The organism is Rhizobium ecuadorense, from assembly GCF_001187535.1.
GTDB classification, from domain to species: domain Bacteria; phylum Pseudomonadota; class Alphaproteobacteria; order Rhizobiales; family Rhizobiaceae; genus Rhizobium; species Rhizobium ecuadorense.
On the sequence record NZ_LFIO01000074.1, the window covers coordinates 115,344 to 161,139 of the forward strand.

Annotated in this window: 44 protein-coding genes and 1 pseudogene (1 of these 45 running past the window's edge); 34 read left to right on the forward strand and 11 right to left on the reverse strand. The window is 60.9% G+C overall.

Annotation, left to right across the window (positions count from 1 at the left end; all coding sequences use genetic code 11):
- Positions 1-3,277, reverse strand: the 5' portion of a protein-coding gene (locus AF337_RS03570) for a PAS domain-containing protein (RefSeq protein ID WP_049731092.1). The gene continues 347 nt to the left of window position 1, outside the view; only the first 3,277 of its 3,624 coding nucleotides appear in the window; its start codon is at positions 3,275-3,277; the stop codon falls past the left edge of the window.
- A 339-nt stretch (positions 3,278-3,616) separates the two neighbouring features.
- Between AF337_RS03570 and AF337_RS03575 the strand changes: the two genes are divergently transcribed.
- The 12 genes and pseudogenes from AF337_RS03575 to AF337_RS03630 all read left to right on the forward strand — a co-directional run bounded on the left by AF337_RS03575 (position 3,617) and on the right by AF337_RS03630 (position 14,774).
- The gene (locus tag AF337_RS03575; RefSeq protein WP_049731093.1) at positions 3,617-4,369 is read left to right on the forward strand and encodes an SDR family oxidoreductase; all 753 of its coding nucleotides are present in this window, start codon (positions 3,617-3,619) and stop codon (positions 4,367-4,369) included.
- Between the two features lie 36 nt (positions 4,370-4,405).
- Positions 4,406-4,705, forward strand: coding sequence for an AbrB/MazE/SpoVT family DNA-binding domain-containing protein (locus tag AF337_RS03580; RefSeq protein WP_082336740.1), 300 nt, complete (start codon positions 4,406-4,408; stop codon positions 4,703-4,705).
- Positions 4,660-4,914 (forward strand): annotated as a pseudogene (locus AF337_RS03585) (hypothetical protein); the annotation flags it as partial. The gene AF337_RS03580 and the pseudogene AF337_RS03585, both read left to right, overlap by 46 nt.
- A 277-nt stretch (positions 4,915-5,191) precedes the next feature.
- On the forward strand, positions 5,192-6,385 hold the full coding sequence (gene repA, locus AF337_RS03590; protein ID WP_003591382.1) for a plasmid partitioning protein RepA: 1,194 nt from the start codon (positions 5,192-5,194) through the stop codon (positions 6,383-6,385).
- Between the two features lie 3 nt (positions 6,386-6,388).
- Complete coding sequence (gene repB, locus AF337_RS03595) at positions 6,389-7,390, forward strand: plasmid partitioning protein RepB (protein ID WP_049731096.1); 1,002 nt, start codon at positions 6,389-6,391, stop codon at positions 7,388-7,390.
- 154 nt (positions 7,391-7,544) lie between these two features.
- Positions 7,545-8,849, forward strand: coding sequence for a plasmid replication protein RepC (repC, locus tag AF337_RS03600; RefSeq protein WP_049731097.1), 1,305 nt, complete (start codon positions 7,545-7,547; stop codon positions 8,847-8,849).
- A gap of 106 nt (positions 8,850-8,955) precedes the next feature.
- Positions 8,956-9,840, forward strand: coding sequence for a dihydrodipicolinate synthase family protein (locus tag AF337_RS03605; protein WP_049731098.1), 885 nt, complete (start codon positions 8,956-8,958; stop codon positions 9,838-9,840).
- 6 nt (positions 9,841-9,846) lie between these two features.
- Positions 9,847-10,524 carry a GntR family transcriptional regulator gene (locus tag AF337_RS03610; RefSeq protein ID WP_406550013.1) on the forward strand — a complete coding sequence of 226 codons (678 nt, stop codon included), beginning with the start codon at positions 9,847-9,849 and terminating at the stop codon, positions 10,522-10,524.
- A gap of 55 nt (positions 10,525-10,579) precedes the next feature.
- Complete coding sequence (locus AF337_RS03615) at positions 10,580-11,908, forward strand: ABC transporter substrate-binding protein (protein ID WP_049731100.1); 1,329 nt, start codon at positions 10,580-10,582, stop codon at positions 11,906-11,908.
- Positions 11,908-12,849 (forward strand): carbohydrate ABC transporter permease, encoded by a 942-nt coding sequence (locus AF337_RS03620; RefSeq protein WP_049731101.1) that lies wholly within the window; start codon positions 11,908-11,910, stop codon positions 12,847-12,849. Before AF337_RS03615 ends, AF337_RS03620 begins: the two co-directional genes overlap by 1 nt.
- Positions 12,849-13,664 (forward strand): carbohydrate ABC transporter permease, encoded by an 816-nt coding sequence (locus tag AF337_RS03625; RefSeq protein WP_003591396.1) that lies wholly within the window; start codon positions 12,849-12,851, stop codon positions 13,662-13,664. Before AF337_RS03620 ends, AF337_RS03625 begins: the two co-directional genes overlap by 1 nt.
- Before the next feature lie 120 nt (positions 13,665-13,784).
- On the forward strand, positions 13,785-14,774 hold the full coding sequence (locus AF337_RS03630) for a sugar kinase (protein WP_049731143.1): 990 nt from the start codon (positions 13,785-13,787) through the stop codon (positions 14,772-14,774).
- Positions 14,775-14,821: 47 nt separating this feature from the next.
- Here the strand turns inward: AF337_RS03630 and AF337_RS03635 are convergent, their stop codons facing one another.
- Both AF337_RS03635 and AF337_RS03640 read right to left on the reverse strand, forming a co-directional pair.
- A complete protein-coding gene (locus AF337_RS03635) occupies positions 14,822-15,823 on the reverse strand; it encodes an inorganic phosphate transporter (protein WP_049731102.1) in 1,002 nt (333 codons plus the stop codon).
- A complete protein-coding gene (locus tag AF337_RS03640) occupies positions 15,823-16,464 on the reverse strand; it encodes a DUF47 family protein (RefSeq protein ID WP_049731144.1) in 642 nt (213 codons plus the stop codon). Before AF337_RS03640 ends, AF337_RS03635 begins: the two co-directional genes overlap by 1 nt.
- Before the next feature lie 234 nt (positions 16,465-16,698).
- Between AF337_RS03640 and ugpB the strand changes: the two genes are divergently transcribed.
- From ugpB to AF337_RS03675, 7 genes are all read left to right on the forward strand, one after another.
- The gene (gene ugpB, locus AF337_RS03645) at positions 16,699-18,021 is read left to right on the forward strand and encodes a sn-glycerol-3-phosphate ABC transporter substrate-binding protein UgpB (RefSeq protein ID WP_049731145.1); all 1,323 of its coding nucleotides are present in this window, start codon (positions 16,699-16,701) and stop codon (positions 18,019-18,021) included.
- A 65-nt stretch (positions 18,022-18,086) separates the two neighbouring features.
- Positions 18,087-18,971, forward strand: coding sequence for a sn-glycerol-3-phosphate ABC transporter permease UgpA (ugpA, locus tag AF337_RS03650; RefSeq protein WP_049731103.1), 885 nt, complete (start codon positions 18,087-18,089; stop codon positions 18,969-18,971).
- 12 nt (positions 18,972-18,983) lie between these two features.
- Positions 18,984-19,832 carry a sn-glycerol-3-phosphate ABC transporter permease UgpE gene (gene ugpE, locus AF337_RS03655; RefSeq protein ID WP_049731104.1) on the forward strand — a complete coding sequence of 283 codons (849 nt, stop codon included), beginning with the start codon at positions 18,984-18,986 and terminating at the stop codon, positions 19,830-19,832.
- Between the two features lies 1 nt (position 19,833).
- Complete coding sequence (locus tag AF337_RS03660; RefSeq protein WP_049731105.1) at positions 19,834-20,880, forward strand: sn-glycerol-3-phosphate import ATP-binding protein UgpC; 1,047 nt, start codon at positions 19,834-19,836, stop codon at positions 20,878-20,880.
- A gap of 52 nt (positions 20,881-20,932) precedes the next feature.
- Positions 20,933-21,682, forward strand: coding sequence for a glycerophosphoryl diester phosphodiesterase (locus tag AF337_RS03665; RefSeq protein WP_049731106.1), 750 nt, complete (start codon positions 20,933-20,935; stop codon positions 21,680-21,682).
- A gap of 9 nt (positions 21,683-21,691) precedes the next feature.
- The gene (locus AF337_RS03670; RefSeq protein WP_049731107.1) at positions 21,692-22,477 is read left to right on the forward strand and encodes a DeoR/GlpR family DNA-binding transcription regulator; all 786 of its coding nucleotides are present in this window, start codon (positions 21,692-21,694) and stop codon (positions 22,475-22,477) included.
- Positions 22,474-23,271 carry an HAD-IIB family hydrolase gene (locus tag AF337_RS03675; RefSeq protein ID WP_049731108.1) on the forward strand — a complete coding sequence of 266 codons (798 nt, stop codon included), beginning with the start codon at positions 22,474-22,476 and terminating at the stop codon, positions 23,269-23,271. The genes AF337_RS03670 and AF337_RS03675 overlap by 4 nt, the downstream gene beginning before the upstream one ends.
- Positions 23,272-23,312: 41 nt before the next feature.
- On the opposite strand, the gene AF337_RS03680 is transcribed toward AF337_RS03675, so the two are convergent.
- From AF337_RS03680 to AF337_RS03690, 3 genes are all read right to left on the reverse strand, one after another.
- Positions 23,313-24,155 (reverse strand): carbohydrate ABC transporter permease, encoded by an 843-nt coding sequence (locus AF337_RS03680; RefSeq protein WP_049731109.1) that lies wholly within the window; start codon positions 24,153-24,155, stop codon positions 23,313-23,315.
- A 5-nt stretch (positions 24,156-24,160) separates the two neighbouring features.
- Positions 24,161-25,099, reverse strand: coding sequence for a carbohydrate ABC transporter permease (locus tag AF337_RS03685; protein WP_049731110.1), 939 nt, complete (start codon positions 25,097-25,099; stop codon positions 24,161-24,163).
- Positions 25,100-25,252: 153 nt separating this feature from the next.
- A complete protein-coding gene (locus AF337_RS03690; protein ID WP_049731111.1) occupies positions 25,253-26,500 on the reverse strand; it encodes an ABC transporter substrate-binding protein in 1,248 nt (415 codons plus the stop codon).
- Between the two features lie 372 nt (positions 26,501-26,872).
- Here AF337_RS03690 and AF337_RS03695 point away from each other — a divergent pair, with 372 nt between their 5' ends.
- Positions 26,873-27,907, forward strand: coding sequence for a LacI family DNA-binding transcriptional regulator (locus tag AF337_RS03695; protein WP_049731112.1), 1,035 nt, complete (start codon positions 26,873-26,875; stop codon positions 27,905-27,907).
- Between the two features lie 20 nt (positions 27,908-27,927).
- On the opposite strand, the gene AF337_RS03700 is transcribed toward AF337_RS03695, so the two are convergent.
- Together AF337_RS03700 and AF337_RS03705 are read right to left on the reverse strand one after the other, a co-directional pair.
- A complete protein-coding gene (locus AF337_RS03700; RefSeq protein ID WP_049731113.1) occupies positions 27,928-28,863 on the reverse strand; it encodes an alpha/beta hydrolase in 936 nt (311 codons plus the stop codon).
- Positions 28,860-29,996: a Gfo/Idh/MocA family protein gene (locus AF337_RS03705; protein ID WP_049731114.1), complete on the reverse strand. Its 1,137-nt coding sequence runs from the start codon at positions 29,994-29,996 to the stop codon at positions 28,860-28,862. Before AF337_RS03705 ends, AF337_RS03700 begins: the two co-directional genes overlap by 4 nt.
- A 263-nt stretch (positions 29,997-30,259) precedes the next feature.
- On the opposite strand from AF337_RS03705, the gene AF337_RS03710 reads away from it, so the two are divergent.
- Positions 30,260-31,078, forward strand: coding sequence for a sugar phosphate isomerase/epimerase family protein (locus AF337_RS03710; RefSeq protein WP_049731146.1), 819 nt, complete (start codon positions 30,260-30,262; stop codon positions 31,076-31,078).
- Between the two features lie 79 nt (positions 31,079-31,157).
- Here the strand turns inward: AF337_RS03710 and AF337_RS03715 are convergent, their stop codons facing one another.
- On the reverse strand, positions 31,158-31,919 hold the full coding sequence (locus AF337_RS03715; RefSeq protein WP_049731115.1) for a DeoR/GlpR family DNA-binding transcription regulator: 762 nt from the start codon (positions 31,917-31,919) through the stop codon (positions 31,158-31,160).
- Between the two features lie 248 nt (positions 31,920-32,167).
- Here AF337_RS03715 and AF337_RS03720 point away from each other — a divergent pair, with 248 nt between their 5' ends.
- The 8 genes from AF337_RS03720 to AF337_RS03755 all read left to right on the forward strand — a co-directional run bounded on the left by AF337_RS03720 (position 32,168) and on the right by AF337_RS03755 (position 39,902).
- Complete coding sequence (locus tag AF337_RS03720) at positions 32,168-32,968, forward strand: beta/alpha barrel domain-containing protein (protein WP_049731116.1); 801 nt, start codon at positions 32,168-32,170, stop codon at positions 32,966-32,968.
- Positions 32,969-32,971: 3 nt separating this feature from the next.
- On the forward strand, positions 32,972-33,913 hold the full coding sequence (locus AF337_RS03725) for a PfkB family carbohydrate kinase (RefSeq protein ID WP_049731117.1): 942 nt from the start codon (positions 32,972-32,974) through the stop codon (positions 33,911-33,913).
- 317 nt (positions 33,914-34,230) lie between these two features.
- Positions 34,231-35,379, forward strand: coding sequence for an ABC transporter ATP-binding protein (locus AF337_RS03730; RefSeq protein ID WP_049731118.1), 1,149 nt, complete (start codon positions 34,231-34,233; stop codon positions 35,377-35,379).
- Positions 35,380-35,488: 109 nt separating this feature from the next.
- Positions 35,489-36,565 carry a Gfo/Idh/MocA family protein gene (locus AF337_RS03735; RefSeq protein ID WP_049731119.1) on the forward strand — a complete coding sequence of 359 codons (1,077 nt, stop codon included), beginning with the start codon at positions 35,489-35,491 and terminating at the stop codon, positions 36,563-36,565.
- Entirely contained in the window at positions 36,565-37,410 is an 846-nt protein-coding gene (locus tag AF337_RS03740; RefSeq protein ID WP_049731120.1) for a sugar phosphate isomerase/epimerase family protein, read from the forward strand. Before AF337_RS03735 ends, AF337_RS03740 begins: the two co-directional genes overlap by 1 nt.
- The gene (locus tag AF337_RS03745; protein WP_049731121.1) at positions 37,407-38,216 is read left to right on the forward strand and encodes an alpha/beta fold hydrolase; all 810 of its coding nucleotides are present in this window, start codon (positions 37,407-37,409) and stop codon (positions 38,214-38,216) included. Before AF337_RS03740 ends, AF337_RS03745 begins: the two co-directional genes overlap by 4 nt.
- Positions 38,217-38,220: 4 nt before the next feature.
- On the forward strand, positions 38,221-38,922 hold the full coding sequence (locus AF337_RS03750; protein WP_049731122.1) for a ribulose-phosphate 3-epimerase: 702 nt from the start codon (positions 38,221-38,223) through the stop codon (positions 38,920-38,922).
- 14 nt (positions 38,923-38,936) lie between these two features.
- Positions 38,937-39,902 carry an ROK family protein gene (locus AF337_RS03755; RefSeq protein WP_049731123.1) on the forward strand — a complete coding sequence of 322 codons (966 nt, stop codon included), beginning with the start codon at positions 38,937-38,939 and terminating at the stop codon, positions 39,900-39,902.
- A gap of 39 nt (positions 39,903-39,941) precedes the next feature.
- Here AF337_RS03755 and AF337_RS03760 read toward each other — a convergent pair whose 3' ends face one another.
- Both AF337_RS03760 and AF337_RS43130 read right to left on the reverse strand, forming a co-directional pair.
- A complete protein-coding gene (locus AF337_RS03760) occupies positions 39,942-40,955 on the reverse strand; it encodes a substrate-binding domain-containing protein (protein ID WP_049731124.1) in 1,014 nt (337 codons plus the stop codon).
- 60 nt (positions 40,956-41,015) lie between these two features.
- Positions 41,016-41,171: a hypothetical protein gene (locus AF337_RS43130; RefSeq protein ID WP_160320235.1), complete on the reverse strand. Its 156-nt coding sequence runs from the start codon at positions 41,169-41,171 to the stop codon at positions 41,016-41,018.
- Between the two features lie 53 nt (positions 41,172-41,224).
- On the opposite strand from AF337_RS43130, the gene AF337_RS03765 reads away from it, so the two are divergent.
- The 5 genes from AF337_RS03765 to AF337_RS03785 form a co-directional block, all read left to right on the forward strand.
- A complete protein-coding gene (locus AF337_RS03765; RefSeq protein WP_049731125.1) occupies positions 41,225-42,490 on the forward strand; it encodes an ABC transporter substrate-binding protein in 1,266 nt (421 codons plus the stop codon).
- Positions 42,491-42,556: 66 nt separating this feature from the next.
- A complete protein-coding gene (locus AF337_RS03770; RefSeq protein WP_049731126.1) occupies positions 42,557-43,543 on the forward strand; it encodes a carbohydrate ABC transporter permease in 987 nt (328 codons plus the stop codon).
- Complete coding sequence (locus AF337_RS03775) at positions 43,543-44,373, forward strand: carbohydrate ABC transporter permease (RefSeq protein WP_049731127.1); 831 nt, start codon at positions 43,543-43,545, stop codon at positions 44,371-44,373. The genes AF337_RS03770 and AF337_RS03775 overlap by 1 nt, the downstream gene beginning before the upstream one ends.
- An 11-nt stretch (positions 44,374-44,384) precedes the next feature.
- Positions 44,385-45,410 carry an ABC transporter ATP-binding protein gene (locus AF337_RS03780; protein WP_049731128.1) on the forward strand — a complete coding sequence of 342 codons (1,026 nt, stop codon included), beginning with the start codon at positions 44,385-44,387 and terminating at the stop codon, positions 45,408-45,410.
- Positions 45,411-45,471: 61 nt separating this feature from the next.
- A partial coding sequence (locus AF337_RS03785; RefSeq protein WP_193393565.1) for a ThuA domain-containing protein occupies positions 45,472-45,796 on the forward strand: 325 nt, incomplete at its 3' end.

The window sequence follows — 45,796 nt, forward strand, 5'->3', positions numbered from 1 at the left end:
GCGGAAGGTTGCCCTCAAGCTCCAGGTCCATACGGGCGCGACGGCGAGCCGCTTCTTCGGCCATGAGGTTGCGCGCTTCACTGACGACGCCTGAAAGCGTCGTATGAACTCTTCTGTCCGCGGATTGTTTGAACAGGGCGCGGATGCGGCTGACGACATCGGCGGCGGAGTTGGCATCGCGGATGATGCGCTCGACCGTCCTCTGCGCCCGCTCCATATTCGGCGGTTCGGCCATCAGCCAGCGCTGGCAGGCATGCGAGTTGGCGACGACGGCGGCGAGCGGCTGGTTCACCTCGTGAGCGATAGAGGCCGAAAGCTCGGCAAGGCTCGCCACCTGGCTCGCCCGGGCAAGGCCCTCTCGCGCCTGACGCAGATCTTCCTCCGCCCGAACTTCAGCGTCGACATCGAGGCAGATGACGTTCCACTGGACAATCACGCCTTCGGCATTGCGCATCGGCGCAGCGCGCGTCTCGACCCAGCGATATTCGCCATCGTAGCGCCGCAGACGATGCCGGCGCGCATAGGGCTCGCCGGTGGACAATGAATGGGCATAATTCTCTTTGACTCCCGCCACGTCGTCGGGATGAACGCCGGCGTCGAGCGTGCCGTCCAGCCGGGTTTTCCCCGTTCCATCAAGCTCTTCGAGCTTATATCCGAGGAAGTCGCGGAGCTGGGGGTTGCGATAGACCGGCTCTCCGTCGGGAGCTGCGCAATCGATCATGGCCGGCAGCGTTTCGACGATCTGCCAGAGCGAGCGCTCTCTTTCTCGCAGCGCCTCCTCGACACGCAGCTGATCGTCGATGTCGTGCGAGAGACCGTACCATTGGACAATCCGGCCGCTTTCGTCCCGCAGCGGCTCGGCGCTGCCTCTGACCCAGCGATAGATGCCGTCGGCGCGTCGCAGGCGATACTGCTTGGAGAAGCGCTCGCCGGTGGCGAGCGAATGGTGGAGTGCCTGGGCGAGACTATCGGCATCGTCGGGATGGACGGCGGCCTCGATGAGGTCCGCCAGCCGGCTCATCCCCGGCGTTTCCATATCAATGATGTCGAGACCAAGAAAATCTTTCAGGCGCTGGTTGAAGAAGGTCGGCGTCCCTTCCGGATCAAGCCGCCAGAGCAGGCTCGGAACCATGTCAACCAGTTGCGAGAGCTCGCGTTCCCGGTCGCGCAACGCTTCCTGCGCGCGCATCTCGTCATCGATATCGACCGAGATGACGTACCATTGCGTGATCGTGCCGTTCTGATCCCGCAGCGGCTCGGCGCGGCCGTCGACCCAGCGATAGGCTCCGTCGAAACGGCGCATGCGGTATTTGATCGAGAAGGGATCGCCGCTGGTCAGGGAACGGTGAACCGTCTGAAGCAGCCTTGGTGCGTCATCGGGATGAACGAGAGTATTGATGACAGCCGACAGGCGGCTCACGCCCGGCTGATCCATGTCGCCGACGTCGAGACCGAAGAAGTCGATCAGGCGTTTGTTGAAGAAGACAGGCTCGCCTGTCGGTGTCAGCCGCCTTATCTGGGCTGGGACCATGTCCACAAGCTGCGACAGCTCGCGCTCGCGGTCGCGCAGGGTCTCCAGCGCACGCACCTCCTCGTCGATGTCGAGAGACACGCCGTACCATTGCACGACCCTTCCGTCGTCGTCGCGCCGGGGTTCCACCCTGCATTCCGCCCAGCGGTAAACGTCATCTTTTTCGCGCCAGCGAAACCGCATTGCGGTGCCGCCACCGCTTTTGAAACAATTCTGCAGCGTACGCTGGACGTCGGGCGCATCTTCGGGATGGATCAGCCGTTGCAGCAGATCTTCGATGCGCGGCTCGCCAATGGCGTCGAAATCGGCGATGACGGCGCGGAAATGGTCTTGGTAGCGTTTGTTGAAATAGACCGATCCGCTCTCCGGCTCCACGCTCCAGACGCGAACCGGCACCACGTCGATCATCTGCCGCAGCGTTCGCTCGCTCTGGCGCACCGCCTCTTCGGCGCGGACCTGATCGTCAATGTCGTGGCAAAGACCATACCACTGGACAATGCCGCCGGCCTGATCCCGCAACGGCTCGGCGCGGCTCGACATCCAGTGATAGACGCCGTCGGCGCGGCGCAGCCGATACCGCATGGCGAAGTTTTCGCCGGTGGCGAGGCAATGGGTGAGCGCATTGGTGAAGCCGGCGGCATCATCGGGGTGAATGACCGCCTCCAACAGGCTCATGCCGGGCCTGTCCGAATCCGCGACATCGAAACCGAGGAAATCGACCATCCGCCGGTTGAAGAAGGTCGGTTCGCCCTCAGGTGTCAGACGCCAGACGTGGCTTGGAACCATGTCGACAAGCTGCGAGAGCTCCTGCTCCCGCTCGCGCAGCGTCTCCACGCTCTGGCGCAGTGTCAGCACGGCCAATTGATGTTGCCGGGATATGGCGGCAACGATCAGCGCCGAAAATGCCGAGATGGCCAGAAAGAGCTGCAGCATGATCTGCTTGTGTTTCTGGGACTCGGGATCGCCGACGAACTGGCCCGCGCCGGTTATCGTGAAGATGGCTGTAATGAGGGCGAGGAGAGCCAGCGATATGGCGGCGCCCTTGAACTCGAAGCGGACCGCGGCCCAAAGAAGGGGCGGCATGATGATGTAGGCGAAGGGAAGATAGCCGCTGAGCGACAGCGCGGCGACACCGAGAAAAATCAGCCCGAGGACGCCGGCCTCCACCCATTGCGCGGCCGAGAGCCGGGTCTTGCCGCGCCAGTTATGGAAGACGGCGAGCGCCAGCGGCGCGACGATCAGCACGCCGGTTGCGTCACCGATCCACCAGAGAGGCCAGGCCGTCAGGAAGGATTGTGATTGGATGCCGAACCAGGCAAGCGTCGCACTTCCCACCGTCGCGCTCACCACCGGCGCAATTCCGGCGCCGAGCACGACGAATGCGAGAACCTCCTGCAAGCTTTCCAGCTGCGCCGGCCGCTTCAAGACCCGATTGATCAGGCATGCCGCGACCACCGCTTCAAGAGCGTTGCCGACATAGATCAGGAAGGCTGCAGGCAGCGGACTGTAAAACCAGATGGCATTGCTGAGCAGCTCAGCCAGGCAGCCTCCCAATATCCACCATGGCCAGCTGCGCCTTGGGGCGAGGATGAGCGTGGCGATGAAAAGCCCGCCCGGGGGCCAGATGGAAATACCCGTTCCCGGCACGATCGCGAGCGACTGGGCAAAGCCGCAGGCGAGCACATAGGCGGCGATGAAAAGCCCCAGATACAGGGCTCGGGGGCGGTGCGACCAGACGCTCATCATCAACACTCCTTCCGGACAGGCAAAGCCCGGGGATCGTCAGCATTTGGCACAGCATTCGTTTTCGATATCGGAGCCGGCGAACTCATATTCGAACCGTAACCCTGCCGTACCACAGCCGCAACTCATGGAAATCCATACATTGCGCGGAGAGGTAGCGTCGCGCCACGGCCGGATCTTCGGCGCAGACGGGAAACGGAAGATGATTCCGTTCCTGGCGGGGTTTCCTAAACTTTCGGTCTGCTCCGCTATACTTCCGGCCAGGGCGCCAACGCTTTCGCATGATGGAAGGGTTTCGGCTTTCCGGTCATTGTCGATTCAATCGATCGCGAGGATGCCGACATGAAAATTGCCGTGGTGGGAGCAAGCGGGGTTATCGGAACGCGGCTCAGCGAAAGCCTGCGCCGGTCGGGCCACGAGGTCGCTGCCGCATCCCTATCGCTTGGCGTCGATACGGTTACGGGCAAGGGCCTCGCCGCGGCGATAGCGGGAACCGACGTCATCGTCGACGTCACCAACGCCGCATCGTTCGGCGATAATGCGGCCCTGGATTTCTTCAAGGCGTCAACGAAGAATTTGCTTGCCGCCGCCACTGAGGCTGGAGTCGGGCACTATCTCGCCCTCTCCGTCGTCGGCACGCCACGGCTTGTGGAAAGCGATTATTTTTACGCGAAAATGGTACAGGAAAACCTGATTCAGGCTTCCAACCGCCCCTACACGATCCTCCGCTCGACGCAGTTCTACGAGTTCATCAGCGGATTGATCGACATCGGCGGGCAAGGCGACGTCGTTCGACTGCCGCCAGCCTTGATGAGGCCGGTCGCAGCCGGCGACGTCGCCGCCTTTCTGGCCGAATTGATCGTCGCAACGCCCTTGGGCGGTATCGTCGAGATCGGCGGCCCGGAACAGTTCGGCATCGATGAAGTCGCCCGGATCTATCTGGCTGCCAACGAAGACGAACGGCAGGTGATAACGGATCCGTCCACATCCTATTTCGGCGTCGAATTGACCGACGCCGCACTGCTTCCGGGCGCCGGCGCGCGGCTGGCGGCCGAGAAACTCTCCGACTGGCTCTACCGATCGATGGCGGCTTAGCGGCGGCCTTGAAGTTTACCGAGTGAAGTAAGCCTTCTGCCAGAAGAGTATTATAAAGGCGCTTGCTATGGCGACACCGTTACCGCGAAAGGTCAGGTGACTATCCCCCAGTCCGTGCGGGATATGCTTGGCATCGCTCCAGGCAGCAAGGTGGATTTTCATTGTGCTCCCGACGGCAGTGTGGTTTTGACGCGCGCCGACAAGAAACGGCCGGCCAGCCGCTTCGAGAAGCTGCGGGGCCATGCTGACAAGGGCCTTCATACGGATGCCATCATGGCTTTGACGCGCGGCGAAAAGGCACATTCGAGCGCGCGGGCTGGTTCGGCGCTTCGATGACGAACGAGATCGGCGGATCGCGATCGGGTGTCACCACGTCGGGCAACCGGCCGGGCGCCAGCGGACGCTACACGCTTTCCGGCTATCGTCTCGACCTGACCGACGCGAGTGGCAAGACGGAAAGCATGAGCATATTCGAACCGGACAAAGCCTCCGACGGGCTGCTGGTGATCAACGGCAGCAACGACCTGAAGGACGACGGAGAATAGTCAGGCAGAACCTTTCCGTTCCGTCAGTGGCATCACATAAAATTCAATGAATTTCATGTGCATAACGAGGGTGTCGGCCTTGCTCGTCAGTACCTCGGGCGGGTGCGAATCACCCGCCGATTGGTTCATGAAACCGCCAGATTCCCGCGCCTGTCTCGCATGCCTCGACCCGCCGTTTGGTTAAGCATTTGTAATTCGGTCACGAATCGCGGCATATAGTAACTGCGCAACTGAAGCGCTTTCGTTCAAAATTGCGCAGTTATTTGGGAAATAGATCATGCAGCCGAGTCTTGCTCTTCAGGACGATCAAGAGCATCTCCCGTCGCTTCTGGCAACGGATGCGAAGGAGTTGTCCTATCAACTTCAGCAGCACCAGGCAAAAATCTTCCCGCCGCTTTCCCAAAAGACCATCAGAACATTTTCGCCGGCGGAAGCAGCGGCTTTCATCGGCATCGGCGAAGGTTATCTCCGCCAGGTGGCCGCCGACGGCCATGGGCCCGATCCGCTGGCAAACGGACGGCGGCTCTACAGCGCAACCGATATGGATCGGATTCGCCGGGTTCTCGACGAGCGAAACGGCACGCCGAAATATGTGCCGGCGCGCAGGCCGGGAGAAAAGCTCCAGATCGTCTCCGTCATGAATTTCAAGGGCGGCTCGGGCAAGACCACCACCGCGGCCCATCTGGCGCAGTTCATGGCGCTGAGGGGCTACCGCGTGCTCGCCGTCGACCTCGATCCGCAGGCCTCGCTATCCGCCCTGTTCGGCCATCAGCCGGAATTCGACGTCGGCGAGGGCGAAACGATCTACGGCGCGATCCGCTATGAGCAGCCGCGCCCGATCGCCGACATCGTTCGCGCCACCTACACGCCCAATCTGCACCTCATTCCGGGAAATCTCGAGCTGATGGAGTTCGAGCACGAAACGCCGAAGGCGATGTCGTCGGGTCGGGCGGAGACGATGTTCTTTGCCCGCATCGGCGAGGTCCTGACCGAAATCGAAAGCCTCTACGACGTCGTGGTCATCGACTGCCCGCCGCAACTGGGGTTCTTGACGATGTCGGCGCTCTGCGCGGCGACCTCGGTCCTGATCACCGTCCATCCGCAGATGCTCGACGTCATGTCGATGTCGCAGTTTCTAACGATGACGAGCGAGCTGATGTCGGTCGTGGAGAAGGCCGGCGGGCGCACCAGCTATGACTGGATGCGCTATCTGGTGACGCGCTTCGAGCCGAATGACGGACCGCAGAGCCAGATGACTGGCTTCATGCGGGCGATCTTCGGCAATCGAATGCTCCACAATGCCATGGTGAAGTCGACGGCCGTCTCCGATGCGGGCGTCACCAAGCAGACCCTCTACGAGGTCGAGCGGTCGCAGTTCACCCGCGGGACCTATGACCGGGCGCTGGAGTCGCTCAATCTCGTCAACAGCGAGATCGAGGCGCATATTCGTTCGACCTGGGGGAGGAAATAGTCGATGGCGCGCAAGAACCTCATCGAGATTTCCGCTCCGAGCCCGGCCAGGGTGGAAGCGGTCGCACCGCGCGACAATCGCCCGATCGCGGGATTCGTGCCGCAGGAGCGCAGTGCGGCGCCGGTCGGCGGCATTACCAAGACGCTCGGCAACATTACCGAAAAAATGGAACGGGCGAGTGAACTCGAACGGCAGCTTGCCGCCGGCCAGACCATCGTCGAACTCGATACGGGCCTGATCGATGCGTCCTTCGTCAGCGACCGATTGGCAATCGATCCGGCCGAACTCGCACAGCTTGTCGAGCAGATCCGCGAGCATGGGCAGCAGGTTCCGATTCTCGTGCGTCCGCATCCTGAAACCAGGGGACGCTATCAGGTGGCCTACGGCCATCGCCGCCTGGCCGCCGCGACAGAAATCGGCATCAGGGTGCGCGCGGTCGTTCGCGATCTCACCGATGGTCAGCTGGTCGTCAGCCAGGGGCAGGAAAACAGCGCCCGGACCAATCTTTCCTACATAGAGCGTGCGCTCTTTGCATCGAGGCTCGAAGAACGAAGCTTCGGCCGCGATGTGATCATGGCGGCGCTCGGGGTCGATAAGGCCGCGCTGTCGAGAATGCTGATCGTGATACGGCAGGTTCCCCTTGATTTGATCAACGCCATCGGTGCGGCCCCCGATATTGGCCGCCGGCGGTGGCTGGAACTGGGCGAACGGCTTGAAGGTGCCGACGTCGAGAAGATCATCGCCGAGTTGTCCGCGGACGACGCGCGAAAAATTCCAAGCGACGAGCGGTTTCACCGCGCATTTGTGCTCGCAACCAAGCGGACGCAGGCGCCGAAGCCGGCGATTGCCAAGACCCAGGTCAGCGGCGTGCCGGTGACGATCAAAAAGACAGCGTCCGGTGCAACTTTCGTTTTCGACGGCAAGACCGCACCCGGTTTCGACCAATTCGTCCAGGAAAGGCTGAAGAGCCTGTTCCAGGAATTCAACAAGGACAGAGGAGCGTAGCGCGCAAAAGAAAAAGGCCCCCAACGACGGCGTCGTGGAAGCCCTTCTCAGATCTTAAGCACATCGAGAATCGCATTTCCACGAATCACAGTCAAGCGTCTTAGGCACCAAATTGGTGGATGGTTTTCTTTTGCCTGAACGAAGGTGAAGGCAAATGGAGAGTGGATATGTGACGACGCCCTTTGGGCGGCGGCCGATGTCGCTTGGCATGCTGGCAAGCCAGCAATTGGCCGAGACGATCGAGCCGGGGATGAAACGCAGCAAGTGGAAGCTGTTTCGGGCGATCTGCGAAGCGCGGCCGGCGCTCGGCGTGACCGATCGGGCACTGACGGTGCTCGACGCGCTGCTGACCTTCTATCCCGATGACGAGATCTCCGAGGAAAAAGGCCTGATCGTCTTTCCGTCGAATGCGCAGCTGTCGCTCCGCGCCCGCGGCATGACGCCGGCCACACTCCGTCGGCATCTGGCCGTGCTGGTCGAGGCCGGCCTGATCCTGCGCAAGGACAGCCCGAACGGTAAGCGTTATGCCCGCCGCGACAGGGCTGGCGCCATCGGCGAAGCCTTCGGCTTCAGCATCGCGCCACTTCTCGCACGCGCGGTCGAGATCGAAAGCCTTGCGGCCCAGGCGATCGCCGACCGGGAGTTGCTGAGAGCGACGAGGGAACGCCTGACGGTCTGCCGGCGCGATATCTCCAAGCTGATCTCAACGGCGATCGATGAAGCGGTTCCGGGTGACTGGGAGCAGATGACGATGATGTTTCGTGCGATCGTCACCAGGATTCCGCGCATGGCTGGCATCGAAGAACTGGCATCGCTGCTCGACGAAATGGGGCTGCTGCGGGACGAAGCCATCAACTTGCTGGAAAGGCACATTAAAAGACAAAAAATAGACGCCAATGAGTCTCAAAATGAGCGTCACAAACAGAATTCAAACCCCGACTCCACATATGAACTTGAACCAAGCTTCGAAACGAAGCAGGGCGAAAAGGCAGCGACAAACAACGAGAGCACGGCCGAACCGCCGGGTGAGCAAACGCCGAGGCCGTTCAAGCCCTCGGCTGGAATCACCGACAAGGTCTCGGGTGCCGCCGCGCCGATGTCCGGCCCAGGCCTGAAATCCTTCCCGCTCGCCCTCGTCCTTCAAGCCTGCCCTCAAATCCTCGACTATGGGCCGGGCGGAACCATCGGCAACTGGCGAGATCTGATGTCGGCTGCGGTCATCGTGCGCTCAATGCTCGGTATCAGCCCCTCGGCCTATGAGGAAGCCTGCGCCGGCATGGGACCGGAAAATGCCGCGACCGTCATCGCCTGCATCCTGGAAAGGGGAGGGCATATCAATTCGCCCGGCGGCTATCTCCGCGATCTCACCCGCAGAACCGAAAGAGGCGAGTTTGCGATCGGGCCGATGCTGATGGCGCTCGTGCGGGCAAATGGGCCGGCAGCAAGGCATGCCGGTTGAGGGAGTTCCGTACGCGATAATCATATTGTGTTCGGTCTGTAATCACCTCTTTACAACTAACATGTCACTCTGTTACTTCTGATCTCGATAATCGGGAGGGATATATTTGACCCAGAAATTCGGGCTGTCAGTCGCTCTCGCCACGCCGTTCGACGGCAATGGCGATATAGCGATCGATGTTATGATCGCGCAGGCAAGACGATGCCTTGCTGCCGGATGCTCCAGCGTCACGCTGTTCGGTACGACGGGTGAAGGCTCCTCGATCGGAAGCCGGGAACGTGACCGTGTTTTCGAGGCCTTCCTCGATGCCGGGATCGAGGCAAAGAACATCATCGTCGGGGTGCTGGTCGACGCCGCCGAGGATGCGGCGATGCAGGCCGATCATGCTCTTTCCAAGGGTGCTCGCAATATCCTTCTCGCCCCGCCGTCCTATTTCAAGAACGTCAGCGACGACGGTGTCTTCCATTGGTTTTCGGCGGTCTTTGCCATGTTGGGCGACAAGGCGCGCGACATTATCGTCTATAACCTTCCTTCGCTCACCATGGTTCCGCTGACCGTGTCGCTGATCGGCCGGCTGCGGACCGCCTTCCCCAACATCGTCACAGGCGTCAAGGATTCTTCCGGCGACTGGCCTTATACCGAAAGCCTGCTCAAGGCGCATAGCGATCTCATCATCCTGGTGGGTGATGAACGGCATCTCGCCAGGGGCGTGCGGCTCGGCGGCCAGGGGGCAATCTCCGGGATGGCGAATTTCGTGCCCCGCGACGTCAAGCTGATGGCCGAAGACGGCAAGGACGACCCCCGCATCGAGGGTTTCGTGGCCGAATTGCTGAAATATCCTGTCGTCCCGGCCGTGAAGGCGATGGTGGCGCACGTGATGTCGGAGGAGATCTGGCTTGCGGTTCGACCACCGCTCGGTTCAATATCCGGCGAAGGGCAGGCGCAACTCGTTATGGCTTTCGATAAGCTTTTCCAGTCGAAAGCGGCATAGTCAAGCATGCTACGGGAAGAGGCGATGGACGGAATGGACGAGCAGCCGACGCTGCGGGAGAAGGCGTATGCGAGCTTCACGCGCCATCTTCTTGCGCGTGATGTGCGCCCCGGCCAGTTCGTGTCCCAGCGCCGTCTCGTGGAGCTGACCGGACTGACGCTTGGCGCCATCCGTGAACTCATCCCCAGGCTTGAAGCCGAAGGGCTGATCAAGACCGTGCCACAGCGGGGATTGCAGATCGCTCACATCGATCTCAATCTCATCCGCGAGGCATTCCAGCTGCGCGTGTTCCTGGAAAAGGAGGCGGTGGCGCTCTTCACCCGGTCGGCGTCGGACGAGACGATTGCCGGGCTTTTGAAGCAGCATCGGGATATCGCCGACGCCATTCGCAGCGGCGATGGCTCGCATGAACTGGAACTGCGCGCGCAGGCCGTCGACTGGGGCATGCATGACGCCTTTATCGATGCACTTGGCAATACCATCATTTCGAATGCCTACCGGGTAAACTCGATCAAGATGCGCCTGATCAGCCAAGACCGGTTTCGCATCGAGGGTCACGTCGGGCCTGTCATGGGCGAGCACCTGAAAGTGCTCGAGGCGATCGAACGACGATCGGCGGAGGACGCCGTCAACAACCTTGTCGCACACATCAACGGTGCAAGGGACCGTGCGCTGAGGATCTAATCGGGAATAATCAGCCGGAGGTGAGGAGATCGCCGGCAAAAGGAGGAGGAATACCATGCCATCATTTTTGAATCCGACGAGACGCGGCTTTCTGGCGGGGACGGCCGCTTTCGGGGCGAGCAGCATGCTCGGCATGCGCTCCGCATCGGCTGCCGTCGACTGGAAGCGCTTCGCCGGCACCACGCTCGAGGTCAATCTGGTCAAGAGCCCGCGCAGCGAAATACTCCTGAAGTACCTGCCCGAATTCGAGGAGCTCACCGGCATCAAGGTCAATGCCGAAGCAACGCCCGAGCAGCAGCAGCGCCAGAAGACGACGATCGAGCTCAGCTCGGGAAAGCCGAGCTTCGACGTCGTGCATATGAGCTATCACGTCCAGAAGCGGCAGTTCGAAAAGGGCGGCTGGCTTGCCGACATCGGCGGCTTCCTCAAGGATCCCGCGCTGACCGATCCATCGCTGACGGAGGGTGATTTCGCCGAAGCCGGCCTCGCCTTCGCCAAGGACGCCGGCGGCGTTCTGCGTTCTCTTCCCTTTTCGGTCGATTACTGGATCATCTACTGGAACAAGGCGCTGTTCGAGAAGAAGGGGCTTTCCTACCCGACGACGTTCGAAGAGCTGGCAAGTGCGGCCGAAGCGCTCACCGATCCGTCGACCAACACCTACGGCTTCGTTGCCCGCGGCCTGAAGAACGCCAATACCCCGGTCTGGACGTCGCTGCTGCTCGGCTACGGTTCGAGCCCGCTCGGCCCGGACGGCAAGCTCCGCACGACATCGCCGGAAGCGGTCGATGCCGCCAAACTTTACCAGAAGCTGATGACCAAGACCGCCCCTCCCGGCGTCTCCGGCTTCAACTGGGCCGAGGCGCAGTCGGCCTTCCTGCAGGGCAAGATCGGCATGTGGCTCGATGGCGTCGGCTTTGCCCCGCCGATCGAGAATCCTGAGAAGTCGCGCGTCGTCGGCCAGGTCGGTTACGGCATCATGCCGAAAGGCCCGAAGGCACAGGCCGCAGGCACCTTCGGCGACGGGCTCGGCGTCGTCGCCGCAAGCCAGAAAAAGGAAGCGGCCTACCTCTTCTGCCAATGGGCGATATCGCATGACATGGGCGCCCGTCTGCTGCAGGCCGGCGCCGGTGTTCCTTTCCGCCAGTCCGTGCTCGAGGATGCGAAGGTCCGCGAAGGCGTCAAGATGCCGGGCGCTTGGCTCGATGCCGTCGTCGGTTCCGGCAAGATCTCGCAGCTCGCGCTGCCGGTCATCATTCCGGTCACCGAGTTCCGCGACATCTATGGCGTCGGCCTCACCAACATGATCGGCGGCGCCGATCCGGAAACCGAGCTCAAGGCCGCGACGGCACAGTTCGAACCCGTCCTGGCGAAAAGCGAGGGATAATGGCCTCGGCAAGCATCGAAACGGCCGCAGCCGCCAAGGCCGCCTCGAAGGGAAGGAGCAACGCGGGTCGCGTTGCTCCCAACTACTGGCCCTTCGTCATCCCGGCGCTGATCGTCATCGCGGCCGTTATCGTTTTTCCATGGGTGTTTACCCTTTGGATGAGCGTCAACAGCTGGACGCTCGGCCAGTCCCAGGTTTTCGCCGGACTGGACAATTATGCCCGCCTGGCCGTGGACATGCGCTTCTGGGAGTCGCTGTGGCATACGGTGCTCTATACGACGCTCTCTGTGGTGGCGCCGCTCTTCTTAGGCACGCTCGCCGCGTTGATTTTCGATACGCAATTCCCGCTGCGCGGCCTTCTGCGCGGCATATTCGTGATGCCGATGATGGCGACACCGGTCGCCATCGCCCTGGTCTGGACAATGATGTTTCATCCGCAGCTCGGCGTCCTCAATTATCTTCTTTCCTTCATCGGCATCGGCCCGCAGGAGTGGATCTATAATCAGAGCAGCGTCATCCCCTCGCTGGTGCTGGTCGAGACCTGGCAATGGACGCCGCTCATCATGCTGATCGTGCTCGGCGGTCTGGCGGCGGTTCCGCGCGAGCCCTATGAAAGTGCGGAGATCGACGGCGCCAATGTCTGGCAGAAATTCCGCTATCTGACCCTGCCGATGATCGCGCCCTTCCTGATGATTGCCGTGATCATCCGCAGCATCGATGCGGTGAAAAGCTTCGACATCATCTATGCCATGACCCAGGGCGGCCCGGGCACGGCGTCGGAAACGATCAATATCTATCTCTACAACACCGCTTTCGCCTACTACGATATCGGTTATGGCTCGGCCATGGCGGTGGTTTTCTTCATCCTCATCGTCCTGCTCTCCTTCGTCCTTCTGATGCTCCGGCAGCGCGCGAACTGGTCCGACGGGGAGGCACGCTGATGAAGCGCAAGACGCTCGATCGCATCGGACTGCTGTTCGTCGCCCTGGTGATGATCTCGCCGGTCGTCCTGTTCTTCCTCTGGATGATCTCGCTGTCGCTGAAATACGAGATCGACAACGGCGCCTATCCGCCCATCTTCATTCCGGAGCGTTTCGCCTGGACGAATTATCTGAAGGTCTTCGAGGAGAATAATTTCTTCCTCTATCTCTGGAATTCCGTGCTGGTGACCGGTGCCGCGACGCTTCTGGCGCTGCTGATCGGCGTGCCGGCCGGCTACGGCATCGCGCGGCTGAAGGCGGAGAAGTCGGCGATGGTCATCATGATCGCCCGTATGACGCCCGGCCTTTCCTTCCTGATCCCGCTTTTCCTGCTATTCCAGTGGCTGAACCTGCTCGGCACGCTGATGCCGCAGATCATCATTCATCTCGTCGTCACCGTGCCGATCGTCGTCTGGATCATGATCGGCTATTTCGAGACGACGCCGATGGAGCTGGAAGAGGCTGCAAGCATCGACGGTGCGACGCCCTGGCAGATTTTCCGTCTGGTCGCTTTGCCGATCGCCAAGCCCGGCATTGTCGTCGCCTTTATCCTGTCGGTCATCTTCTCCTGGAACAACTTCGTCTTCGGCATCGTGCTCGCCAGCCGCGAGACGCGCACGCTTCCGGTCGCGGTCTACAACATGCTCTCCTTCGAACAGGTCAGTTGGGGGCCGCTTGCGGCGGCGGCGTTGATCGTCACCCTGCCGGTGCTGATATTGACGGTGTTTGCGCAACGGCAGATCGTCGCGGGGCTGACGGCCGGAGCCGTCAAGTGAACAGGTGAGACGACGGTTTTGACGACTTCTTTCGCCTTCCATCCGCCCGCTAGAACAGGATGATTTTAGGCCGGTCGGCCTAAAGTCTGAATCCTGCTCTCAATAAAGAGTTAGAGCATGATGTCGTCCGAAAACCGCTCACACTTTTCGGCGTCATGCTCTAGTCCGGCGCGCAGTGTTTTGTGCGTCGGCGCTGCGGTCCTGGACACGCTGTTTCGCGTGCGGGCGCTGCCGGCCGGCCAGGGCAAAATTCTCCCCTACGATATGCTGCAGGTCGCCGAAGGCATGGCGTCGAGCGCGGCCTTTGCGGTCGCCCGGCTGGGTGGCAATGCCAGCCTCTGGGGTGCGGTCGGTGATGATGCCACCGGCGAACGCATCATTGCCGACCTCGGCAGCAGCGGCATCGATACGAGCGGCATGGTCCGTGTGGCGGGCGCCCGCTCGGCGGTCTCGACGATCCTTGTCGACGATCAGGGCGAGCGGTTGATCGTGCCCTTCTACGATGCGGCCCTGCACGAGACGGTCAAACCGGTGACAAAACAGGACGTGTCAGCTTTCGATGCGGTTCTGGTCGACGTCCGCTGGCCGAAGCTGGCATTGCGGACGCTGCTCGCAGCCGCAGAGGCGGGCAAACCGGCTATTCTCGACGGCGACGTTGCCGGCGACGGCGTGATCGAGATGCTGGCACCTGCGGCCAGCCACATCGTGTTCTCGCAGCCGGCCGCCGAGCGCCTCACTGGAACTGCCGAGCCGGCGAAGGCCGTTGGTCTCTTGAAGCGAAAGTTCGAGCACGCCTTCATCAGCGTTACGTCAGGAGAAAACGGCTCCTTCTGGTGCGACGACCGAAGCGGCGAAATCTTCCATCTTGCCGCTCCGAAAGTAAGGGCTGTCGATACGCTCGCGGCCGGCGATATTTTCCATGGCGCTTTCGCTCTGGCGATCGCAGAAGGCGTGCCGATCGCCGAGACGATGCGTTTCTCGTCCATGGCGGCGGCGCTCAAATGCCAGGTCTTCGGCGGCCGTATCGGCGCGCCCGGCAGAGCCGATGTCTGCGATGCGCTGCGGGGCTGGGACGCACCGGTGACGAAGATGAATCCTGTTCTAAATTAAAGAGTTAGAGCACGATGTCATGAGAAAACCGCTCACGGCATCATGCTCTAGAAGAAGTCCGAAAGCCAGTAGCAGAGCGCTGAAATGGTCGCGGCGGCCGGGAGTGTGACAACCCAGGCGATAACGATGTTGCCGGCCAAGCCCCAGCGAACGGCTGACAGCCGTCGGGCGGCACCCACGCCGATGATGGCGCCGGTGATCGTGTGCGTCGTCGAGACCGGGATGCCCAGCCAGGTTGCGCCGAACAGCGTCAATGCTCCGCCGGTTTCGGCACAGAAACCCTGCATTGGGTTGAGGCGCGTGATCTTCGAGCCCATGGTGTGGACGATCCGCCATCCGCCGCAAAGTGTGCCGAGCGCCATTGCGCCCTGGCATGACAGAACGACCCAGAGCGGTACATGGAAGCCGCCGGTCAGATAGCCTTGCGAATAGAGCAACACGGCAATGATGCCCATCGTCTTCTGAGCGTCGTTGCCGCCATGGCCGAGGGAATAGAGGGAGGCGGAGACAAATTGGAAAACCCGGAATGTCCGATCGACAGCGAAAGGCGTCTGCCGCACGAAGATCCACGACACGATCAGGATGAGCAGCAGCGCAAGGAGAAACCCGATCGCCGGCGACATCACGATGGCGCCGGCCGTTTTCAACAATCCGCTCCACACGATCGAACTGAAACCTGTCTTCATCAGGCCAGCGCCCACCAGTCCGCCGACCAGTGCATGCGATGAACTCGAGGGGATACCGAAGATCCAGGTGACGATGTTCCAGACGATCGCGCCCACCAGCGCCGCGAAGATGACTTGCGGCGTGACGATGGCCGGATCGATAATGCCGGTCCCGAGCGTTTCTGCGACGTGCAGACCGAAGAACAGGAAGGCGATGAAGTTGAAGAAAGCCGCCCAAAACACAGCATATTGCGGACGCAGCACCCGCGTCGACACAATCGTGGCGATCGAATTGGCTGCATCGTGCAGGCCGTTCAAGAAATCAAAGAAGAGGGCAACGGCCACGAGAGCGGCAAGGAGGGGCAGGGCGAGGGTGGCTTCCATCAAACGTTCTCGATGACGATGCCACTGATTTCGTTGGCGACATCCTCGAAACGGTCGACGACCTTCTCAAGCTCGCCATAAATCTCGCTGCCGATAAGATAAGCCATCGCATTTGATGCGCCGTGGCGGCGGAAAAGATCCTTCAGGCCCTGCTCATGCAACTCGTCGGACCGGCCCTCGACGCGCGTTACTTCTTCGGCCAGCGCGGCCAGACGCGGGGCGTTGGCGCTGATCCGGTCGAGAAGGGGAAGGGCTTCGGCGATCAGATGCGCCGCCTGGACGATCGTCTTTCCCATTTCCTGCATCACAGGGTCGAAGCTCTTCTGCTCGAACAGCCGGATGGTCTTGACGGTTTTCTGCATCATGTCGATCGCATCGTCCATCGACTGGATGAGATCCTTGATGTCGCCACGATCGAAGGGCGTGACAAAACTGCGGCGCACGGCAAGCAGCACTTGGCGGGTAATCTCGTCCGCTTCATCCTCCAATTGGACGATCCGGGCGCAATGGCCTTCAATGTCCGTGCCGCTCAAAAGTTCGTTGAGCGCTTCGGCCGCACCGACGACGGTTTTTGCGTGTTGAGCGAAGAGATCGAAGAAACGATCTTCCCGCGGCATGAGTTTTCGAAACCAGCTTAACATCGGCACTCCATGGACTGTCACAAAATCGTCATAAAGCACGGCGGCTGCCATGGAAAGCCGCGAGACCGCAGAAGGGAAGTCATTGACAGAAATCGCAATCCGTCGATCGCGCTGTCCCGGCGCTTTCGGCAAATGTTCATTTGAACATTTCATTATTGCAAAGTGAACTATGGCTGTTACCATTGCAGCACGTCTGGAGCGGGAGGCTGCGGACCGAGAGCAATGGGAGTGAAGATGAACAAGATCGCTTTTTTCCTGTCCGCAGGATTGACCAGCCTGTCCTTATCCGTCCCGGCCATGGCCGCCACCAAGATCCAGTGGTGGCATGCGATGGGCGGCGAGAATGGCGCGAAGCTTGAACAGATCGCCAAGGGCTTCAACGCATCTCAGTCCGATTATGAGATCGTGCCGGTCTATAAGGGCACCTATGACGAGACGCTGACCGGCGCGATCGCTGCGTTTCGTGCCAAGCAGCAGCCGGCTATCGTCCAGGTCTATGAAGTCGGCACCGGCACCATGATGGCGGCACAGGGTGCGGTCTATCCGGTTTACCAGCTGATGAAAGACGAAGGCGAGGCCTGGGACCAGAGCAAATTCATTGCCCCGGTCGTCGGTTATTACTCGGACACCAGCGGCAACGTCTTGTCGCTGCCATTCAATTCCTCGACACCGATCATGTATTACAACAAGGACGTCTTCAAGAAGGCCGGGCTCGATCCGGAAGCGCCGCCGAAAACATGGGCGGAGGTGGAATCCTTCTCGCGGACCATCATGAAATCGGGTGCGGCCAAATGCGGCTTCACCAGTGCCTGGATCTCCTGGATCCAGACCGAAAATCTCAATGCCCTGCACGACAAGCCTTACTCCACCAAGGCTAACGGCTTCGGCGGCCTGGACGCCGAATTCACCTTCAACAACGATCTGACGATTCGCCATTGGGACAATTTGAAGAAGTGGCAGGACGAAGGTCTCTTCAAATTCGGCGGGCCTGTCGGCGGCGACAACGCGCCTCCGATGTTCTATTCGCAGGAATGCGCGATGTATATGAACTCGTCGGCCGGCCGGGCCGGCGTCATCAACAACGCGAAAGGCTTCAAAGTCGGTTTTGCACCGCTTCCTTTCTACGATGACGTCATCAAGCAGCCGCTCAATTCGATCATCGGCGGCGCCACCCTCTGGACGCTGAAGGGCCGTCCGGAAGAGGAATATAAGGGGGTCGCGAAGTTCTTCACCTACCTGCAGAAGCCGGAAGTTCAGGCCGATTGGCATCAGTTTTCCGGCTATCTGCCGATCACCGAAGCTGCCTATAAGCTCGGCCAGGATCAGGGCTATTATGAGAAGAACCCCGGCTCCGACATCGGCATCAAGCAGCTGACGCGGGTGACGCCCACCGACAATTCCAAGGGCATCCGTTTCGGCAATTACGTCCAGGTGCGCGGCATCATCGACGATGAGTTTGCCGCATTGCTCGGTGGAAAGAAGACGGCGAAGGAAGCGGTCGATTCCGTCGTCGCACGCGGCAACGAACAGCTTCGCGATTTCGAGTCCGCCAACTAATGGGCACCGCGACGGGGGCCGGCGAAAGACCGGTCCCCGTTTCCCATCCGTCAGTGTGAGGGCTCATGCAAACCAAACGGACCGTATTTCCCAACAAGCTTTTGCCTTACCTGCTCATTGCCCCCCAGATTTTCGTGACCGTGGTATTCTTTCTCTGGCCTGCGGCAACGGCCTTCTGGCAATCCTTCCTGCGCGAGGATGCCTTCGGCTTCAAAACGAACTTCGTCTGGTTCGAAAACTACCGTCGGCTTTTTGCCGATCCGATCTATATCAATGCCTTCGGCCACACGCTGATCTTCGCCATTCTCGTGACGGTGCTGTCGACGTCGATCGCGCTGCTCCTGGCGGCCGCGGCAATGCGCGTGCTCCGCACCTCCCGAATTTATTCGACCCTGCTGATTTGGCCCTATGCCGTCGCCCCGGCGATTGCCGGTATTCTCTGGTGGTTCATGTTCAATCCGTCGATCGGCATCGTCGCCTATATGCTGCGGTCGATGGGCGTCGATTGGAACCATCTGATCAATCCCAACGACGCGATGATCCTGATCGTGATCGCCGCCACCTGGAAACAGATATCCTATAACTTCTTGTTTTTCCTGGCTGCGTTGCAGTCCGTGCCCCGCTCGCTTCAGGAGGCCGGCGCCATTGATGGGGCCGGGCCTACCAAGCGTTTCTGGACGATCGTCTTCCCGCTGATCTCGCCGACGACCTTCTATCTGATCGTCATCAATATCGTTTACGCGATGTTCGATACGTTCGGCATCGTTCATGCGACCACCCAGGGCGGGCCGGCGCGCGCAACCGAGATCCTGGTCTACAAGGTCTATTTCGACGGTTTCATCGGACTGAATCTGGGCTCGTCGGCGGCGCAGTCCGTCATTCTGATGGTGATCGTCGTCGCCCTGACGGCGGTGCAGTTCCGCTTCATCGAACGCCGCGTGCAATATTGAGGGAGCCCAAGGATGGTTGAAAATCGCCCCTTCCTGAATTTCCTGGCCCATCTTGTGCTGATCCTCGGCGTCACGATCGTTGTGTTTCCGGTCTACGTCGCTTTCATCGCATCGAGCCACGGGCCCAATGACTTCCTGTCGGGCGTCGTGCCGCTGACCCCGGGAGGCCACATCATCGAGAACTATTCGACGATGCTGTCATCCGGCATGACAAGCTCGGGAGCGCCGCCGCTCGGGCCGATGATGATCAACTCGCTGATCATGGCGGTCGGCGTCGCCGTCGGGAAGATCGCCATTTCGATCCTTTCGGCCTTTGCAATCGTCTATTTCCGGTTTCCGTTCCGGACCCTGGCATTCTGGATGATTTTCATCACGCTGATGCTGCCGGTCGAGGTGCGCATCGTGCCGACCTACAAGGTTGTCGCCGACCTCGGAATGCTGAACAATTACGGTGGCCTCATCATTCCGCTGATCGCCTCGGCAACGGCGACCTTCCTGTTTCGCCAGTTCTTTCTGACGGTGCCTGACGAATTGATGGAGGCCGCCCGTGTCGACGGGGCAGGGCCGATGAAGTTCTTCCGCGATATTCTGCTGCCGCTGTCGATCACCAATATCGCCGCCCTGTTCATCATCCTCTTCGTGCTCGGCTGGAACCAGTATCTCTGGCCGCTCATCATCACCACCGACCAGAGCTTCTATACCGTCGTCATGGGAATTCAGCGCATGGCAGCGGTTGCCGATGCCGAGCCGCGCTGGAACCTCGTGATGGCAGCGGTCATTCTGGCCGCCCTGCCACCCGTCCTCGTCATCGTCGCCATGCAACGCCTTTTTGTCAAAGGCCTGGTCGAAACGGAGAAATGAAATGGCTACGATCAATATCATCGACGTCAAGAAGAACTATGGTGCCGTTCCGGCTGTCAAAGGCATCAACCTGTCGGTTGCAGATGGCGAACTGATCGTGCTCGTCGGCCCTTCCGGCTGCGGCAAATCAACCCTGCTTCGCATGGTCGCCGGGCTGGAAACGATCAGCGAAGGCGATGTCGAGATTGCCGGCCGCAATGTCAACAAGGCGGAGCCGGCCGACCGCGACATTGCGATGGTCTTTCAAAACTATGCGCTTTATCCGCATATGACCGTGCGGGGAAATCTCGAATACGGTTTGAAAAACCGCGGCACCGAACGGGCGGAAATCAACCGCCGCGTGGCGGAGGCCGCCGAGATCCTCGAAATCGGACCGATGTTGGATCGCAAACCTCGCGAACTCTCCGGAGGGCAGCGCCAGCGTGTGGCGATGGGACGCGCCATCGTCCGCGAGCCGGCCGCCTTTCTGTTCGACGAGCCGCTCTCCAATCTCGATGCCAAATTGCGGGTGCAGATGCGCGTCGAAATTCGCCGGCTGCAACGGCGTCTGAAGACCACCAGCATCTACGTCACGCACGACCAGCTCGAAGCGATGACCCTTGCGGACCGGTTGGTGGTGATGAACGGCGGCCTTGTCGAACAGGTCGGTACACCCGTAGCAGTTTACGATCGACCGGCAAGTTTGTTTGTCGCCGGCTTCATCGGCTCGCCGCCTATGAACCTTGTGCCGGTCGACGTGCTCAGGGCCGCCGACAGGGCAGGCACCCTGGCACTGCCTGCCGGCACCGACATGGTCGGCCTTCGCCCCGACGCGTTGCTCGTCACCGAGCCGGCGACGCCCACCGTTCGCCTGAATGCGACGGTCGAGCTGCTCGAGCCGATCGGCGGAGAAAGCCATCTGCATGTGCGATTGGGTGAGAGCCAGCGGACAGTCGTCCTGACGGTACCGGGCCGCCCGGACTTTGCCGAGAATGCGAATATCGACGTTTTCGCCCGTGTTGACGCGATGCACCCGTTTAACAGCAATACCGGAAAACGCACGGATTGACGCAGGATTTTTATTTCTTCATCCAGCAGAAGACGAGGAAAGAGATGAGACGATGACGACCGTAGAGCCACGATCCGGCCCGCCACGCAGTGAAGTTCAGGCGCATCGGGGCGCCTCTGCCGTGGCGCCCGAAAATACCGTTGCTGCCTTTCGGGCAGCCGCCGAACAAGGCGCGGAATGGGTCGAACTCGACGTTGCCCTTCTTGGCGATGGCACCCCGGTGGTGATCCACGATGTTTCAATCGATCGCTGCTCGTCGTCAAAGGGAAGTCTTGCCGACCTCACAGCGTCGGATCTCAAGGCCATCGACGCCGGCGCATGGTTCGTCCCGCAATTCAAGGGTGAACCGCTGCCGACGCTGGCGCGGGTCGTTTCGGCCCTCGGCGAATTTGGCCTCAACGCCAATGTCGAGATCAAGCAGCATGCCCATCACAAATCGCTCGGCCAACTGGTCAATATCGTCGATCAGCATCTGAAGGCGCGGGCGCCGCACACCAGAATCATGATCTCGAGCTTTGATGCCGCTGCGCTGAAAGGAATGCATGGGCTCGATCCAAGTCACGAACTCGCCATGCTGTGGAGCAAGGTGCCTGCGGATTGGCTGGATATCCTTCGGTCGATCCCGGCAACGACCATCCATCTCGACTATAAGGCCCTCAGTATCGGGTTTCTCGAAGAGGCAGTCCGTTGCGGCATCAAGGTGCGGGCGTGGACCTGCAACGACCCAAAGCGGCTCGCATCTTTCTGGGACGCGGGTTTGACCGGCGTGATAACAGACGATCCCAGTGTCTACCTCACCTAAGGAGCGGCGATGGGGCAGCGGATCATATCGAGCCGACAACGCGAGATCCTTGCGCTGATCGAGACCGAGGGTGTTCAGTACATCGAGGAGCTGGCACGTCGCTACGATTTGACGACGCAGACCATTCGTCGCGATATCAATGGCTTATGCGATCTGGGACACGCGCGCCGCTTCCATGGCGGCGTCGATCTGCCGGTCGAGGGCAGCAACATCTCGCTCAACGCCCGCGCCCAGCTCAACCGGCGGGCCAAGCGCCTGATCGCACGGCGCGTGGCCGCCGACATCGGCGCCGAGGCGACGGTGTTCCTCGGGATCGGCAGCACGGTGCAATTCGTTGCCGACGCGTTGCGCGATCACCAGGGTTTGACGGTGATCACCAACAACATCCACGTCGCCTTGAGCCTGTGCGACGCCCCGAGTGTCGAGGTCCATTTGACCGGCGGTCTTTTGCGTCACGATGACCGCGACGTGGTCGGCACGGATGTGATCCGGTTTGTTGAAAAATTCTATGCAACCCACGCCGTGGTCGGCGCAGGCGCTCTGAGCCCGCTCACCGGCCTGATGGATTTCAGCTACAGCGAGGCCCAGATCACCAACGCGCTTCTTGAAAATTCACAAACGCAGATCCTCGCCGCAGACGTCAGCAAGTGGACGCGCACCGCCTCCGTGCGGGTTGCGCCGTTCAGCAAACTCACCCGTTTCTACACGGATCGGCTGCCCGGCGAAGCGTCGGCCGCCAATGCTCTCGCCGAAAGCGGGTTGGACGTGGTGACATGCAGCGAGGAGACGACATGAGCTACGTGGACCTGGCGCCATCAGTGCGGGAGCTGCAGGATGTGCGTTACCTGTTCACCGATATCGACGATACGCTGACGACAGAGGGCAAACTTCTGCCGCAGACCTATGAGGCTCTGTGGGATCTCAGCCGGGCCGGCATTGCCGTCGTGCCGGTCACGGGCGGCTCTGCCGGCTGGTGCGAACATATCGTCCGCGCCTGGCCGGTGGCCGCTGTCATCGGCGAAAGCGGCGCATATTGCGTCACCCGCCGGGATGGCGACGTCGTCTTCGACTATTGGGAAGACGGCACCCTGCAGGGCGAGCGCCAACGCCGGCATCTGCAGGCGATCAAAGCGCTGATCACGCAAAAGAGCAGGCCGTTCAGGATCGCCCACGACCAGGTCTTCCGGCTGGCGGATGTCGCGATCGACATACAGGGTCACGATCCGCACGAGGTCGAGGATCTGGCGTCCAGCATCAGGGCCATGGGCGGAACGGTGGCGATCAGCTCCATCCACATCAACACCTGGATCGGCGACTACAACAAGCGATCGATGAGCGAGCGGGTTCTAACCGGCCTGTTTGGTGTCGATCCGACCGAGACGCCCACCGCGACTGCCTTCGTCGGCGACTCTCGAAACGACGCGCCGATGTTCGGCTTTATCCGCAATTCCTTCGGGGTCAACAATATCATCCCGGTCCTACCGCAGCTGCAATTCGCGCCCAAGTGGGTCTCCTCGCAGCCCGCCGGACTTGGCTTTGCCGATATTGCCCGCTCGATCCTGCACGCGGTCCGCGAAGTTTCGCAATAAGCCGTGGCGGATATCAATGCTTAAGACGAATTGGTCCCACCTCAGCTTTTGACCGAGCCGGCGGTCATGCCCGCCAGGAAATAGCGTTGGGCAACTAGGTACAGCACCAGCAGGGGGAGGGAGCCGAGCACGCTCATCGCCATCATTTCATTCCATTCGAAAGCATGCTGGCCCATCAGCAACTGGATGCCGATCGGAACGGTTCTGAGATCCATCGACTTTGTCAGCGTTAGGGCGAAGAGAAATTCGTTCCACGCCAGCAGAAAGGTGTAAACCGCGGTGGCGACGATCCCGGGAATGGAGACGGGCACGATGACGCGCCAAAGTGCCGTCCAGCTCGAGCCGCCGTCGACAAGGACGGCCTCGTCCAATTCCTTCGGCAAGGTGTTGAGGTAGCCTGTCATCAGCAGGACCGCGTAAGGCAGCGTGAAGACCATATAGGTGAGGATCAGTGCCAGATAGGTATCGAAGATCCTGAAGGCGACGACCATGCCGAAATAGGGGATGAGAAGCGTGATCGGCGGAACGGTCTGGGTGCTGATGATGAAGATGTTCAAGGTGTTCTTGAAGCGGAACGAGTAGCGGCTGAATCCATAGGCGGTCAGGATGGCGATGACGAGGGTCAGGCAGGTGACGACGCCGGCGACGAAGTAGCTATTGATGAAGAAGCGCACCTTCACCGGATCGTTGAAGATCGTCAGATAGGCGGCCACGGTGAAATCCTCCGGCAGAAGCCGCGGTGGAAGGGCGAAGATTTCCGTGTTCGATTTCAGCGAGCTGAAAAACATCCAGACGATCGGGAAGGTCGAAAAGATGAGGCCGACCGCCAGCCCGAGATAGGTCAGGATAGTCGGCAGGGCCGAGTTCTTGGAACGCTTTGCCATGGCGGTCACCTGCGCTGCTGGTGTTTGATGTAGAAGTAGGTGACGCTCATCGAAATGATGAGGATGATCATCGCACTCGCCGAAGCCAGCGAAAATTCATACTGGGAGAAGGCGAGCTTATAGGTGAAGGTGGAGAGCACCTCCGTAGAGTAGATCGGGCCGCCGCCCGTCGTCATCCAGACGAGCGGAAAAACCTGCATCGTCCAGATGAAGTCGAGAAGCGCGATGCTGATGATGATCGGCATCAGCTGCGGAATGGTGATGTACCAGAATTTTTCCAGCTCGTTGGCGCCGTCGATCCCGGCTGCCTCGTAGAGCTCCTTCGAAATGCCCTGCAGGCCGGCAAGCAGGCTGACCATGTAGAGCGGATAACCCGCCCAGATATTTGCAAAGGTCAGGGCGTGAATGGCGGTGTGGGTCGAGGAGAACCATTCGACTTTGAAGTTGATGATACGGAGCGCCATCAGCACGCTGTTGACGACGCCGTTCGGGTCGAGCAGCAAGCGCCAGATGATGGCGATGATGACGGCGGTGAACAGCCACGGCAGGATGAAGAGCACACGCAATATGCTCCTGATCAGCGGATCGACGCGGTTGGTGTTCAACAGCAGCGCGAAGGCTAGGCCGATGATGAAGTGGAAGACGACGCTCATGATCGTGAAATACATGGTCTGGCCGACCGACTGCCAGAAGACCGGATTTTCGAAGATGGTCAGGTAATTCTGGACGCCTGCGAATGCAGCGTCCTTTTTCATGATGGCGCCGTCCATCAATGAATATTTGAAGACCATCACCATCGGGAACAGCATCAGCAGAACAAGCAAAAAGGTCGCCGGCGACACGTAGAAATACGGCACCAGCTTCCTCAAGGTGCTGTAACGAAGCCTTCTTTTCCCTCGCGCTTTGACTTGCGCTGCCACCAGGGCCGGAGCGGAATGATTCATGAGCTGTGACTTCCCATTCTGCCGAGATTTGACGACTTGCGCCGGCAGCGCCACGTCGCGTTGCCGGCGATCTCGTGAAAGCGACGTGCTTTAGCCCTTTGTGTTATGCATGTCGTTATCCCGGAACCGCTGCGCACTTCCGGGCGACATGCATCAGAACTTCGCGAGCCAGGCCTTCTCGGTATTGGCTGCCGCGTCCTTGGCCGACTGGCCGCCGTCGAACATTTTCTGAACTTCGACGTTCATGTCGCGCATCAACTCTTCGGCAACCGGAAGGCCGACGAATTCGTTGGCAGGATAGCCGCTCTGGAAGATTTTGAAAGCTTCGGCGAAGATCGGGTCCGATGCCACGAAGTCCGGCTTGGCATGGACATTGCCGGGGAAGGCATTGGCAATCGACACCAGGCGGCCGTTGACGTCGGGGCTCATCAGGTATTCCACCAGCTTCCAGGCTTCTTCCTTGTGCTTGCTGCCCTCGCTGATGCCGATGCCCCAGGACGCATAGGGCATGCCGCGTTTGCCGGTATAGCCGTCGGTGGCCGGCAAGGCGGAGATGCCGAATTTGAGCTTCGGATTGCGCTCACGGATGAGATTCACGTGCGCGAGGGAATCGACCATCATGCCGACGCGGCCGTTGACGAATTCCTCGACCTTGTCCTGTTCCTTCTTGGCGAAAATGCCGGGAGAAATAACGCCGTCCTTGTTGAGGGAAGCCAGATAGTCGAGCGTGCCGACGACGGCGTCATTTTCGAGGTCAGGCTTGCCGTCCTTCATCATCGAGGCGCCGGAGGCCCAGACCCAGGACATCACGTCGTTCTGGATTCCGCTCGGAGACTGCAGCGACAGCGGCAGAACCCAGCCATACTGGTTCTTTGACGCGTCGGTCATCTTCTTGGCGGCTTCGGCGAATTCCGTGCGCGTGGCCGGCAGCTTGTCGACACCCGACGCCTTGGCGATATCGAGGTTGACGAAGACGGGGTAGACGAAAGATGCCAGCGGGAACATCACGCTCTTGCCGTCGACCTTGACGATATCGGTGATCTGGCTCTTTTCGTATTTCGCCTTCTCCATCAATTCGTCCATGGAGGCGATCGCGCCCTGCTTGGAGAGCCCGTTGACCCAGGCGCCATCCAGGCCGACGACGTCGCTTAAGGTCCCGGAGGCGGCGCCGACGACGATCTGGTCACGGGTCGTGGCATAGGGACCGCTGACGAGCGTCACCTTGATGCCGGGATTTGCCGCCTCGAAATCGTTCATGATGCCGCGCAGCGCGCCGGAGGGCATTTCGGGTTCCCACCATTGAATGAACTCGATGGTGGTGTCGGCAAATGCCGAGCTGGCGCAAAGCGCCCACACCGCCACGGCAGCCCGCATGGTCACGCTGAATTTTCTGATATTCATCTGTGCCTCCCATAGATTTTCAGTGATCGATCCTCCTCAAGACCGTAGGCAAATTAGGTTCCCTGAGGCGCCTGTCTGTCAATGAAGAAATGCGGTGCAGAAAAAAATTGACGGCGGCATGGACGATGTCTGACTTTCTAAGCAACTGATAAGAAAGCGTATTATACGATATTGCGGCCGATGTTTTTTCGCAGAATTTGTATTGCTTGTGATGCATTTTTTCTTTACTTTCGTAAACAAATGAAAGTTTGCAACCGCCGGCATAGGAGGGGAATGGGCGGATGGAGGCGACTATTTCGTGTTTAGAAAGGCAGCGCCGCCAATGCGATATCAATTGGATCCAGCGTGATCATCCCGTCGTTAAGGAACTGAATGGCCAAGAAGAGTTATAAATCGATGGATGATTTCGCGACCGCTTCTGGCGTGTCGCGTCCGACGCTGTCGAAATATTTCAATGATCCCTCGCAGATCAAGGAGGTGACCCGCAAGCGTATCGAGGCGGCTCTCAAGAAGTCGAATTTCGAGCCGAACCTGTTCGCGCGGCATCTCAACCGCAAACGGACCAGAAATATCGGGATCCTGGTCCCGACCATGTCGGATCCCTTCTATGTGCAGGTCGTGTCGCTGATCGAGCTGGAGTTGCGCGACAAGGGATTCTGGCCGGTCCAGATCTCGTCGCATACGCGGCCGGAGCTGGAGGCGGAGGCGGTGCGGACCTTGCTGTCGCTGAAGGTTGCCGGCGCGATCGTGGCGCCGCTCGGGGCCGGCTCACGCCGTTCCGCGCTGGAAAGACTGAAGGACGCCATCCCTGTCGTCTGCTTCGACAATCCGGCCAGCGGCGATCTTCCCTATGTCGGCAACGACAACGCCCAAAGCATGGCAGCCATTGTGCAATATCTCTGCCGGTCCGGTGAGCCGCCGATATTCCTGGAAATTCCGCATCTGACGGAAAACGCCGGCGAGCGGCAGGCCAGCTACCGTGCGACGATGGCAAGGGAAGGGCATGCACCGCTGGTCATCGATTGCGAGGCGCCGCCGTCCTGGGAGTTCGAGCGCCTGGGATACGAGCAGATGCAGAGAATTCTTGCGCGTGGCAGCCTGCCCGGCAAAACCCTGCTCTGCGCCAACGACCGCTTCGCTTTCGGCGCCATGGCGGCGGCCTTCGCTTCCGGCCTGAAAATCGGCCGCGGCGACGGCTGCGATGTTCGCATCGCCGGGCACGACGATCACCCGCTCAGCCGATATACCTGCCCGTCGCTGACGACGATGGCCCAGAACGCGCCGGAGATCGCTGCCAAATCCGTTGAGCTTCTGCTGTCTCATATCGAAAGCGAAGACGAGGGTACGACCCCTTCAACGAACAGGGTCATCCTGGAAGCAACACTGGTGATGCGCGACTCGGCTTGAGGCCGGGTGCCGGTTACGGTTCAACGCGTGAGCGCCGGGTCCATCGTGCGCCATGCCGTTGCAATGGCGTCGAGCGCGTCCTGCGCCTCGGGAATGGCCCGTCTCTTCGAGACGAAGCCATGGATCTGTCCGGGCCAGGTCCGGCTTGTCGCCCGGGCTTCCGAATTGAGCCGCTCGGCATAAAGCGCGCCTTCGTCGAACAGCACGTCGTGGCCGGCAAGGATCACGAAGGCCGGCGCCACGCCGGCGAGCGATGCCGCGCGAAGCGGCGAGGCCCGCCAGTCGGAGCGGCTTGCCGTCACCGGCAGATAGTGATCCCGGAACCATCGCATCGCCGCTGCCGTCAGGCCGAAACCCTCTGCATAGCGCATGTAGCTGTCGCTTGCCTGCAACTGGTCGGTCACCGGATAGATCAGCACCTGCCCGATGACATCAGGCACCTCTCCGTCCCGCGCCAAAAGGGCGATGACGGCGGCGAGATTTCCGCCGGCACTATCGCCGCCAACGATAATTCGTGCCGGATCGATGCCGAGGGCGTCTGCCTGATCCCTCATCCAGATGAGCGTGGCTGCGCAATCTTCGATCGCTGCCGGAAAGGGATGCTCCGGGGCGAGGCGATAGTCGGGCGAGATCACGATCGCGCCAATCTTATTGGCAAGCGTCCGGCAGATGTCCTCATGGGTTTCCGGCGCGCCGATCACAAAGCCGCCGCCATGGAGATAAAGCAAGGCGGGGGCCTGCTCGCGCGGCGCCGTGCAGCCGCGCCATATCTTCACTCGGATTGCGCCGGCATGCTTCTCCGATACCTCGGCCACATCCTCGAGCGGCCACTGGGTGTCTGCGAAACCGTCCAGATATTGTTGCCGCGCCAGCGCCGGCGTGCAGTTTTCCACCGGCTCCTGCGGATCGCCAGGCCACGCCAGTGCGCGTCTTGCGGATTCATCCAGCTGCGTCATGCGAGCAGGCTCCTTGCTTCGTCTTCCCGCAATTCGCTCGGCTGGGCGACAGTATCCGGAATGGTCTGAGCGACACCGGTTTCACCTGCCCGCAGGATTGCTTCCATGACGTCGAGCACATGCAGCGCGAGATCCCCCGAAGCGCGCGGCGTCCGGCCCTCGATGATGGCGCGGGCGAGATCGGCAAGGCCAAGCATGCGATAGTTGGCACGATCAGGTGCTGCGATCGGCCAGTTGACGGCGCCGAAGAGTGCGCCTGACGTATCGGTTTCCTCCCAGGGCGCACCACGGCTGGAGAGCGCGATAGGGCCGCCGAAATTGTCGGGGTCCGGCAGGCGCAGCGAACCTTCGGTGCCGTGCAGTTCGATCGGATGGTTGGAGTGGCGGAAGACGTCCCAGGAGGTGCCGAAGGTCACGGTGGCGCCGCAATCAAACTCCAGCAGCGAAAGCACGCTGGTCGGTGTGCCGACTTTGAACGTGGTGCCCTGTTTCGGCCCTTCGGCGGTGATGAGCCGCTCCTCCTGCCCGCTTGTGGCGACGGCCTGCACCCGGCGGATTGGCCCCATGAGATTGACCATCATCGTCAGGTAATAGGGGCCCATGTCCATCACCGGGCCTGCGCCGGCCTGGTAGTAGAAGCTGGGGTCCGGATGCCAATGCTCCATGCCGCGGCCCATCATGAAGGCCGTTCCGGTTACCGGCCGGCCGATGGCGCCGGCTTCCATCTGCCGCCGGGCATGGCGTCCGGCCGCCCCCAGGAAGGTGTCCGGCGCCGAACCGAGCATGAGGCCGCTTTCGGCAGCCGCGCTCACCAACAGGCGGCCTTCCGCGGCCGTGACGCCGAGCGGCTTTTCGGTGAAGACATGTTTGCCCGCCGACAGCGCCCGCATCGAGACGTCGAAATGGGCAGCCGGGATCGTCAGGTTGAGGATCAGGTCGATGTTCCTGTCGTCGATGAGGGCGTCGACGTCGGCCGCCCGCAGATTGAACTCGGCCGCGCGGCGCTTGGCGGCGTCCGCATTAAGATCCGCACAGGCGGTGATTTCGACGCCGCGAAACAGCGACGCGTTGCGCATATAGGCGAGCGAAATGCTGCCGCATCCCACAACACCGATCCTGAGTGTCTGTGTCATTGAAAACCTGACCTTGCCGTTCCCTGCCCGCAGAGCCGCGGATGCACGTTGAATTCGCGAGGAATAAATTATGTTGACGCACGCTAACATTTTCCCCTACGAAATGACAAGACGTTGGGAGGCGTCGCAATTCCCCGAGGGAAGCGCCCCCTTCTCGAAGAATGCTTTTCGGCAATGCCGGATACCGGTGGCGTGACGATCGCCGGCGCGGAGGCTCCGGCTTCGATATCGGCTGTCACCAAAGAATAGGTCAGGACCAAGATATGCACGATGCTGCGCTGAAGATCGGCTGCCAGACATTCACCTGGGAGATGCTGGGCAAGGGGTGGAGCGGCGGGCCGGACGATCTGGTGCGCGCCATCGCCGATGGCGGATATGCCGGTCTCGAAATCACCGACACGATGATCGGTCACTACGCGCTCAAGCCCGGCGACTTTGCCCGGACTCTTGCGGAGGCCGGTTTAACGCTGGTTTCCTTTGCCTTCGGCTCGGCCAGCGGCTTCACGGTGACGGAAAAGCTCGCCTCCGATCTGGAGACGGCCCGGCGATGGGTGGATTTCGCGGCGAATTTTCCCGGTGCGATGGTCTCGATGGGATCGGCCACGGTCGTTTCGGATGGCCCGCGTGAGGAGAAGTTCGCCATCGCGGCGGAGTGCTATAATCGCGCGACCGAGATCGGACGGTCGGCCGGCGTCGCCGTTGCCGTCCACCCTTCCTCGCACCACAATACGCTGCTCTTCACCCGCGACGACTATGACCGGCTGTTTGCCCTCCTCGACCCACGCGTGGGTTGGGTGCCGGATACCGGCCATATCCTGCGTGGCGGCCAGGAGATCGGCGAGACGCTTTCGGCCTATCGTGACCGCATCCGCTACGTGCATCTGAAGGATGTCGACGCCGGGGGGATTTGGGCGATGCTCGGCGAAGGCGTCTGCGACGTGCCCGCCGTGATTTCGGCCGTTCGGGCGGCGCCGGAGTTCACCGGCTGGATCGTGGTGGAGGAAGAGTCGGACCATGCCGGAACCGATCCGGCCGCGGCCGTTCGCAAGAATCGCGAGACGCTTCGAGGGCTGGGGTTTTAGGCGACTTCGTGTCCCCGGCCTCGGCCGAAAACCTTTCGCGCGCGCCCAAACTTTTCTCAGCTGGGAGGCTGCCTGCCCGTCACGCGTAGCGCACCTCCACGCCGAGCTTGTCCAGCCGGTTGCGGATGCTGTGCGGCATGTTGCTGTCGGTGATGATCAGATCGACGCGCGACAGCGAGAAGGCTTTGGAGGAGGCGCCGATGTCGAACTTGCTCGAATCCGCCACCAGCACAACGCGCCGGGCCATACGAACCAGGTTGCGCTTGGTCCGCGCAATATCCTCGGAGACATCGACGACGTCGAAGGCCTGATCGATCGCGTGGGCGCTGACAAAGGCCTGGTGGGCGACGAGCCCGCCGACCGCCTTGTCGGAATCCGAAACGATCGTGCTGACGGTGCTGGGAAACACCCGGCCGCCGATCATGTGCACGTCGAGCCCCGGCCGGTACATCAGATGCTGGGCGATGTTCATCGCCGTCGTCGCCACCACGACGTTGTTGACCGGCGGCATCTGCATGGCCACCTGCAGCAGTGTCGAGCCGCTGTCGAAGACGATCGACTGGTTGTCGATGATCTGCCGCGCGGCCATCTGGGCAATGCGCCGCTTCGCATCGAAATTGCGCTGCATGCGCTCCTCGAAGGCTGCGGCCGGCGAGTCGGACGGCAGGGCGATTGCCCCGCCATGCGTTTTGATCAGCTGCTTCTTCGCGTCCATGATTTCGAGATCGGAGCGGATCGTGACTTCCGAAACCTCGAAGAATTCCGCGAGCTGGCGGGTGCGGGCCTGACCGACCCGTTGAAGTTCCAGCATGATCTGCTGCCGCCTCTGTTCTGCAAGCATGTGCGATCCCGGCTGCCGCGCGCCTCGTTGCGATAAGGCGACTTTTGAAAAACGAAAGACAGCCGTCTGATGGCGCGGCCTGTGCCCCACAAATAGCCCTAGCGGGCAAAAAATGCACGTCAAAAATTCTCTTTCCGCGTGAAAACGAAAGAATTCGAAATATTGAACATTTGTTTGTTTTCGAGTTAGGATTTTCTCAACAACGACGCCGGCACTCGCAACGCCGCAATCGCAAAGGAAACATCGCCATGGGTCTCGGAACCAAAGTCCGCCTCGCACGCCTGTTCTCGAACCCATCGGGGCATCTGTTCGGGGGCGCGGTCGATCATTTTGTCGGTTACGGCAATGTTCGTGAGGGCGGGCTTGCCGATCTGCCGGGCGCGCTGAGACGCGTCATGGCGGGTGGCCCCGACTACATCAGCATCCAGCCCGGCGCTGCGCGTCACCTCTGGTCGGATTATGCCGGAAAGGCGGCCCTCGTCATTCAGGGCGGCTGCTTCACCGCTGACGACAGGATTCGCCAGCTCATTGCCACCCCGGAAGACGCGGTGCGTTATGGTGCGGACGCTCTGGCCGTCGCCATTCCGGTGCGCGGCGCCACCGAGGGAGAGTATATCCGCTGGCTGACCGATACGGTCAACGCCGCCGCCCGCTACGAGATGCCGGTCGTTGCCCATGTCTATCCCCGTGATTTCTCCGACGGCGGCAAGATCGTCTTCACCCCGGATGAAATCGCCTATGCGGTGCGCATCGGTTTCGAAGCCGGCGTCGACGTGATCAAGGTCGGCTATACCGGAGATTTCGAATCCTTCCGCGAGACCGTCGCGACCTGCCCGGTCCCGGTGGTGATTGCCGGCGGCCCGAAGACCGATACGCTGCTTGGCGCGCTCGTCCAGACATCGGAAGCCTTGCGCGCCGGCGCCAAGGGCGCGGTCGTCGGCCGCAACCTCTGGGGCCACGGCGATACGACCATGGCCGCACGAGCCTTCAAATTCGTCATTCATAAAGGCATGGCGCCGGAGGAGGCGCTGGCGGCTGCCGGCGCTTGAGACGTGTCGCGCCCGCTCCAGGTTCTGGGCTTCGGCGCCCTTGCCATCGATGACATCATCTATGTCGATCGGGGGCTTTCGGCCGGCAAGGGAAAGGTGACCAAGCGGGCCATGGACCATGGCGGCAACGTGGCGACGGCCCTTGTCGCTGTCGCCAGGCTTGGTGGGCGCGCCGGCTTCATCGGCTGGCTCGGCGAGGATCCCGCAGCCGATCCGGCCGGCACCGAGCTCGAGCGCGAGGGCGTCGACATATCCCTGGCGCCGCGCCATGCCGCTGCCGCGCCGATCCGCTCGGTGATCACCGTCGGTCCTGACGGCGACCGGTTCATAGCCTATGACGACGATGTGCTGCACGGGACGTCGGATGCACTGCCCGACGATGTTTTGATGCAGGCCCCGGTCCTGCTGATCGATGGCTATGCCGTACACTCGGAAAGGGTGGTGGCACGGGCGCGCGCTCTTGGCCTTGCCGTGATAGCCGATATCGAATGGACGGTCGGTGCCGAGACGGACCGGCTCCTCGCCTGCGCCGACCATCTGGTGCTGCCGCTCGCTTTCGCCAGGGAGTATACCGGTGAAGGTGATCCGGCGACCATTCTGGAGAAACTCTGGTCAGCGGAGCGGTCCGCTGTCGTGCTGACCGATGGCGAACGAGGGACCTGCCTTCGTCAGAAAGGCGATCCCACCCGGTGGCATTTGCCGGCCTATCAGGTTCAAGCGGTGGACACGACCGGCGCCGGCGACTGCTTTCACGGCGCCTATGCTCTTGCCCTTGCCGAGGGAAAGAGCCCGCTTGATTGCGTAGCCTATGCCACAGCGGCTGCCGCCATTTCCGTGACCGCGCGGGGAGGGCGCAGGGGCCTGCCGGACAACCGGACCTGCCTGGCATGGATGGCAGGGGAAAATGCACCGGCGCCGCGCCCGATGCCGGGATGTCACGATTAGCGCGCCGTTGATAGGTGTCGACCTTGTTGGCCGCCCGAGCGGAACCACACGCCGATCGTAGGGTTTGAAAGAGCCTTCAACAGCTGCCGTACCGGCTATAAAAATTACGCGCGTAAAAAAATATTAGCGCGCAAATAAATTGAATTAATGTGAACAATTTCAATATGATATGCTGACACATAGATAACGTATGGCGAAATCACCTCGATTCTTCTGTTGACTTTAAAGCTCAGGCCTGAGCCTTCTTATCGAAAGGATCGGAGGTGGCGGGGAGCGCCGGTCGAAGACGTGAGCGGATTGATACGGGAGGATGAGACGTGGCTGTGGTTGTACTGGACAAAATCTGCAAGACCTACGGAAACAGCTACCATGCGATCAAGGATCTGAGCCTGACGATTCATGACGGCGAGTTTCTGATTCTGGTCGGTCCGTCCGGATGCGGAAAATCGACGGCGCTCCGCATGATTGCCGGGCTTGAGGAGATCAGCAGCGGAACCTTGAGCATCGGCGGTCAGGACGTCGTCGATCTTGCGCCCAAGGACCGGGACATTGCCATGGTCTTTCAGAGCTATGCTCTTTATCCGCACATGACCGTGTTCGACAACATCGCCTTTTCGATGAAGCTGGCGGGAAAGAGCAAGGCCGAGCGAACCAAGCGCGTGCACGAGATTGCCAAGATCCTGCAGCTGGAAACCCTGCTCGGCAACAAGCCCGCCCAGCTTTCCGGCGGCCAGCGCCAGCGTGTCGCGATGGGGCGCGCCATGGTCCGTGAGCCCGCGGCATTCCTGATGGACGAACCGCTCTCCAACCTCGATGCCAAGCTGCGTGTTCAGATGCGCGCCGAAATCGCAAGCCTGCAGCGACAATTGGGGGTGACGACGATCTACGTGACGCACGACCAGACCGAAGCCCTGACCATGGGCGACCGTATCGCCGTGCTGAAGGGCGGCGTGCTTCAGCAGGTGGACACGCCCAAGGCCCTATATCACCGCCCGGTCAATGCCTTCGTCGCCGGCTTCATCGGCTCGCCGTCGATGAACCTTTTCGAGGGGCGTCTGGAGGGTATGCGAATCCATTTGCCGGGTTTTTCCATCCCCTTGTCCGACGGCGTCTTCGAGCGGGCGCCCGGTCTTTCCGCCTTCGAGGGAAAGGCATTGATCTTCGGCGTTCGGCCCGAGGATCTCTATGACAGCCAGCTGCCCTCCGGAGCCTCCTATCCGACGATCCCGGTTGTCGTGAAGTCGATAGAGGAGCTTGGCTCCGAGTTGATCGTGCATTTGAAGATTGACGCGGTTCGGATCGACTCGGGCGACCCCGATGCCGTCGAAGACTTGAGCGGTGCCGCCAACGCCGTTGCCCGCTTCGAAGCTGTCAGCACGGTCGAAACAGGCCAATCGATCAATCTGGCAATCGACCCGGCGAAACTTCATTTTTTCCATCCTCAAACACACATGGCTTTGAACTGACGAGGCAGAGCCGGCAGGCGGGTGATGTCGGGGTTGATTTCCAGAGAGCCATGCCATTCGGCGCCGAAACCGGCGTTCATCTTCAACATTCGATCCAGAGGGCTTATCGATGCCAGCAAAACAGGAACGGCGCCTCCGCATCGGCGTACTGGGAGCCGGCCAGATTGCCCAGGCCGCGCACTTCGAGAGCTGCACGAAGGCTATGAATGCCGATCTCTATGCGATCTGCGACGTCGCCGAGGATCTGCGCGAACGAATGGCGATCACCCATGGGGTCGGTAAAACCTATAACGACTACGACAGGATGCTGGCCGATCCCGACCTCGATGCGGTGATCATCGCCGCCGCCGATGCCTTTCACGTCCCGGCCTCCATCCGCGCCCTTCAGGCGGGCAAGCATGTGCTGTGCGAGAAACCCGTCGGGGTCACCGTCGAGGAATGCCTTGAATTGAAGGCTGAAGTCGAGAAGTCGGGAAAGGTGTTTCAGGTCGGGCATATGAAGCGTTTCGACGCCGGGCTCCAGGCGGCGAAATCCTTCATCCGCGACGAGATGGGCGAGATGGTTGCTTTGAAGGCATGGTATTGCGACAGCACCCACCGCTATCCGATGACCGATGCGGTCCAGCCGCTGATCGTTGCCAGCGCCAATGCGCGAAAACCCGCCGCCAATCCGAAAGCCGACCTGCGCCGCTACTACATGCTGGCGCATGGTTGCCACCTGATCGACACGGCGCGTTATTTTGCCGGCGACATCGTTTCCGTCACCGCGCGGCTGAGTGAGCGAGCCGGCATCTGGTGCTGGTTCGTCGACGTGGAGTTTGCCTCCGGTACGCTCGGCCACCTCGATCTCACCGTCCAGGTGCGCATGGACTGGCACGAGGGTTTCCAGATCTATGGCAGGAACGGCAGCATTTTGGGCAAGACCTATAACCCGTGGTATTACAAAACCAGCGAGGTCGACATTTTCCGAGAAGCCGATGGCGCGACCCATCGCGTTCTCGGTGCCGACGGTCATTTCTATCGCCGTCAGGTCGAGGGCTTCGCCCGCACCATTCTGGATGGCGCAGTGATGGAAGGCGCCGACATCGATGATGGCCTGGCCTCCGTACGGGCCATGGTCGCCGTCGCGCGCTCCGTCGAAACCGGCAAGCCTGTCGCGCTCACCGACGTCACGGGTGGCGTGTGATGAAGCTCGGCATCTTCGCAAAGACCTTCGAGGGAACGGAACCCTCGACCGTCCTCAATGCGGTCGCCCGGGCCGGCTTCGCCGCAGCACAATACAACATGGCCTGCTCGGGCCTGCCGCCGATGCCGGAGACGATTACCGAGGCTCAAGCGCGCGCGGTCACCGAGGCGGCGCAGAGCAGTGGTGTCGAGATCGTCGCCGTTTCCGGCACCTACAATATGATCCATCCCGATCTCACCCTGCGCCAAGCCGGCCTTCGCAACCTGGCGACGCTGGCCGCGCGCTGCGCCGGTATGTCGACCGCCCTGATCACGCTCTGTACCGGTACACGTGACCCCATCGACCAGTGGAAAGCGCACGCCGACAATGACACGCCGGAGGCCTGGCGCGATCTTCTCGAAGCCATGGGGGCGGCCATCGAGATCGCCGAGCGCTATAATGTGGATCTGGCCATCGAGCCTGAGCTTGCCAATGTCGTCAACTCGGCTGAGAAAGCCCATCGGCTGATCGCAGCGCTCAATAGCCCCCGCGTCAAGATCGTCCTCGATCCGGCTAATCTTTTCGAGGTCGCAACGTTGGATGAGCAGCGGCGCATCGTTTCCTCAGCCATCGATCTTCTCGCCGATCGGATCGTCATGGCGCATGCGAAAGACCGCAATCCCGACGGCAGTTTCGCGACCGCCGGCAAGGGCGTTCTCGACTACGCGCATTATCTCGGCCGTCTCAAGGCAATCGGCTTTGGCGGCAGTCTCGTCACGCACGGTCTTTCGGCCTCGGAGGCGGCCAATGTGGCGTCCTTCCTGAAAAGGGCCCTCGACGGCGACGGCGCAGGGAGAGGACGATGAGACGGGCTGAACCGTTCGAAACCAGCGACGGAACCATTCTCAACGTCGATATAGCGGGCGAGGGCGCGCCGGCAATATTCCAGCACGGCCTCTGCGGAGACGCGGCGCAGACGGATGAAGTCTTTCCGCGCGAAAGCGTATATCGCCGGGTTACGGTCGAAGCCCGCGGCCACGGGCGTTCCGGGGCCGGCAATGTCGAGCGGTTGTCGATTTCGGCCTTCTGCGATGATATTGCCGCTTATATCGAGAAAAACCTTGCGGCGCCGGTCGTGATCGGCGGCATTTCGATGGGGGCCGCGATCGCCCTGCGTCTCGCCGTCAAACGGCCCGATCTCGTCAAGGCACTGATCCTGGCAAGGCCGGCCTGGCTGACGGCATCGGCGCCGGACAATATGGCGCCCAATGCCGAAGTCGGGCGGCTTCTGAAAACCCTGCCACCGGGCGAGGCAAAGCAGGCATTCCTTGCCGGGCCGGTTGGCGTGCGGCTCACCGCCGAGGCGCCGGACAATCTCGCCTCGCTTGCCGGGTTTTTCTCCCGCACGCCTCTGGATATGACCGCCGAACTGCTGATCAGGATCTCAAACGACGGCCCTGACGTCACCGACGCGGAGGTCGGCAATCTCGCCCTGCCGGTGCTCGTCATCGGTCATGATCGCGACAGCATCCACCCTCTCGGGCATGCGCGTGCGCTTGCCGCGCAGATTGCCGGCGCGCGTCTCGTGCAGATCACGCCGAAAACGGAGAGCCGTCCGCAATATGTCGCCGACTTCAGGCTTGCCGTCGGCAATTTTTTAAAGGAGCTCTGAAACAATGCCCGTCCCCTCCAAGACCTGGATCGCCGATCTTCCGAAGGATCGACTGATTGCCGAGTTCTCCGTCTGGTCGGCCGATCTCATGCGTCTCGCCGATGATCTCGCACGTGTCGATCCTCACGTCGACATCCTTCACATCGATGTCGCCGACGGCCATTTTGCGCCGGCGATGTTGTTTTTCCCCGATCTCGTCGCCGGTGTGCGCAAAGCCTCCGCGCGCCCGATCCATGTTCACTTGATGGTTGCCGACAGCATTATCCTGTCGCAGATCGAGCAGTTCGCCGATGCCGGCAGCGACCTGATCAGTCTTCATGTCGAAAACGAAAGCGTCGCCGACCAGGCTCTCGATCTTCTCGATCGCCGCGGTGTCGCAGCCGGCATGGTTCTCAAGGTCGATACCCCCGTCGAGCGGATCGAGACATATGTGTCCCGGCTGCGTTTTGTGACGCTGCTCGGCACGGCGATCGGCGTCAAAGGTCAGGGCCTCGACAAGAAGGCCGGCACCCGGCTTCAACAGGCAAAGCAGATCATCGCCGGCTGCGGTGCGGCCGATCGGATCGTGCTGGCGGCCGATGGCGGCATTCGCGAGCATACTGTGCCTCTGCTTCGCCAGTCCGGTGCGGAAACGGTCGTTCTCGGTTCCCTGGCTTTCAATGCGCCGTCGCTCGATGAGCGGATGGCATGGATGCGCGCACTCTAACCGGCGGTCTTCACATGCAGCAGGTTGCCATTGGCATAGACCTCGGCGGAACGCAGGTGCGCGCCGCCCTTGTCGACGAGCAAGGCAGGATCCTGATGCGATTGGCCGAGCCAACGGATGCGCTGGCCGGCCCCGACCGGGTGCTCGCCCAGATTTGCGGCCTCGCCGATCGGCTGCTTGCGGCATCGAAGACGGCTTCGGTCGTGGGCGTCGGCGTATCCGCCCCGGGCCCGCTCGATACGGTTGCCGGTGTTGCGACCGATATCCCGACCCTTTCCGGCTTCGTCGATTTTCCGCTGAAGGCGGAGCTGCAGGCGCGGTTTCCGTTTCCGGTCGATCTCGAAAATGACGCCATTGCCGCGGCGATCGGCGAGTGGCAGTTCGGCATCGGCAAGGGGCTTGATAACCTCGTCTATGTCACGGTGAGCACCGGGATCGGCGGCGGCGTTATCTCGGACGGTCGCGTGGTGCGCGGCCGCAAGGGCATGGCAGCCCATGTCGGCCACATGTCGGTCATGCCGAACGGAGACCCCTGCCCTTGCGGCAACAGGGGCTGTTTCGAGGCCTATGGATCCGGACCGGCTTTTGCGCGGCGCGCCCAAATGCGGGCGCTGGAAAGCCGAGATACAATGTTAGGCAGCAACGGCGGCGCCATCGACAGCCGCAGCGTTTTTGCGGCGGCTAGAAATGGCGATCGGCTCGCCAATCAACTGGTCGACGAGGAAGCGGAAATTCTCGGACGCGGCTTCACCAGCCTGATCCACATCTTCAGTCCCGATATCATCGTCATGGGGGGAGGGCTCTCCCACGAGTTCGACCGTCTGCAACCGGGCATTCAAGCCTATATCGGCCAATGGGCGATGCCGGCATTCAAGGATGTCAAGGTGATGCTGGCGGCATTGGATCAGAACTCGGGTCTTGTCGGCGCGGCGGCGCTGGCGTTCCTAGCGGGGAAGGTCGCTCCGATCGATCATCTTTAGAGAACACTCGGATCCTGTGCGCGCAGAGAGGTTGCTCCGTCAGGGCGGTGGGGCGGTACTTTCCCTGAGGATCAGTTCGACCGGCCACAATTCATGGACCTCATCCGCGGCGCGTCCGGCAATGAGCTGCAGCGTTAACTCGGCACAGCGCGTGCCCGCGGCACGCATCGAGGATCGCGTCGTCGAGAGCGACGGCACCATGTTTTCGGCCGTCAGATAAGGGAAGACGTCGTCATGGGCGATGACCGATACATCCTGTCCCACCGTCATCCCGAGCGAGCGGACGGCGCGGTAAACACCGAGCGCCGTCATCGTGGAGCCCGCGACGATGGCGGTCGGCGCATTCGCTCTCTCGAGGAAGGAGCGGGCATGGCGAAAGCCGCTTTCGTCGGAGAATTTATCGCAGACCATCAGGTTGGGATCGGCAGTCAGCCCACGCTCCTGATGGGCCAGCCGAAAACCCTGTTCGCGATGGATCGAATAGGTCTTGCCCCTGAGGCCGTTGATCATGGCGATGCGCCGGTGCCCGAGGTCGAGCAGGTGTTCGGTGGACCTGCGCACCGCATTTTCATTATCGATATCGAGCCAGGCGTGAACGTGTTCGGTCTCCGAGCGGCCGTGAACCAGGAACGGCAAGCCCAGGCTGCTGAGCAGCTCAATCCGCGGGTCCTTGGGACGAGGCGAATGAATGATCATCGCATCCACCCGGCGGCTTTCGACCAGGCGCCGGTAGGCCTGCATTTCGTCGTCGTCATTGTCCGCGGTAATCGGCGTGATGAGAATGTCGGTATCGGCAGTTTCCAGGCGTTGCGCCATGCCCGACATGAATTCGGCGAAATGGATTTCTCCCGACCGCGCCATCATGACGCCGATCGCCCCGGCTCTCCCGGTCTTTAGCCGCACGGCATTGATATCGGGGCGATAGCCGAGCCGCATTGCTTCGCTTGCAACCCGCGCACGCGTGGCTTCGCTCACCTCTGGGTAGCCGCTGAGCGCACGGCTGACCGTCGTCGGAGAAAGTCCAAGCTGCTTTGCAAATTCACGAAGTTTCATCGGATGTCTTCTTTGTCCAGGCAATCAATGGACGATGCGTTGGCGATGCGCAACCGCCACCTATCCAATCAGATAATAATTGAAATCGATTTCAAATAAATCCGCTTGGAGCGTGGCCCTTGGGCGCCTTAAACTTTCTCTTAAGCTGTATTTTGCACCAAAATCACCGATATTTGCAACGGTAAAGTGCTCATTTAGCGGGTTGACGCCGTCCATGCCTTCTGCAATGTTCTGTTGGCCAAATCGATTTCAATTTCTGGGAGGAGATCATGAAAAAGTTTGCTTCAGGCCTGTCCGCGCTCGGCGTCGCCATTGCGGTCGCCGGCCCGATCCACGCCGCTGAAATTTCATTTGCCGCCAACACCACGGGAAAAAACGTCGAATTCCTCAACAAGCAGCTGGGGATTTTCGAGAAGGAGACCGGCAATCAGGTCAAGCTCGTCACCATGCCGTCATCGAGCAGCGAGCAGTTCTCACAATATCGCCTGTGGCTTGCCGCCGGAAACAAGGACATCGACGTCTATCAGACCGACGTCATCTGGGCGCCGCAGCTTGCCGACCAGTTCATCGATTTGAAGGAAGCCACCAAGGACGTCGCCGGTCAGTTTTTCCCGTCGATCATCGCCTCGCAGACGGTCAACGGCCGGCTCGTGGCGCTGCCGCTGTTTACCGACGCTCCGGCGCTGTTTTACCGGAAGGACCTGCTTGAGAAATACGGCAAGCAGCCTCCGAAGACCTGGGATGAGATGGCCGCGACCGCCAAGGAGGTTCAGGATAAGGAACGCCAGGCAGGACAGAAGGACCTCTGGGGCTACGTCTTCCAGGGCAATTCCTATGAAGGGCTGACCTGCAACGCGCTGGAATGGGTGAAGTCATCGGGCGGCGGCCAGATCGTCGAGCCGGACGGGACGATCTCGATCAACAATGAGAAGGCGGCGGCTGCGCTTGAACGCGCCAAGGGCTGGATCGGCACGATCTCACCCCCAGGCGTGCTCGCCTATCAGGAAGAAGAATCGCGCGGCGTCTGGCAGACCGGCAACGCCGTCTTCATGCGCAACTGGCCCTATGCCTATTCTCTCGGCAATGGCGCCGACAGTGCCGTGAAGGGCAAGTTCGACGTCATGACGCTGCCGGTCGCGGCGGCCGGCGACAAGCCGTCCTCGACGCTTGGCGGTTGGAACCTGGCGGTTTCGAAATATTCCGAAAAGCAGGAAGCAGCCATTGCGCTGGTAAAATTCCTGGCGTCGAAGGACGTCCAAAAGGCGCGCGCCATCGAGCTGTCCAACTTGCCGACGCTGAGCGACCTCTATGACGACAAGGATGTTGCCGCCGCGCAGCCCTTCATGCCGAACTGGAAACCCATCTTCCAGGATGCCGTGCCACGTCCGTCGGCGACCGCCAAGGTCAAGTACAACGAAGTGTCTTCGAAGTTCTGGACCGCGGTGCACAATACGCTGTCCGGCAGCGGCTCGGCGGCTGAGAACCTCGAGCTTCTCGAAGCCGACCTCACCACCCTCAAGGGCGACGCCTGGTAAGATTCCGGCCGGCGGCTGTGAAGCCGCCGGCCCGGTTTCGGACGAGCGAACGGGGAGAGGTGTTTCATGACTGAAATCGTAGTTTCGCAAGCAGTTGAACCCAGGATATCCAATCTCAGAGCCTCCACGGAGCTGCGATCCGAGCGTGTTCGGTCGGCGTGGATGTTTCTGGCACCGACGCTGCTGATCCTGGCGATCGTCGCCGGATGGCCGCTGTTCAGAACGATCTATTTCAGCTTTACCAATGCGTCGCTCAACGACCTCGGCAACGCGCAATTCGTCGGCTTTTCCAATTATCTGTCGTGGGTGACGCTGAAGAGCGGAAAGACCGTCTATCGCGGGCTGCTTGCCGATCCGGTCTGGTGGAAAGCCGTCTGGAACACGGCCAAATTCACCATGCTTTCGGTCACGATCGAGACCGTGCTCGGATTGATCGTCGCCCTGGTGCTGAACGCACGTTTCGTCGGGCGTGGCGTTGTTCGGGCCGCGATCCTCATTCCCTGGGCGATCCCGACGATCGTCTCGGCCAAGATGTGGGCCTGGATGCTCAACGACCAGTTCGGCATCCTGAACGACATCCTGCTTGGCTTCGGGCTTATCACTGAGAAGATCGCCTGGACCGCCAATCCGGAGACGGCGATGATCGCCGTGCTGATCGTCGACGTCTGGAAGACGACGCCCTTCATGGCGCTTCTGATCCTTGCCGGGCTGCAGATGGTTCCGGGAGACATCTACGAGGCGGCCAAGATCGATGGCGTCAATCCGATAAAAGTTTTCTGGCGTCTGACGCTGCCGCTGATCCGGCCGGCCATCATGGTTGCCGTGATCTTCCGGATGCTCGATGCGATGCGCATATTCGATCTGATCTTTGTGCTAACGCCCAACAATGCGCAGACGAAAACCATGTCCGTCATGGCGCGCGAGAACCTGTTCGACTTCGACAAGTTCGCTTACGGCGCGACCGCCTCGACGGTGCTTTTCCTGATCATTGCCTCCGTCACCATCCTTTATATCTGGCTCGGCCGCGTCAGGCTCGGCGGGGAGGAACGCTGATGATGCTGTCGCTCACCAAGAACACGCTCTTCTACCTGCTCGTCACGGTCATCGTCGTCATTGCGGTCTTTCCGTTCTACTATGCGATCCTCACGAGCTTGAAGACCGGCACGGCCCTTTTCCAAGTCGATTATTGGCCGACCTCGATCTCGTTCGGCAACTATTTTTCCGTGATGGGGCAAGGTGGGTTCGTCCGCAGCCTCGCGAATTCCGCAATGATTGCCTGTGTCGTGGTTTCGGCGTCGCTGTTGCTCTCGATCACCGCTTCCTTCGCCTTGGCACGGGTGCACTTCCGCGGACGGGCGCTGCTGATGCTGACCATCCTTTCGGTGTCGATGTTTCCGCAGATTGCCGTCCTTGCCGGCCTGTTCGAGCTCATTCGCTGGATCGGCATCTTCAACACGCCCTTCGCGCTGATCTTTTCCTACATGATCTTCACGCTGCCGTTCACCGTCTGGGTGCTGACCACCTTCATGCGCGAGTTGCCGATCGAGATCGAGGAGGCGGCGATCGTCGATGGCGCCTCGCCATGGGTCATCGTCACCCAGGTGTTCATGCCGCTGATGTGGCCGGCGCTGGTGACAACAGGGCTGCTCGCCTTCATTACCGCGTGGAACGAGTTCCTTTTCGCGCTGACCTTCACATCGTCGGATACGCAGAGAACCGTCCCGGTCGCCATCGCCCTGCTTTCGGGCAACAGCGAGTTCGAGATCCCGTGGGGCAACATCATGGCGGCGTCGGTGATCGTCACCGTGCCGGTGGTCGTGCTCGTTTTGATATTCCAGCGCCGGATCATTTCGGGGCTGACCGCCGGCGGCGTCAAGGGTTGAGGGAGTAAGACATGGCAGAGATCCGACTGGAGAATATCCGCAAGAGCTTCGGCGCTTTCGAGGTGATCAAGGGCGTAACGATGGACATCCGCCGCGGCGAGTTCATGGTGTTCGTGGGCCCGTCGGGATGCGGCAAGTCCACGCTGCTCAGGCTTATCTCCGGCCTTGAGGACATTACGTCGGGAACGCTTTCTTTCGACAACGTGATGGTGAACCGGCACGCGCCGTCGAAGAGAGGGATCGCCATGGTGTTCCAGTCCTACGCGCTCTATCCGCATATGACTGTGTTCGACAATATGGCTTTCGGCATGAAACTGTCCGGGCGCACCAGAGATGAATGCCGCAAGCGCGTTGAGCAGGCGGCCGGCATGCTGCAGCTCTCATCTTATCTGGAGCGTCTGCCGCGGCAGCTTTCCGGTGGCCAGCGTCAGCGCGTCGCAATCGGCCGGGCGATCGTCCGCGATCCGAAGGTCTTTCTCTTCGACGAGCCGCTGTCCAATCTCGATGCGGCGCTGCGCGTGGCGACGAGGCTGGAAATCGCCAAGCTTCATCGCAGCATGCACAATACGACGATGATCTATGTCACGCATGATCAGGTCGAGGCCATGACGCTGGCGGATCGGATCTGTGTGTTGCGGGACGGCGTCGTCGAGCAGATCGGTACGCCGCTGGAACTTTACGAAAGCCCGAATTCGCTCTTCGTTGCCGGCTTCATCGGCTCGCCGAAAATGAACTTCCTGTCGGGCGAGCTGGCAGACCCCTATGGCAGCCATACGATCGGTGTGCGCGCGGAGCATGTTCGCATCGCCCCAGAGGCGCCGGTTTGGAGCGGCACGGTCGTCCATTCGGAAATCCTCGGCTCCGACAGCTTCGTCTATGTGGATATCGGAACGGACGAGCCGCTCATCGTGCGCGAGGCCGGCGTCTCTCGCCACGAGCCGGGCCAGATGCTTGGCCTTGCCCCGCTTGCCGGCCATGTCCACCGTTTCGACCGTTCGGGCCGGGCGCTCGAGCGGCAATCCATGCAGGCTGCCTGACCTTCCCAGGATCGACGTTCCTCCCAAGGCTCGATCCGTTTTTAACGACAAGGAGAAAATGATGACCATTCGCACTATTGTGTGGGGTGAAAACATCCACGAGAATACCAATGAGATCGTCCGCGGCATCTATCCCGAGGGCATGCACACGGCGATCGCCAATGCGCTGAATGCCGACCCCGCCATCTCGGCGACGACCGCGACGCTGCAGGAGCCGGAACACGGGCTGAGCGAAGCCCGGCTTGCCGAAACCGACGTGCTGACCTGGTGGGGCCACAAGGATCATGGCGCGGTCTCCGACGTCGTTGTCGAGCGCGTCGCCAGGCGGGTGTGGGAAGGCATGGGCCTGCTGGTGCTGCATTCCGGCCATTTCTCCAAGATCTTCA

What these genes read in the sequence shown, in the direction of transcription:
- AF337_RS03740 (WP_049731120.1), top strand. Translation starts at nt 36,565, where the DNA reads ATGAAGCTCGGCATCTTCGCAAAGACCTTCGAGGGAACGGAACCCTCG.
- AF337_RS03660 (WP_049731105.1), top strand. Translation starts at nt 19,834, where the DNA reads ATGGCTACGATCAATATCATCGACGTCAAGAAGAACTATGGTGCCGTT.
- repA (WP_003591382.1), top strand. Translation starts at nt 5,192, where the DNA reads ATGCAGCCGAGTCTTGCTCTTCAGGACGATCAAGAGCATCTCCCGTCG.
- AF337_RS03670 (WP_049731107.1), top strand. Translation starts at nt 21,692, where the DNA reads ATGGGGCAGCGGATCATATCGAGCCGACAACGCGAGATCCTTGCGCTG.
- AF337_RS03695 (WP_049731112.1), top strand. Translation starts at nt 26,873, where the DNA reads ATGGCCAAGAAGAGTTATAAATCGATGGATGATTTCGCGACCGCTTCT.
- AF337_RS03765 (WP_049731125.1), top strand. Translation starts at nt 41,225, where the DNA reads ATGAAAAAGTTTGCTTCAGGCCTGTCCGCGCTCGGCGTCGCCATTGCG.
- AF337_RS03715 (WP_049731115.1), bottom strand. Translation starts at nt 31,919, where the DNA reads ATGCTTGCAGAACAGAGGCGGCAGCAGATCATGCTGGAACTTCAACGG.
- AF337_RS03755 (WP_049731123.1), top strand. Translation starts at nt 38,937, where the DNA reads ATGCAGCAGGTTGCCATTGGCATAGACCTCGGCGGAACGCAGGTGCGC.
- AF337_RS03690 (WP_049731111.1), bottom strand. Translation starts at nt 26,500, where the DNA reads ATGAATATCAGAAAATTCAGCGTGACCATGCGGGCTGCCGTGGCGGTG.
- AF337_RS03770 (WP_049731126.1), top strand. Translation starts at nt 42,557, where the DNA reads ATGACTGAAATCGTAGTTTCGCAAGCAGTTGAACCCAGGATATCCAAT.
- AF337_RS03610 (WP_406550013.1), top strand. Translation starts at nt 9,847, where the DNA reads ATGCTACGGGAAGAGGCGATGGACGGAATGGACGAGCAGCCGACGCTG.
- AF337_RS03640 (WP_049731144.1), bottom strand. Translation starts at nt 16,464, where the DNA reads ATGTTAAGCTGGTTTCGAAAACTCATGCCGCGGGAAGATCGTTTCTTC.
- AF337_RS03575 (WP_049731093.1), top strand. Translation starts at nt 3,617, where the DNA reads ATGAAAATTGCCGTGGTGGGAGCAAGCGGGGTTATCGGAACGCGGCTC.
- AF337_RS03720 (WP_049731116.1), top strand. Translation starts at nt 32,168, where the DNA reads ATGGGTCTCGGAACCAAAGTCCGCCTCGCACGCCTGTTCTCGAACCCA.
- AF337_RS03620 (WP_049731101.1), top strand. Translation starts at nt 11,908, where the DNA reads ATGGCCTCGGCAAGCATCGAAACGGCCGCAGCCGCCAAGGCCGCCTCG.
- ugpA (WP_049731103.1), top strand. Translation starts at nt 18,087, where the DNA reads ATGCAAACCAAACGGACCGTATTTCCCAACAAGCTTTTGCCTTACCTG.
- ugpE (WP_049731104.1), top strand. Translation starts at nt 18,984, where the DNA reads ATGGTTGAAAATCGCCCCTTCCTGAATTTCCTGGCCCATCTTGTGCTG.
- AF337_RS03630 (WP_049731143.1), top strand. Translation starts at nt 13,785, where the DNA reads ATGTCGTCCGAAAACCGCTCACACTTTTCGGCGTCATGCTCTAGTCCG.
- AF337_RS03680 (WP_049731109.1), bottom strand. Translation starts at nt 24,155, where the DNA reads ATGGCAAAGCGTTCCAAGAACTCGGCCCTGCCGACTATCCTGACCTAT.
- AF337_RS03705 (WP_049731114.1), bottom strand. Translation starts at nt 29,996, where the DNA reads ATGACACAGACACTCAGGATCGGTGTTGTGGGATGCGGCAGCATTTCG.
- AF337_RS03760 (WP_049731124.1), bottom strand. Translation starts at nt 40,955, where the DNA reads ATGAAACTTCGTGAATTTGCAAAGCAGCTTGGACTTTCTCCGACGACG.
- AF337_RS03780 (WP_049731128.1), top strand. Translation starts at nt 44,385, where the DNA reads ATGGCAGAGATCCGACTGGAGAATATCCGCAAGAGCTTCGGCGCTTTC.
- AF337_RS43130 (WP_160320235.1), bottom strand. Translation starts at nt 41,171, where the DNA reads ATGGACGGCGTCAACCCGCTAAATGAGCACTTTACCGTTGCAAATATC.
- AF337_RS03700 (WP_049731113.1), bottom strand. Translation starts at nt 28,863, where the DNA reads ATGACGCAGCTGGATGAATCCGCAAGACGCGCACTGGCGTGGCCTGGC.
- AF337_RS03665 (WP_049731106.1), top strand. Translation starts at nt 20,933, where the DNA reads ATGACGACCGTAGAGCCACGATCCGGCCCGCCACGCAGTGAAGTTCAG.
- AF337_RS03685 (WP_049731110.1), bottom strand. Translation starts at nt 25,099, where the DNA reads ATGAATCATTCCGCTCCGGCCCTGGTGGCAGCGCAAGTCAAAGCGCGA.
- repB (WP_049731096.1), top strand. Translation starts at nt 6,389, where the DNA reads ATGGCGCGCAAGAACCTCATCGAGATTTCCGCTCCGAGCCCGGCCAGG.
- AF337_RS03775 (WP_049731127.1), top strand. Translation starts at nt 43,543, where the DNA reads ATGATGCTGTCGCTCACCAAGAACACGCTCTTCTACCTGCTCGTCACG.
- AF337_RS03735 (WP_049731119.1), top strand. Translation starts at nt 35,489, where the DNA reads ATGCCAGCAAAACAGGAACGGCGCCTCCGCATCGGCGTACTGGGAGCC.
- AF337_RS03615 (WP_049731100.1), top strand. Translation starts at nt 10,580, where the DNA reads ATGCCATCATTTTTGAATCCGACGAGACGCGGCTTTCTGGCGGGGACG.
- AF337_RS03675 (WP_049731108.1), top strand. Translation starts at nt 22,474, where the DNA reads ATGAGCTACGTGGACCTGGCGCCATCAGTGCGGGAGCTGCAGGATGTG.
- repC (WP_049731097.1), top strand. Translation starts at nt 7,545, where the DNA reads ATGGAGAGTGGATATGTGACGACGCCCTTTGGGCGGCGGCCGATGTCG.
- AF337_RS03750 (WP_049731122.1), top strand. Translation starts at nt 38,221, where the DNA reads ATGCCCGTCCCCTCCAAGACCTGGATCGCCGATCTTCCGAAGGATCGA.
- AF337_RS03625 (WP_003591396.1), top strand. Translation starts at nt 12,849, where the DNA reads ATGAAGCGCAAGACGCTCGATCGCATCGGACTGCTGTTCGTCGCCCTG.
- ugpB (WP_049731145.1), top strand. Translation starts at nt 16,699, where the DNA reads ATGAACAAGATCGCTTTTTTCCTGTCCGCAGGATTGACCAGCCTGTCC.
- AF337_RS03710 (WP_049731146.1), top strand. Translation starts at nt 30,260, where the DNA reads ATGCACGATGCTGCGCTGAAGATCGGCTGCCAGACATTCACCTGGGAG.
- AF337_RS03745 (WP_049731121.1), top strand. Translation starts at nt 37,407, where the DNA reads ATGAGACGGGCTGAACCGTTCGAAACCAGCGACGGAACCATTCTCAAC.
- AF337_RS03635 (WP_049731102.1), bottom strand. Translation starts at nt 15,823, where the DNA reads ATGGAAGCCACCCTCGCCCTGCCCCTCCTTGCCGCTCTCGTGGCCGTT.